The organism is Streptococcus sp. S1 (assembly GCF_034137685.1).
In the GTDB taxonomy this organism is placed as follows: domain Bacteria; phylum Bacillota; class Bacilli; order Lactobacillales; family Streptococcaceae; genus Streptococcus; species Streptococcus dentalis.
The window spans coordinates 1,138,577-1,195,488 of the sequence record NZ_CP139418.1 but is presented as its reverse complement, the minus strand read 5'-3'; the positions used below and the strand labels follow the sequence as shown (position 1 = coordinate 1,195,488).

The 56,912-nt window shown below is 43.2% G+C and carries 57 protein-coding genes and 6 pseudogenes (2 of these 63 running past the window's edge); 8 read left to right on the top strand and 55 right to left on the bottom strand.

All coding sequences use genetic code 11. From position 1 onward, the window contains the following. The 8 genes and pseudogenes from SM121_RS05810 to SM121_RS05775 form a co-directional block, all read right to left on the bottom strand. On the bottom strand, positions 1–658 hold the 5' portion of the coding sequence (locus SM121_RS05810) for a hypothetical protein (RefSeq protein ID WP_320910600.1). Its footprint begins 122 nt before the window's first position; 658 of the gene's 780 nt are visible here — the first part of the coding sequence; its start codon is at positions 656–658; the stop codon falls past the left edge of the window. 43 nt (positions 659–701) lie between these two features. Then, the gene (locus SM121_RS05805) at positions 702–1,049 is read right to left on the bottom strand and encodes a barstar family protein (RefSeq protein WP_155124809.1); all 348 of its coding nucleotides are present in this window, start codon (positions 1,047–1,049) and stop codon (positions 702–704) included. Positions 1,050–1,351: 302 nt separating this feature from the next. Further along, entirely contained in the window at positions 1,352–1,585 is a 234-nt protein-coding gene (locus tag SM121_RS05800) for an Imm74 family immunity protein (protein ID WP_024056346.1), read from the bottom strand. Positions 1,586–1,587: 2 nt separating this feature from the next. Beyond that, positions 1,588–2,538 (bottom strand): annotated as a pseudogene (locus SM121_RS05795) (hypothetical protein); the annotation flags it as partial. Between the two features lie 87 nt (positions 2,539–2,625). Continuing rightward, positions 2,626–3,624 carry a UDP-glucose 4-epimerase GalE gene (gene galE / locus SM121_RS05790; RefSeq protein WP_155172106.1) on the bottom strand — a complete coding sequence of 333 codons (999 nt, stop codon included), beginning with the start codon at positions 3,622–3,624 and terminating at the stop codon, positions 2,626–2,628. Between the two features lie 64 nt (positions 3,625–3,688). Beyond that, positions 3,689–5,161, bottom strand: coding sequence for a UDP-glucose--hexose-1-phosphate uridylyltransferase (gene galT, locus SM121_RS05785; protein ID WP_320910599.1), 1,473 nt, complete (start codon positions 5,159–5,161; stop codon positions 3,689–3,691). Beyond that, positions 5,158–5,817, bottom strand: coding sequence for an HAD family hydrolase (locus SM121_RS05780; RefSeq protein ID WP_320910598.1), 660 nt, complete (start codon positions 5,815–5,817; stop codon positions 5,158–5,160). Before SM121_RS05780 ends, galT begins: the two co-directional genes overlap by 4 nt. 9 nt (positions 5,818–5,826) lie before the next feature. After that, entirely contained in the window at positions 5,827–6,993 is a 1,167-nt protein-coding gene (locus SM121_RS05775; RefSeq protein ID WP_151378755.1) for a galactokinase, read from the bottom strand. 141 nt (positions 6,994–7,134) lie between these two features. Between SM121_RS05775 and SM121_RS05770 the strand changes: the two genes are divergently transcribed. Next, positions 7,135–8,136 carry a LacI family DNA-binding transcriptional regulator gene (locus SM121_RS05770; protein WP_003002635.1) on the top strand — a complete coding sequence of 334 codons (1,002 nt, stop codon included), beginning with the start codon at positions 7,135–7,137 and terminating at the stop codon, positions 8,134–8,136. Positions 8,137–8,165: 29 nt separating this feature from the next. Next, on the top strand, positions 8,166–9,101 hold the full coding sequence (birA, locus tag SM121_RS05765) for a bifunctional biotin--[acetyl-CoA-carboxylase] ligase/biotin operon repressor BirA (RefSeq protein ID WP_320910597.1): 936 nt from the start codon (positions 8,166–8,168) through the stop codon (positions 9,099–9,101). A gap of 52 nt (positions 9,102–9,153) precedes the next feature. Here the strand turns inward: birA and SM121_RS05760 are convergent. Next, positions 9,154–9,243, bottom strand: a pseudogene (locus SM121_RS05760) (TIGR01741 family protein); the annotation flags it as partial. A gap of 303 nt (positions 9,244–9,546) precedes the next feature. Here SM121_RS05760 and SM121_RS05755 point away from each other — a divergent pair. Continuing rightward, complete coding sequence (locus SM121_RS05755) at positions 9,547–9,804, top strand: metal-sensitive transcriptional regulator (RefSeq protein ID WP_003002739.1); 258 nt, start codon at positions 9,547–9,549, stop codon at positions 9,802–9,804. Positions 9,805–9,895: 91 nt separating this feature from the next. Here the strand turns inward: SM121_RS05755 and SM121_RS05750 are convergent, their stop codons facing one another. The 3 genes from SM121_RS05750 to SM121_RS05740 are packed head-to-tail and all read right to left on the bottom strand — an operon-like array spanning position 9,896 to position 12,163. Then, positions 9,896–10,192 carry a rhodanese-like domain-containing protein gene (locus SM121_RS05750; protein ID WP_003011404.1) on the bottom strand — a complete coding sequence of 99 codons (297 nt, stop codon included), beginning with the start codon at positions 10,190–10,192 and terminating at the stop codon, positions 9,896–9,898. After that, positions 10,182–11,837, bottom strand: coding sequence for an FAD-dependent oxidoreductase (locus tag SM121_RS05745; RefSeq protein ID WP_320910596.1), 1,656 nt, complete (start codon positions 11,835–11,837; stop codon positions 10,182–10,184). The genes SM121_RS05750 and SM121_RS05745 overlap by 11 nt, the downstream gene beginning before the upstream one ends. Positions 11,838–11,857: 20 nt before the next feature. Then, a complete protein-coding gene (locus tag SM121_RS05740; RefSeq protein ID WP_003011365.1) occupies positions 11,858–12,163 on the bottom strand; it encodes a rhodanese-like domain-containing protein in 306 nt (101 codons plus the stop codon). A 334-nt stretch (positions 12,164–12,497) separates the two neighbouring features. On the opposite strand from SM121_RS05740, the pseudogene SM121_RS05735 reads away from it, so the two are divergent. Then, positions 12,498–13,492, top strand: a pseudogene (locus SM121_RS05735) (IS30 family transposase). A 5-nt stretch (positions 13,493–13,497) separates the two neighbouring features. Here the strand turns inward: SM121_RS05735 and SM121_RS05730 are convergent. From SM121_RS05730 to SM121_RS05685, 10 genes and pseudogenes are all read right to left on the bottom strand, one after another. Further along, the gene (locus SM121_RS05730) at positions 13,498–13,788 is read right to left on the bottom strand and encodes a hypothetical protein (protein ID WP_320910595.1); all 291 of its coding nucleotides are present in this window, start codon (positions 13,786–13,788) and stop codon (positions 13,498–13,500) included. 372 nt (positions 13,789–14,160) lie between these two features. Beyond that, a pseudogene (locus SM121_RS05725) lies at positions 14,161–14,691 on the bottom strand (hypothetical protein). A 703-nt stretch (positions 14,692–15,394) separates the two neighbouring features. Further along, the gene (locus SM121_RS05720) at positions 15,395–16,348 is read right to left on the bottom strand and encodes a hypothetical protein (RefSeq protein WP_320910594.1); all 954 of its coding nucleotides are present in this window, start codon (positions 16,346–16,348) and stop codon (positions 15,395–15,397) included. A gap of 6 nt (positions 16,349–16,354) precedes the next feature. Then, positions 16,355–16,450 (bottom strand): annotated as a pseudogene (locus SM121_RS05715) (beta-carotene 15,15'-monooxygenase); the annotation flags it as partial. A 392-nt stretch (positions 16,451–16,842) separates the two neighbouring features. After that, positions 16,843–17,529, bottom strand: a complete 687-nt coding sequence (locus tag SM121_RS05710; protein WP_003011121.1) for a hypothetical protein — start codon at positions 17,527–17,529, stop codon at positions 16,843–16,845. Between the two features lie 39 nt (positions 17,530–17,568). Continuing rightward, positions 17,569–18,228 carry a hypothetical protein gene (locus tag SM121_RS05705; protein ID WP_155172125.1) on the bottom strand — a complete coding sequence of 220 codons (660 nt, stop codon included), beginning with the start codon at positions 18,226–18,228 and terminating at the stop codon, positions 17,569–17,571. Between the two features lie 76 nt (positions 18,229–18,304). Next, complete coding sequence (locus tag SM121_RS05700) at positions 18,305–19,003, bottom strand: hypothetical protein (RefSeq protein ID WP_320910593.1); 699 nt, start codon at positions 19,001–19,003, stop codon at positions 18,305–18,307. 66 nt (positions 19,004–19,069) lie between these two features. Continuing rightward, entirely contained in the window at positions 19,070–19,840 is a 771-nt protein-coding gene (locus SM121_RS05695; protein ID WP_320911321.1) for a hypothetical protein, read from the bottom strand. Positions 19,841–19,960: 120 nt separating this feature from the next. Next, positions 19,961–20,677, bottom strand: coding sequence for a hypothetical protein (locus SM121_RS05690; RefSeq protein ID WP_320910592.1), 717 nt, complete (start codon positions 20,675–20,677; stop codon positions 19,961–19,963). A 44-nt stretch (positions 20,678–20,721) separates the two neighbouring features. After that, a complete protein-coding gene (locus SM121_RS05685; protein WP_320910591.1) occupies positions 20,722–21,126 on the bottom strand; it encodes a glycosyltransferase in 405 nt (134 codons plus the stop codon). Between the two features lie 429 nt (positions 21,127–21,555). Between SM121_RS05685 and SM121_RS05680 the strand changes: the two genes are divergently transcribed. Next, entirely contained in the window at positions 21,556–22,659 is a 1,104-nt protein-coding gene (locus SM121_RS05680) for an ABC transporter permease (protein WP_320910590.1), read from the top strand. A gap of 1 nt (position 22,660) precedes the next feature. Then, positions 22,661–23,350 carry an ABC transporter ATP-binding protein gene (locus SM121_RS05675; protein WP_320910589.1) on the top strand — a complete coding sequence of 230 codons (690 nt, stop codon included), beginning with the start codon at positions 22,661–22,663 and terminating at the stop codon, positions 23,348–23,350. A gap of 48 nt (positions 23,351–23,398) precedes the next feature. On the opposite strand, the gene SM121_RS05670 is transcribed toward SM121_RS05675, so the two are convergent. The 19 genes and pseudogenes from SM121_RS05670 to yghU form a co-directional block, all read right to left on the bottom strand. Then, positions 23,399–24,718 (bottom strand): sensor histidine kinase, encoded by a 1,320-nt coding sequence (locus SM121_RS05670; protein WP_155126139.1) that lies wholly within the window; start codon positions 24,716–24,718, stop codon positions 23,399–23,401. After that, positions 24,715–25,368 carry a response regulator transcription factor gene (locus SM121_RS05665; protein ID WP_002891287.1) on the bottom strand — a complete coding sequence of 218 codons (654 nt, stop codon included), beginning with the start codon at positions 25,366–25,368 and terminating at the stop codon, positions 24,715–24,717. Before SM121_RS05665 ends, SM121_RS05670 begins: the two co-directional genes overlap by 4 nt. 72 nt (positions 25,369–25,440) lie before the next feature. Then, a complete protein-coding gene (locus tag SM121_RS05660; RefSeq protein WP_155126141.1) occupies positions 25,441–26,817 on the bottom strand; it encodes an ABC transporter permease in 1,377 nt (458 codons plus the stop codon). Between the two features lie 12 nt (positions 26,818–26,829). After that, on the bottom strand, positions 26,830–27,471 hold the full coding sequence (locus tag SM121_RS05655; RefSeq protein ID WP_003011497.1) for an ABC transporter ATP-binding protein: 642 nt from the start codon (positions 27,469–27,471) through the stop codon (positions 26,830–26,832). A gap of 6 nt (positions 27,472–27,477) precedes the next feature. Next, entirely contained in the window at positions 27,478–28,740 is a 1,263-nt protein-coding gene (locus tag SM121_RS05650; protein WP_003011342.1) for an ABC transporter permease, read from the bottom strand. 206 nt (positions 28,741–28,946) lie between these two features. Next, positions 28,947–29,144, bottom strand: coding sequence for a DUF3272 family protein (locus tag SM121_RS05645; RefSeq protein WP_003002577.1), 198 nt, complete (start codon positions 29,142–29,144; stop codon positions 28,947–28,949). 38 nt (positions 29,145–29,182) lie between these two features. Beyond that, positions 29,183–30,859 carry a DNA polymerase III subunit gamma/tau gene (gene dnaX / locus SM121_RS05640; RefSeq protein WP_320910588.1) on the bottom strand — a complete coding sequence of 559 codons (1,677 nt, stop codon included), beginning with the start codon at positions 30,857–30,859 and terminating at the stop codon, positions 29,183–29,185. Next, positions 30,859–31,356, bottom strand: a complete 498-nt coding sequence (locus SM121_RS05635; protein ID WP_320910587.1) for a GAF domain-containing protein — start codon at positions 31,354–31,356, stop codon at positions 30,859–30,861. The genes dnaX and SM121_RS05635 overlap by 1 nt, the downstream gene beginning before the upstream one ends. A 371-nt stretch (positions 31,357–31,727) precedes the next feature. Continuing rightward, a complete protein-coding gene (locus SM121_RS05630) occupies positions 31,728–32,408 on the bottom strand; it encodes a YoaK family protein (protein WP_320910586.1) in 681 nt (226 codons plus the stop codon). A gap of 192 nt (positions 32,409–32,600) precedes the next feature. Next, complete coding sequence (gene udk, locus SM121_RS05625; protein ID WP_320910585.1) at positions 32,601–33,239, bottom strand: uridine kinase; 639 nt, start codon at positions 33,237–33,239, stop codon at positions 32,601–32,603. Between the two features lie 421 nt (positions 33,240–33,660). Further along, positions 33,661–34,752: a hypothetical protein gene (locus SM121_RS05620; protein ID WP_320910584.1), complete on the bottom strand. Its 1,092-nt coding sequence runs from the start codon at positions 34,750–34,752 to the stop codon at positions 33,661–33,663. Between the two features lie 124 nt (positions 34,753–34,876). Then, positions 34,877–35,923 (bottom strand): dTDP-glucose 4,6-dehydratase, encoded by a 1,047-nt coding sequence (gene rfbB, locus SM121_RS05615; protein ID WP_003002700.1) that lies wholly within the window; start codon positions 35,921–35,923, stop codon positions 34,877–34,879. Between the two features lie 201 nt (positions 35,924–36,124). Next, positions 36,125–36,718: a dTDP-4-dehydrorhamnose 3,5-epimerase family protein gene (locus tag SM121_RS05610; protein WP_320910583.1), complete on the bottom strand. Its 594-nt coding sequence runs from the start codon at positions 36,716–36,718 to the stop codon at positions 36,125–36,127. Continuing rightward, the gene (gene rfbA, locus SM121_RS05605) at positions 36,718–37,587 is read right to left on the bottom strand and encodes a glucose-1-phosphate thymidylyltransferase RfbA (RefSeq protein ID WP_003002772.1); all 870 of its coding nucleotides are present in this window, start codon (positions 37,585–37,587) and stop codon (positions 36,718–36,720) included. The genes SM121_RS05610 and rfbA overlap by 1 nt, the downstream gene beginning before the upstream one ends. A gap of 92 nt (positions 37,588–37,679) precedes the next feature. Then, positions 37,680–37,820, bottom strand: a pseudogene (locus SM121_RS09735) (ZIP family metal transporter); the annotation flags it as partial. 393 nt (positions 37,821–38,213) lie between these two features. Beyond that, on the bottom strand, positions 38,214–39,302 hold the full coding sequence (locus SM121_RS05595) for an NAD(P)/FAD-dependent oxidoreductase (RefSeq protein ID WP_320910582.1): 1,089 nt from the start codon (positions 39,300–39,302) through the stop codon (positions 38,214–38,216). A gap of 9 nt (positions 39,303–39,311) precedes the next feature. Next, positions 39,312–40,109 carry a Nif3-like dinuclear metal center hexameric protein gene (locus tag SM121_RS05590; RefSeq protein ID WP_320910581.1) on the bottom strand — a complete coding sequence of 266 codons (798 nt, stop codon included), beginning with the start codon at positions 40,107–40,109 and terminating at the stop codon, positions 39,312–39,314. Continuing rightward, the gene (locus tag SM121_RS05585; protein WP_320910580.1) at positions 40,096–40,785 is read right to left on the bottom strand and encodes a tRNA (adenine(22)-N(1))-methyltransferase; all 690 of its coding nucleotides are present in this window, start codon (positions 40,783–40,785) and stop codon (positions 40,096–40,098) included. Before SM121_RS05585 ends, SM121_RS05590 begins: the two co-directional genes overlap by 14 nt. 81 nt (positions 40,786–40,866) lie before the next feature. After that, positions 40,867–41,658 carry a glutathione-dependent disulfide-bond oxidoreductase gene (gene yghU / locus SM121_RS05580; RefSeq protein WP_320910579.1) on the bottom strand — a complete coding sequence of 264 codons (792 nt, stop codon included), beginning with the start codon at positions 41,656–41,658 and terminating at the stop codon, positions 40,867–40,869. 138 nt (positions 41,659–41,796) lie between these two features. Between yghU and add the strand changes: the two genes are divergently transcribed. Next, the gene (add, locus tag SM121_RS05575) at positions 41,797–42,816 is read left to right on the top strand and encodes an adenosine deaminase (protein ID WP_320910578.1); all 1,020 of its coding nucleotides are present in this window, start codon (positions 41,797–41,799) and stop codon (positions 42,814–42,816) included. A gap of 183 nt (positions 42,817–42,999) precedes the next feature. Here add and SM121_RS05570 read toward each other — a convergent pair whose 3' ends face one another. The 5 genes from SM121_RS05570 to recJ all read right to left on the bottom strand — a co-directional run bounded on the left by SM121_RS05570 (position 43,000) and on the right by recJ (position 48,235). After that, a complete protein-coding gene (locus SM121_RS05570) occupies positions 43,000–43,692 on the bottom strand; it encodes a DnaD domain-containing protein (RefSeq protein WP_320910577.1) in 693 nt (230 codons plus the stop codon). Positions 43,693–43,701: 9 nt separating this feature from the next. Continuing rightward, on the bottom strand, positions 43,702–44,646 hold the full coding sequence (metA, locus tag SM121_RS05565) for a homoserine O-acetyltransferase MetA (protein ID WP_320910576.1): 945 nt from the start codon (positions 44,644–44,646) through the stop codon (positions 43,702–43,704). Between the two features lie 101 nt (positions 44,647–44,747). Beyond that, positions 44,748–45,260 carry an adenine phosphoribosyltransferase gene (locus SM121_RS05560; protein ID WP_003002788.1) on the bottom strand — a complete coding sequence of 171 codons (513 nt, stop codon included), beginning with the start codon at positions 45,258–45,260 and terminating at the stop codon, positions 44,748–44,750. Positions 45,261–45,419: 159 nt separating this feature from the next. After that, positions 45,420–46,013: a TipC family immunity protein gene (locus tag SM121_RS05555; protein WP_270299609.1), complete on the bottom strand. Its 594-nt coding sequence runs from the start codon at positions 46,011–46,013 to the stop codon at positions 45,420–45,422. Continuing rightward, positions 46,010–48,235, bottom strand: coding sequence for a single-stranded-DNA-specific exonuclease RecJ (gene recJ / locus SM121_RS05550; protein ID WP_320910575.1), 2,226 nt, complete (start codon positions 48,233–48,235; stop codon positions 46,010–46,012). The genes SM121_RS05555 and recJ overlap by 4 nt, the downstream gene beginning before the upstream one ends. Before the next feature lie 481 nt (positions 48,236–48,716). Between recJ and SM121_RS05545 the strand changes: the two genes are divergently transcribed. Then, the gene (locus SM121_RS05545) at positions 48,717–50,624 is read left to right on the top strand and encodes a Cna B-type domain-containing protein (RefSeq protein ID WP_320910574.1); all 1,908 of its coding nucleotides are present in this window, start codon (positions 48,717–48,719) and stop codon (positions 50,622–50,624) included. 190 nt (positions 50,625–50,814) lie between these two features. On the opposite strand, the gene SM121_RS05540 is transcribed toward SM121_RS05545, so the two are convergent. The 9 genes from SM121_RS05540 to miaA form a co-directional block, all read right to left on the bottom strand. Beyond that, positions 50,815–51,180 (bottom strand): hypothetical protein, encoded by a 366-nt coding sequence (locus SM121_RS05540; RefSeq protein ID WP_320910573.1) that lies wholly within the window; start codon positions 51,178–51,180, stop codon positions 50,815–50,817. Positions 51,181–51,453: 273 nt separating this feature from the next. After that, positions 51,454–51,579: a hypothetical protein gene (locus SM121_RS05535; RefSeq protein WP_320910572.1), complete on the bottom strand. Its 126-nt coding sequence runs from the start codon at positions 51,577–51,579 to the stop codon at positions 51,454–51,456. 254 nt (positions 51,580–51,833) lie between these two features. Continuing rightward, entirely contained in the window at positions 51,834–52,238 is a 405-nt protein-coding gene (locus SM121_RS05530) for a GNAT family N-acetyltransferase (RefSeq protein WP_320910571.1), read from the bottom strand. 1 nt (position 52,239) lies between these two features. Further along, positions 52,240–52,950, bottom strand: coding sequence for a methyltransferase domain-containing protein (locus SM121_RS05525; RefSeq protein ID WP_320910570.1), 711 nt, complete (start codon positions 52,948–52,950; stop codon positions 52,240–52,242). Between the two features lie 10 nt (positions 52,951–52,960). Continuing rightward, complete coding sequence (locus SM121_RS05520) at positions 52,961–53,716, bottom strand: SDR family NAD(P)-dependent oxidoreductase (protein WP_320910569.1); 756 nt, start codon at positions 53,714–53,716, stop codon at positions 52,961–52,963. Between the two features lies 1 nt (position 53,717). Continuing rightward, a complete protein-coding gene (gene rnz / locus SM121_RS05515) occupies positions 53,718–54,647 on the bottom strand; it encodes a ribonuclease Z (RefSeq protein ID WP_320910568.1) in 930 nt (309 codons plus the stop codon). Positions 54,648–54,650: 3 nt separating this feature from the next. After that, a complete protein-coding gene (locus SM121_RS05510) occupies positions 54,651–55,280 on the bottom strand; it encodes a cystathionine beta-lyase (protein ID WP_320910567.1) in 630 nt (209 codons plus the stop codon). After that, positions 55,264–56,511: a GTPase HflX gene (gene hflX, locus SM121_RS05505; RefSeq protein ID WP_320910566.1), complete on the bottom strand. Its 1,248-nt coding sequence runs from the start codon at positions 56,509–56,511 to the stop codon at positions 55,264–55,266. Before hflX ends, SM121_RS05510 begins: the two co-directional genes overlap by 17 nt. Position 56,512: 1 nt before the next feature. After that, a protein-coding gene (miaA, locus tag SM121_RS05500; protein WP_320910565.1) for a tRNA (adenosine(37)-N6)-dimethylallyltransferase MiaA crosses the window boundary here: on the bottom strand, positions 56,513–56,912 show its final stretch. 479 nt of this gene lie beyond the right edge of the window; 400 of the gene's 879 nt are visible here — the last part of the coding sequence; its start codon lies beyond the right edge, outside the window — the gene reads right to left on this strand; it ends in the stop codon at positions 56,513–56,515.

Sequence of the window (56,912 nt, the reverse complement as noted above, 5' to 3'; positions counted from 1 at the left end):
TGTATATTGTTGTGCCAGCTGGTATTTTTATTTCGTAAACTGTATTTAAAGGAGAGCTACCAGTGTAGTTTCCTGAACGATCTGTCCAAATTGGTTTTACTGCCGTATTTATTCTAACTTCTATCTCAGAATGTGGGGCTGATTCTGTAAACCATTGCCCTAGCGGATTGCTTTGGTCGCCAGCTCGATATAATATTTTGGGAGACTTCAAAACTTCAACATCATACCGTCCCCCATAAAAATTAACATTAGGCTGACCTCTTAAATCATTTAGTGGACCAGGATTTGTATATGAATTATATTCATAAGTTTGCAAATCGGGATATTTAGATTGAATATTATTTACTACTGGTCCCTCAACATCTAAATTCTTAGGTGCAGGCTGAGGCTTGACTACCGGCTGAAGCCTCGTGGTTGAAAAGTCTTTAAACCCTGAATTCTCCCTCGCAAGCCTGCTTTCTTCTATATTTCGTAAAATATGTTCGCGATCATAAGGTTTTGTGGTTTCTGTTATAGTTTTACCATTGATATCTACCTTAAGGTTAACCTCAGGAATTACTGGATTCCTATTGAAGAATGGAATCTTCCCTTTTACCTTACTATATACATCCAAGAACGTTGTATAGGGGTTTATTGTAGTACTGATTATATCCAACATAAGTGGTTACCTTAAGGTAGCTCCTTAAAACTTTGTCCTATTTTTAATTTTCTACTATGTAAACTTGAAAACTCTTGACCTTACTGCCAACAACATGCTTTTCAACATCGCATTCCCACCAAGGAAGAATATCTTCTTCCAAAATTTCTAAAAATAAGTCTTTAGATGATAAGTCATCTTTTAAGAAGCTATCATAATTTTCAAGAATAAAGTTGTATTCTTCAGCTTTTATCCATGATAAGTCTGTCAGCCAATTTGTAATAGATGACCAATTATTGGCATCAGGAAGTCCGACATTTTTTTCAAGAAAACGAAATAGTTCTTCTTTGTTTTGGATCTGCTTCCCATCAAAATTTGCTACAAAGCCACTGAAAGGCAATCGATCTTGCATTTCAAGTTTCGTAATGTAATGAATTCTATTTTTCAGGATTTCAAACCTCTATTCTATTTTTTTAAAATGTTTTATAATGGTCTTCTGTTTTGAGTAAAATCTATTTTTGAATATCGATTTGAAAAAATAGGTTGATTCAAACTAAACTTGCTGGTTGCTGAGGAGGCCACATAACCTCCTACGATGTTCCCGATAAAGTTTGCAGTTTGAGCATCTTCTTCACTTCCACCTAGGAGTTTGGTCCCATGATAGACAACCTGACCACTTGTATAGAGATTTATTTCTCTTAGAATACAATATAATTATACAAAGTCTAATTGAATAGTTTGATTGCTCTCCATTTTTTTAGCTGTATTAATAATATTTTCTATTTCTCTTTGAGTTATCGGAAGATTCTCATGAGGAGGCTCCCATTGTGTCATACTATCTTTATAAACAACAAATTTTTTATTGATCAGCAATTCTCCTTGTGCTTTTATGAGGAAACCATTCTCTAAATCAAAAGTAATTGTTGATCTTGTTCCTGTAATTTTCATTTCTACCTCTCGAATATAATTTTTTCTACCCCTGTTTTAGGATCTATTGTTGTAACCTTAGTAACATTTGGATTGGCCTTCAATCTTGGTAGTTCGATGTTTTCCCAAATATTTCCTGGTCGTAGTTCGCTACCAACTACAGCTCTTATTTCACCAGATACTTGCTCTGCGTAAACATTCGAAGCTTCCTCCCAAGCTGTTACACTTGAAGGAGTATTAAAATCCCATTCAGGCATTACAATGTTCGTATCATCAATCGTAGATTCTAATGTAACTCCTCCTTTATTTTTTGCTATTTTTTTCGCAACATCCATTCCTCCAATGCCATCTGTTCGTCCTGACCAGAAAAAAGCCGTATCTGGATCAGTTTTCAATCTACCTCTTATTAACTCAACATCAAAGTCAGTTTGAGTAAAATCTATTTTTGAATATCTATTTGAAAAAACAGGAATTACTGGTTTCCTATTGAAGACAGGAATTTTCCCTTTTACCTTACTATATACATCCGAGAAAGATGTGTAGGGTTTATTGTAGTACTGATTATATCCAACATAAGATGTATACAAGGTACTTGCTAGTTGGAGGCTATCAGTAAAACCTCTCACCTTCTTGATATTTTTTGCACGATTGATTTCTTCCTGTGTAGCAGGTTTACCTGTAAAAGGATCAATACCTTCTTCAATTATATAATAATCATATTTAGTTTGAAAAGCAGGATCTCGCCAACTGAGCATTTTTTGACTATCTAAAAGGAAATAGCGGTCTAGTAGGTAATGATAATTAGCTCGCTCTGTTTCAGATTTAAATAGTTGTGCATATGGATTCACATGAGCCATGGAGATCAATGTTTTAAGTTCTGGGTAGGCCTCTTCTAACGCTTCTTGATCCATTGCATCGATACGTTTCCTAAATTTCGGGTCCACCTTGGCTAATTCTGAAGGTAATAATCCTAAACTTCATTATTCACATAAAAAGCTTAGTTGTGTAATATCTTTTTTCCAAACTAAAAAAACTCAAGCCAACTGACTTGAGTTTTCTTATTATCGATCATTGTAGCCATCTGGGTGGCTGGAATGCCAAGCCCAGGCTGTTTGGATAATGGTTTCGATATTATCAAATTTTGGTTGCCAGCCAAGGATGGCACGCGCCTTCTCAGATGATGCGATCAGGGTATCTGGATCTCCTGGTCTGCGATCAGCAATCTCAAGTGGGATCGGATGTCCCGTCACCTTGCGGGCTGCTTCTACGATTTGAAGATTGGAGAATCCGGTTGAAGATCCTAGGTTAAAGGCAGTCGATGGGTTGCCATTTCGGAGATACTCCACTGCTAAAAGGTGAGCATCTACCAAGTCAAAAGGATGGACATAGTCCCGAACATTGGTCCCATCTGGTGTCTGGTAGTCATCCCCAAAAATAGCGATCTTTTCGCGTTTTCCTTGGGCCACTTGCAAGACGATCGGCAAGAGATGGGTCTCTGGTCCATGGTCTTCTCCGATGGATCCATCTGGCTTGGCACCCGCTACATTAAAGTAACGAAGAGGCACATACTTGATGCCGTAGGCTTGATCAGCCCAGCGCATGATGGTTTCCATCATGAGCTTGCTTTCCCCATAAGGATTGATCGGTTTTTGTGGAGTGGTTTCAAGAATCGGAATTTCTTCTGGAATGCCGTAGGTAGCTGCGGTTGAAGAAAAGACGATGTAGTGTACCCCACATTCATGCATGACTTCCAAGAGCTTGACCATGCCAGCTGTATTGTTATCAAAGTATTTCAATGGATCTGCCATGGACTCGGCAACCAGTGAGTAGGCCGCAAAGTGGATGACCGCATCAATATCGGCATGTTCCTTAAAAACAGTGCGCATAAAGTCTTGATCCGCCAGGTCTCCTTGGTAAAAGACGGCATCTGGATGCACCGCTGCACGGTGGCCTGTGACCAAGCTATCGACCACGACGACTTTTTCCTGTCCTTCATTGACCAAACGGTCCACCATGTGGGAACCGATATAGCCAGCTCCTCCGAGTACGAGTATTGCCATTTGTTTTCCTTTCGCTTCTTTGTCTTCTCTCTTATTGTACCAAATTTCTGCCGCTTCTCCACACTTAAAGCGTCGCAACAAAGCGTCTAAAGGCAGCTTGTCCTTCTGCTGTTCGCTTGTAGACTCCAGCATCTTCGAGCACGCGCGCAAAGATCTGGCCTACTGATTCACGGACAAGGGCCTCTGCCTCTGCTTCTTCTGTGATGGATGGGTGAGCGGCTTTCAAATCATCTGCCCAAGCCTGGTGGTAGGTCGCCACAGTATTCTCACGTCCAAGTAGATAGTCTTGGACCTGCTTGAGCTCTTCCTTGAGACGAGGTGGCAAAATCGCCAAGCCCATGACTTCGATCAAGCCGATATTTTCTTTTTTAATGTGTTGCACATCCGCATGTGGGTGATAGATACCATCTGGATGCTCTGGTGAGGTTTGGTTGTCACGGAGCACCAAGTCCAGTTCATAATGCCCATCACGAATTCGTGCAATGGGGGTAATGGTATGGTGGGGCTGACCGTCGGATGCTGCTAAGACTTGAACTGCTGGGTCCGAGTAGCCTCGCCAGGCTGTTAGGATATGGTCTGCCAGGGCAATCAATTGCGCCTTGTCATCTGAATTCAAACGAAGAACCGACATGGGCCAGTTAACAATTCCTACCGATACAGCCTCAAATCCCTCAACGCTAAAGCTTTCCTCAACAGGAGCCAGCTCCATAGGGAAGGTATGTCGTCCGCCTTGGTAATGATCATGAGTCAGGATAGACCCCCCTACAATGGGCAGATCTGCATTGGACCCTGCAAAATAGCCTGGAAAAGTCTCGACAATGGTCAAGAGTCGCTCAAAGGTCTTGCGGCTAATGGCCATGGGAACATGCTGGCTATCAAGGAAAATGCAGTGTTCATTGAAGTAGGCATAAGGGGAATACTGGAAGCCCCAATCATGACCGTCCATATCAAAGCGAATAATCCTGTGATTGGCCCGTGCTGGATGGTCTAGGCGACCTTGATAGCCTTCATTTTCAAAGCACAATTGGCAGGCTGGATAATGACTGGCTTTGGCAAGCTTGGCCGCTGCAATGTCTTTAGGATCTTTTTCAGGTTTTGACAGATTGATGGTGATTTCAAGAGAACCGTAGGGAGTTTCAGCCTCAAAGGCAATGTTTTGTGCAATGGCTTTGACCTTGATGTAATCATTGCGCTTAGAGAGGGCATAGAAATCAGCAATCGCGTCTTCCTTAGACTGACTGTAGGTCTCCCAAAAACGATGGTTGACTTGACTAGGACTAGGGGTAAACCAATCCATCAACTCCGCACCCAAACTGTCTTTTTCGGCCATACTATCTTGGATCTTGCTATTTGCAACAGCGATCTCTACCAGCTGATCTTTGAGCGCAATCAACTCTTCTTTTTGAGCTGGGGCGTCTAGCCCTTCTTCTCCAACGCGACTCATGATGCGATTTTTTAGATAAATCCGATCCATCTCTTCGTAGTCACTCGCCGCAATGACGGCTGTGACAAATGCATCCAAAATTCCCTGATTCATTGATTCTCCTTCTTACGTTTTAAATAGTCTCTGACAGCATCCAAATCCTGGAAAACTTGTTCTGCTTTAGTTAAGAAAGACTGTGCTGGTACTTTTAAATCTGGAACACATATGACTGGTATTCCAGCCCTATAGGCTGCTTCAATCCCTGCCTCACTATCCTCTAGCACTAAGCAATTTTCTGGTAAAGCATTCAAATCGCTACAAGCCTTTAAAAATATATCTGGGTAAGGTTTACTTCGTTTGACATCTTTTGCAAAAACTAGATGGTCAAATAGGGACAGGATCCCATTGCTATCCAAGATCATTCTAGCCCGAGATTCAACACTTGAAGTTGCTAGAGCGATTGGGATACCCTCTGTTTTCAAAAAAGTAAGTAAATTCTTAGCACCTTTTTTTAAATGAACACCTTGGGCTAAGATTTGAGCTTCCAGTTCATAGACTTTAGCCAAGGTTTGGTCAAAGTTCCATGGTAAATCATAGGTATCCAAAAAACGTTGAACATTCTCCTCTTCCCTATGTCCACTGTAGTCTCTAGAATAAGTTTCTTCTGTGAAAGGAATTCCAAAATCTCTAAGCAATTCTTGATAAACTTTTAGAGAAATGATTTCCGTATCGGCTAATAAGCCATCTAAATCAAATATTACAGCTTCCATTATTATCACCTAGTCTAAAACTCGTGTCCCTGCCGCAACTTCTGCAATATAAAAGCTAGGCGCATAGCCAACGACTTCTTCATAGCGTTTGCCGACAGCTTCTTCAAATGCTTCAACTTTATCTTTGTTTACAAGGGCGATGGCGCAACCACCAAAGCCTGCTCCTGTCATACGAGCGCCCAAGACGCCTTCTTGTTCCCAGGCTGTATGCACCAAAGTATCTAATTCTAGACCAGTCACTTCGTAGTCATGCTCCAAGGATACGTGGGAAGCATTCATGAGACGGCCAAAGCCTTCCAAATCACCTGCTTCAAGTGCCTTACGTGCTTGGAGAGTCCGTTGGTTTTCAAGTACAGCATGACGAGCCCGTTTGATGCGATTTTCATCCTTGATTAAGTAGCTGTAGGCATCAAAAGACCAGAGATCCAATTCCCCTAAGGTTTGGATATCCAATTTTTCTTGGAGTTCAGAGACGGCGGTTTCACATTCTGAACGACGTTCATTGTATTTTGAATCCGCTAATTCCCGGCGTTTGTTGGTGTTCATGATGACCACGACATTGTCTTTGAGGTCCAGCGGTACCAAATCATACTCTAGGGTGTTGGTATCGAGATAAATAGCCCGTTGATCAGCCCCCATACCGATGGCAAATTGGTCCATGATCCCAGAGTTAACTCCGATGAAGTGATTTTCGGTTTGTTTCCCGATCTTGACCAAATCTAGACGGTCTAACTGAAGATCATATAGTTTCTCAGCAATGACGCCAATCAAGAGCTCAAGCGATGCTGAAGAAGAAAGACCGGATCCGTTTGGAATATTGCCGTAGACATAGACATCCATACCGCTATCAATGACATGACCCGCTTCTTGCAAGAAGTGGAGCACGCCTTTTGGATAGTTGGTCCAGTTGTGCTCTTTTTCAAAGTGGAGGTTTTCAAGTGGAACTTCAATGATCCCCTTGTCTTCAAAGTTTCCTGAGAAGAAACGCAAGACCTTATCCTCACGCTTTCTTGCCGCTCCATAGGTACCAAGAGTGATGGCTGCTGGGAAGACATGCCCACCATTATAGTCAGTGTGTTCACCGATCAGATTGATCCGTCCTGGTGAAAAGAAAGTGTGATCTGCTTCTGCTCCAAAGACTGTTTGAAAAGCTTCCCGAAGTTCTTGAGTATTCATTGAGATTACCTCACTTATATAGTTATTTACCACTAGTGTAACCCCTTTCATGCAACAAATCAATTATTTTACTAAAGTTTTAGTAAAATTCGCTAATATGACGAAACCTATGATATACTAGAAGAAAGAAGGAGAAAACGAATGGCCACATTAAAGGATATTGCTAACCTCGCAGACGTATCCATCGCCACTGTCTCTCGTGTTCTGAACCAAGATGCCAGTCTTTCTGTAACGGAGGAAACCCGCCACAGAATTTTGACTGTTGCTGACGAACTAGGCTACACCAGACATCAGAAAAGTGGGAACTTTAAAAAGGAAAAACAGCAAATTGTCATCATCCAATGGAAAAGTGAAGAGGGAGAGCTGGACGACCTCTACTATTACAACATCCGCTTAGGCATTGAAAAAAGAGCACAGGATCTCGACTATGGGATTCTCCGCTATTTCAATGATATTCCTTTTCGATTAGGTGAGGAAGTTATTGGGGTCCTTTGTATCGGAAAGTTTAGTAGGGTTCAGATTGTCGAGTTAGAAAGGCTAGACAAACCTCTGGTTTTTGTCGATAGTAACACCCTTAACCAAGGTCACCCTTGCGTCGCGACTGAATTTGAAAATGCTGTACAGACTGCTCTTTCCTATTTACGAAAACAAGGCTGTCAAACAATTGGGCTCCTTAGCGGTGAGGAAAAAACAACTGACCTATTGGAAAGTATTCCCGATCCTCGGCGACGAGCCTATCGAAACTATTGTATTGAAAGAAGTATTTATCACCCTGAACTCATCCTCACTGGAAGTTTTACAGCTCAATCAGGCTATGACCTCATTTCCTCTAAGCTTCAGTCTGGCTTACCCTTACCAGATGCCTATTTTGCTGCGAGTGATAGTTTAGCCATTGGGGCTCTCCGGGCTTTTCAAGAGGCCGGCATTAAGGTCCCTGATGATATCCAACTCATTTCCTTTAATGATACCAGTTTAGCCAAGCAAGTCTTTCCTCCCCTCTCTACCATCACCGTTTTTACAGAAGAAATGGGACGAACCGCAATGGATGTACTAAATAAACAAGTCCTATCTCCGAGAGAAATACCAACCCTCACTATGCTAGGAACCAAGCTAACTATTAGAGAAAGTACGAAGAATGGATGATCCTCCATCCTTTCCAAGAATAAAAAACTATGAAAACACACGAAATCCTCTTTCAAACCCTTTCTCAGGCAGATGATTATGTCAACGGGGAGCAGCTGGCAAAAGAACTAGGTGTTTCCCGCACCTCTATCTGGAAGGCTATTCAGCGTCTGGAAAAAGATGGGGTCGTCATCGAATCCCTCAAAAAGAAGGGCTACAAATTGGTCTCAGGCGATATTCTGCTTCCTGAGGTGATCGCAAGCAATACCCAATTGACCGTTTCCTTAAACGAACAATGTAGCTCCACCCAATTGGACGCCAAATTAGGCATAGAAACCCATCAAGAAGGCAAGGCGCTCTACCTAGCCAATTCGCAGGCTGCTGGAAAAGGCCGCTTTGGTCGGGACTACTACTGCCCCGATCAAGGGGGCATCTACATGTCCCTTCATCTCAAGCCTCAACTGCCCCCTGCAGAGCTCCCTCCTTATACCCTCATGGTCGCTGGAGCCATCTACAAGGCTATTAAAAACTTGACCCTGATCGATATCGATATCAAGTGGGTCAATGATATTTACTACCGCCATAAAAAAATTGGGGGAATCCTTACCGAAGCTATCACGTCGATTGAGACTGGTCTCGTCACGGATGTCATTATAGGAGTCGGTCTTAATTTGGCTATCTCTACTTTTCCAGATGAGCTAGAAAGCAAGGCTGGTTCCTTATTTGAAGGGCCTTGTCCCATCACCCGCAATGACCTCATCAGTGAGATCTGGAAGGAATTCTTCCAAACGGATGTCGATGAACTGGTCTACCTCTATAAAGAGCGCTCCCTGGTCCTAGGACGAACCGTTACTTTTGAGCAGAACCAACAGACCTATCCAGGCCTCGCCAAAGATATCTCTGATACCGGCCAACTCTTGGTCCAATTAGAAAATCAAGAAGAAATCTGGCTCAATAGCGGAGAAATCTCCTTGACAAAATGGTGAAAACAAGTATAGAAAAAAGCCACCCGAAGGTGGTTTTTTTTGATTGTTTCATCTATTTTCCATTATGCTCTCTTTGGAAAGCTTCCATAGCCTTGAACTGTTCAAGCTCTTTTTCATTCGCTTGTTGCTTGCCGAGATATTTAGCTGTTAATGAATGGGGTGGTAAAGATTTAGCTCGACGTGAAAATAGCATGGCTGGTCTTGCTTACTATGTGGTTGAAGTTGAGAATAAAGAGGAGTTGTTGAAAGTATTTGCTCAATCTCAAACTAACAAGGCGATAACTAAGTGGTTTTCGTCTGCAGAATTCAGCGTGACTGACAAAGATGGTATTGTTACGCGAGTTAGAGTAGAGAACTAGGAGGCTTTATCTTTAAGAGAAGTGATACTTTTGACAAAGGGCTTTATTAGAGATATAATGTAAAAAAATCGTTTAAGGATAAATAGATGACAAAATCAAAGTACATTACACGCCTCAAACGCTCAGAAGGTCAATTGCGGGGTATCCAAAAAATGATGGAGGAAGAGCGGGATTGTGTCGATATCATCACCCAATTAACAGCAGTTCGTTCAAGCGTTGATCGTATTATTGAGTTGATGATAACCGAGAATTTAACAGCTTGTATTAATGAACCTTTAGGCGACCCTCAAGCGCAGAAGGAAAGATTGGAAAAGGCAGTTAAATACTTGATTAAACGGAAGTAACAGAATAAAGGCTTATTTGAAAAGTTGATAGAATAGTAAAAGAGCAGTTGGTTTTCTTTAGAGTAAACAAACTGCTCTTTTTGTATTTGATTTATTCTACATCACCGGGCCAGGCATTCATACCACCTTCTACATTGGTAACGGTGAGGCCTTGGGCGCTGAGAAATTGACAGGCAGAGGCAGAACGCGCTCCACCTTGACAGATGACATGGTATTCATGGTCAGGTTTGAGTTCTTTGTAGCCTTGCTCCAAGGTACTTAACGGAAGATTTTTGGCACCTGGTGCATGTCCTGCTTGGAATTCATGTACTTCACGGACATCGATAAGATCTAGATTTTCATTTTGATATTTTTCATAAAAGTCAGCCATGCTGATATTAGTTACCATATTCTACTCCTTCTGGGTTAGCCATTTTGTATAGTGAATAAGCGCCGTCAAGGTTTTGGACGGTAAATCCTGCTTGCTTGAGGATACGCTCTGCGATATAGCTGCGTAAACCACTGTGGCAGCTGACGATGTAGTTTTGATTTTTGTCTAGTTCATCCAAGCGTTCCCGTAATTCGTTTAGGGGAATATGAATGGTATCGACTTTGAGTCGACCACTCTGGAATTCGCTACTTGTCCGTACATCTAGAAATTTCTTTCCCTTAGCCAGTTCGTCTTCGAGCTGGTACCATTGAACGTTGTCGCTGAGACCTTCGATAAGGTTCAAGGCTGCGTAACCCAGCATATTGACGAGATCCTTGGCAGATCCAAAAGGTGGCGCATAGGTAAACTCTAACTCTGGTAAGTCAAAGACGGTGAGATTTCCCTTGATAGCAGTTGCTAGGATATCAATTCGCTTGTCAACACCTTTCTTCCCAACTCCTTGGGCACCATAGATTTTTCCAGTGGTTGGGTCGAAGAGGAGCTTCAAGGTCATCTCAGTAGCGCCAGGATAATAACCGGCGTGGTCTTTACCGCTGACATGAAGCGCCTTGTAAGGAAATTGATTCATGCTAAGGATACGCTCGCTGAGACCAGTCGAAGCAGCTGTCATATCAAAGGCACGAACGATAGCAGTGCCGATACTGCCCTTGTTTGTACGACCGAGTCCTGCGATGACGTCCGCCACTTGGCGGCCCTGACGATTGGCAGGAGAAGCGAGAGAGATGAGAGCATCTTGACCTGTAATCTCTTGCTTGACGACGATGGCATCCCCAACTGCAAAAATATCTTTTTGACTGGTTTCGTAATGTTCATCGACCAGGATCCCACCGCGAAGTCCCAGCTCAATCCCCGCAGCTTTGGCCAGTCTGTTTTCAGGTTCAACACCGACAGAAAGGATAGTGAGGTCAGAAGTGATCTTTTGACCGTTTTCGAGAATGATGATTTTTCCTTGGTCTTCAAATCGAGTCGCAGATTGAGAAGTGATAACACGGACACCGTTTGCCAGTAATTCTGCTTGGACAAAGGCTACCATTTCTTGATCTAATGGTGGCAAGACATGGGGTGCTTTCTCAATGATGGTGACTTGCAATCCCCGTTTCGACAAGTTTTCAGCCATTTCAAGCCCGATAAAGCCTGCACCGATAACGACAGCTTCTTTTGGATGATTGTCCAAGGCTGCCATAATCTCGTCAAGATCGGGAACATTGCGGAGTGTATAGGCATTTTTAGCTTCTGCCAAGCCTTCAATGGTAGGAACAAATGGTTTAGCCCCTGGAGATAGGATCAGCTTGTCGTAGATTTCTGTGAATTCCTGTCCATCGTGTCGTACAGTCACAGTGTGTTCTTCTGGGGAAAGCTGGATAACCTCGTGAAATGGTCGCACATCGAGGTTAAAGCGTGCCTTGAGACTTTCAGGAGTTTGGACCAATAAACTATCACGGTTTGCAATTTCTCCTGAAACATAGTAAGGAAGGCCACAGTTGGCAAAGGAAACAAAGGGCCCTTTCTCAAAAATAATGATCTCAGCGTCTTCCATGAGACGTCTGAGACGGGTTGCTGCTGACATACCGCCTGCAACTCCTCCGACAATGATAATTTTCATTGGCTTTCTCCTTTAAACTTTTAGATGACCTTACCTGTCCAAGCGCTCATACCACCTCGGACATTGATGACATCATAGCCTTTTTTCTTTAGCTTTTTAGCAGCCATCTTACTACGCACACCAGAATGACAAATGACATAGAGTGTTTCTTTTGTCGTGGGCTTATAAGAACCGATTTCAGTTAGGGGGACATTTTTTGCATTTTTGATATGGCCTCTACGGAATTCTGTAGGCGTTCGAACGTCCAGTAGCTGAATAGGTTCCTTTAGTTTAGCTTCTAATTCGCTAGTAGAAATACTATCAATTTTTGTAAATAAGTGAAACATAGGCACCTCCAAATATACCCTTATGGGGTATATTAAACCACTAAGTAAAGCTTTTGTCAAGCAAGTTGCATTGATTAGTGTTAACTCTTTTTTATTAAATTGTTTTATTCATTTTCAGTATACAAGATGCCAACTCACAACCTAAAGAAAGAAATTTTTAGTTGGTCGGTAGGTTCATTAATAGAACCTGTCCTATTTATTCAACAACTATTTCCTAGAAAATTACCTTTTCTGAAAACAGACCCCATGCCCTGTTGTAAAATGAAGTGCAACACAAAAAACATGTTCATTTGATATACTAGAGTTGCGAAAAACAGTATAAAGGAAGATGAACATGTCCGCTAATTATCCTACCACCAATCAATCCTACAAGCACTTATCTGAAGCTGAACGAGGGAAATTGAAGCTTATTTAAGCGTAGGACTCAAACCAGCAGAGATTGCTCGTCGTCTGGGAAGAAATCGCTCTACTATTACTCGTGAAATTAATCGTGGTTCCGTAACACAAGTGAAACAAGTAAATGGACAGAAGGTCTATTACCAACACTACTATACAGATGCTACTCATAACCGTTATCATCATGCTAGAGAAGCCAGCTATTATCTGAAACTGGATCGTGTATTGGACGATTTTCTGAGAGAATTTACAGAAGCAATGAGAGAGAAACTAAGACTACATAGCGTGGATACCTTTGTTCACACTTATAGCCTCCAACATGTAGATGCAGTTGTCCCTTCAACCAAGACGCTCTATAACTATATCGTTAGATATTAGGGTTATTGATTTGCCAAGAGCAGTGCGGACCCGTAAGAGATTTACCAATCATCCCTCTACTAAGAAACATCTAGTAAAGTCAATTGAAGAAAGACAGTAGGAGAACCTTCTATTCTAATCTTAGTAGAACGACAAACACGCTGTGCTGTCACAAAGAAACTCGTGGAGAAGAAGGCAGAGTATGTCATTCAAGCAGTTTTAGAGTGTATGAAATTTTATCCCATTAAGTCCATCACTGCAGACAATGGAAGCGAATTTTCTTCATTGAGTGAGATTAAGGGATTAGATGTTTATTTTGCACACGCCTATTCATCTTATGAACGAGGGACAAATGAGAATTTCAATGGATTGTTAAGAAAGTTCATTCCAAAGTGATCCTCGCTCAAAGATCTAGAGCCGAACCTTTTAAAAGCCTATACTAAAGCTATCAATGAAAGACCAAGACGAATCCATGGCTATCAGTCAGCACAAAAGAGTCTGGGACAAAAGTGTCACGATTCTATCAAAAAAGCAACGGTTTTTGAACTCTCTTATTTATTTTCTTATCTCACGTAAATACTTTACATGTCCAGGCTCATCATATTCATTTTTTCAATAGCATATGCCACATTTGTATCCTTATTGAGAAATAGTACCTTAGAATATGGTGCCATGAAGCTTGCTTTCTCTTCTAAGAACCAAGAATCAAAACACTGATCTCCTTCGTATAACACGATTCTTTCATATTCGTCTACATCATCACCTTCTGAAAGTCGTGCTCTTACTTCAAAATTAGCGCTGGGTTCTTTTCTCAAGATATCCCCAATCCAATAGGTTGCTTGTTGAAGCGAATAGAAATCAGCAATCCCCAACGGAAATACTCACTCATTTTTTCATCTACAAATTCAAAATCTTCAGTGGTGTCCATATCTCTAAAACTTGTTATTCTCATATAGTATTCTCACTTTCTATTTATATAACTTGGTTCTATTTTACAGCAAGCAACAAGGTTAGTTTGTTATTAAAGGATATTACTTAGTGGTAATAATTCACTGCTAATCCTTATATAATGTTATTATGTCAAATCTATGTAACTTTCTCAATTTTGTCAGATTTAGTACACAATAAGATCCCTCTATCCCAAGTATCTGATATCATTTTCTTCTGTACTAAAATGAAGAATTTCATACAGAGACATCTAAACAACAGGAAAAAGCCTTGATAACCAAGGCTTTTTTGTTTTATTACCGATCCACCACTCGCGCTTTAAAGTGAGCTGGTTTATCGTCTACATTTGTGATGGTGATCTTGTAGGGCTTTCGTTCCGTCACCCCAAATACTTCCTCAACTTCCCCTTGAACCACTATTCCATCGTTTTCTAAATAGAAACTCTTACTTTTATCATTCGGTAAGTCTTTACGCTCGGTTTTGTCTTTTAAAAAAAATGAGCTCCGTTATTGTTTGCTTTTCAACATTATAAACTATATTACTATCTTTCATCCCCCAACCTTTTAGACCGGACAATTTTAACTTCGCATCGTCTAATTTTTTAAAATGGAGTTCCGAATTATACTCCAACTGGTCTGTATTGGGATAAACTTTCAATGTAACACTTTGACCAGGCTGGAGGGTGTAGCTTCCATAAGTAAGAATCGAATAAACAAACCAGACTGCAAATGAAGCATATAAGAGCCAATGACCTTTCGTGAACGTTTGCTTTTAAAACGACGTAAAAGTAGGACAAGAGAAATAATAAATATCAGGGGTGTTATCATTTGTCTTCCTTTCTTGTAACTTAAATGGGGACTCACACTTTAAGATTCATTTTTAAATAAAACAAAAAGTAAAGAACGGGCTCGAATAATCACGAATGTCTGTAGCATCACCTATAACTGTCTATTTAGGCATATAAGATCCGATACATATTTTCCATAAAGCCGTCAATCTCTCCTCGAACAATTTTCAACAGACGCTCTTCTTCGGAATGTGAGATAGAGACTCCCTCTCTTTCTCCACTGTCGTTATCCTGAGAATAGGTCGATTACATTAAATTAAGTTTTTTATCTAACACGAAAGCCACAAAGGTTTGTTTTTCATTAATTTGTTTAGTAAAAAATAACTGAAAATCTTTTGCATCTTTTTGAGGAGGGCTGATTTTCAAATGTACTTCTCCTTCTATTTCAAGTGGATAAACAACTCCTTCTAGACGAATAGCACCATCAGATGGAATGATGTAACCCGCTTTACGTATTGAGATGCGTACTTTTCCGACCTCATTAAATAATGAAGAACTTCGATTCTATCCTGTTTTTTAAAAGCTGTTTTTAGAGTACTAGATTCTTGAGAATTTTTATATGTGAGATAAAAAGGAATGACTAATAAGATAAAAGATACTATTATCAACCACTTAAACTGTTTCATTTTATCTAACACCTCTTTCCAAATAGTTAAAGAAGGCTTTCTACTTCTTCTTTCTCCCTATCTCTTCTTTTTAATCTGATAAAAAACAAAACTGATCATGGCGTCCAAAAGAATTGCATATCCAAAAATTCTTATGGTTGCTATGAGCCAACTTGGGCTATTTTCAGCATCTATATTCAATAGTTTTAAAGACACTGCTAGAGTCAAAAATAAGACAACTTCTGTAGTTAAGCGGTGCTTGGCCTTTTTGAAATCTATGGTTTTCAAAAAGGACTGACTCTGGTCTTCCTTCGGTCCTTCTTCCCAATAGGTCTTATCCTTACTTCTCAGATAAAGGAGATAGCCAACTTCGACGATTAATCTTGAAAAAGCTGAAGTAAAGACTATATTGCTCACAATCCCAAATGTTTGCACATAATACCCGGATAAACTAGCCAGCCCTCCACCTAACACAGTGATTCCGAAAATAATCCAGAGGGAGGATTTGCTGAAGACACTGGAGGTGGCGATAGAGTTCCTAGCAGTTCGTTTTTCTGAAAAACCTCGTCCTAGTTGCTTTTTTAACCAGCTGACATTATAAACCATTAAACCGAAAAATAAAACAGTGAAACTCAACCAATAAATCAGCGAGTAGATCAGCGAATCTTTCAGAACCTCATTCGTTAAAATAGCGAGAATATAATCCATTAAAATCAACGAAAGATGGATCCCATTGATTAGTAGAAAGAGCATCGCAGTACTCAAGAGTTGATACTTATAGATGAATGGTTTGCTGAATGACATGATTTGACAGACCAGCATGAGCAATAGAAGGAGACACAGAAAGCGAAAAGGGACATTCGAAAAGGGATCTACTGTGAATTGCTCCTTGATAAAAAAGTATACATGAGTCAGGTCGATGCTCAATACAAACAAACCAGCCCAGGCCAAACTCAACATTCTAACAGAAGCTCGCGTGAAACCCAGCGCTTGAAAATATTCCTTATTTAATTCTTCTGACTGACGGTTCATATCCCACTATTCCTCTTCTAGCTGACCGCTTTTGATTAACTTCTTATAATAGCGTTTGCTGTACCATTCGCGGTCGCTAATTTCTAGGTATTCTTTGTATTCCAGACGTCGTCCGAGAAAAAACATATTGATCTCTTTCTATTTTCTTTACTCTATTTCCTTTTTGACGCGATGATTTCTATATCGCTCAATTGCCTTCAACCATCGGATCATATTATTTTGCCACAGTAATAACGCTGCGACAGCTGGCAAAATCCCCATCAGGCTTAAAGGGAATTTCTCACTGCCGATGGGTGTTCCCATCATCTTCAAAACGAGCATGGAAAGGACAGAAATCGGATCCACCAAGCCCATGACAGCTATAAAGGCTGTGAAAATCCAGGCAAATCACGAAGAACTATAGATTGTTTCTTCATTGACTCCATCCAATTTTATTACACTCTTGATCAATCGGTCCATAATGATAGGCCATTTAACGGCCACTTTTTGTAAAATCACAACTCTTCATATTCTGGATGCTTTCGGATATAGATGGCTGCGTAAACGGCATCCACGATAACCGCCGGAAACGTTAATGTGATTAACATCCCCAAGAAGAGACCGAAGATTCTCTCTATAAAGCCTGTAATCACGGCTATGAACAGTAGCATAATCCCAATAACTCCCAAAATGTTGAAAAGCCATTCTTTTTTCTTACTATTCACCTTATAGGTCTCCCATTGGTTAATCTTCCAAATTTTTCCTTGATTTTGAGGGAGGTAATACCAGGCATAAATCAAAGTCATCCCAACAAATAGGAGCAAGATGGTAATGAGATAAAAGAAGGTTAAGCTGGAATCATTGACCGTTCGTGCACTAATAGAACCCTCGCCCAAGGTAAACATCAATAGACCAATAAAGGTGAAGCTGACGATTATTGTCCAAGCTACCAAGCCGATTAAGATGTAGGTCAGAGATTTAAAGCGATTCACTAAAGAGTTAAAAAGTCCTAAGATAATACTGAATCCATTAATAAAAATGCAAGAAAGAAATAAAACCTTGATAATACCAATCGTGTCTTCGTAGCCACCCGCAAAATATAAAAATGTCGTAATCGGTAGCATGATCCAAGGAAAAAATTTAATATAGCCTAGACTAACCTCATTTGTGATTAAAGGGCCGTGGTAGCGTTCTTCGTTCATCCTTATCCTCCAAGTCATTTATCTAATCCGAAATAGTGCTCAACTCTCTCCTTCTTCTTTAAAAAGTACTTTCCCTTGGCTGTATAATCTCATAATCTTCACAAAACGAACTGGATTATTTTGGTTATAAAACAAAAAGGGTATATAGAACATAAATCCAGCTATCCAAAAACCGTAATCGGTCTCAATAGGCTGACCAAACTTTTGAGTATAGCCGTAAAAAACACATACTAAATAGATATCAACAGCAATTATTATGTAGCGAGCAATTCGATAGATTGTTGAAGATGCTTTAGCTGGATCAAAATTCTCTTCACCCACCATCAAGTTATGAGAAGCGGCATAGTAAAAAATCTTCTCCGTCGTCGGCTGGGCCTTGCGTACATTTTTATACAATCCCCGTTCTAGAATCGCAACCATAAACAAAAACTCAGCCAACCAAAATAGTAGAATATAGGTCAAACTGGTCCAGTTATAGACACCAATGGACATAGCTGAAAAGAATCCAAAAAAACCTGGCCCACCTGCCATGAAAAAAATCACCATTTCAGGAATATAGGCATTGGTCTTACGTGCTCCTTCAGTATTAAGTAGGAAACTTTTGGGAGCTGCTAAAGCCTCCCTCGTCTTTTGGTCATAATAGACCGCTTGTCCATCACATTCGCCGATAAAGACACGACGTCGTCTGAGAAAAAACATATTGACCTCTTTCTAATCATGAAAATAAGTTCTTAAAATCTCCTAACCATTAGGAACAAGCTTCAAAATGAAAAATCTACTCCTCATATCCTGGGTGTTTGCGTACATAGCGCGCTGCCTGAACTCCGTCCACTATGAGAGCTGGTAAAAAAAGATTCATCAAGATGCCCAAGAAAACACCAAAGATATTCTCAATGTAGCCAGTGAGAATAGCTGGCGCTAACAATACAGCTACAAAAGCAACTCCAACATTAAACAATCGCTCTTGCTTCTTGGCATTGTCTTCACCACCATAAGTCTCCCATCGGTTGAAAGCCCAGATTTTCCCCTGATTTTTAGGAAGATAATACCAGGAGTAGAGACCAGTAGAAAAAAGCAGGATACAGAGAGCTACGAGATTGTAAATAAGTGCCCAGACTGAATAGATCCCGTCATTACCAACTAGCATAACCAAGCCTGTAAAAGTCATGTCAACGTTTAAAATCAAAACAAGTATGGAAACAAAAAGATAGATAAAACTCTTAAATCTCACAATAAAACGATCGAAGAAAGAGAGTGGGATTGCCACACCACTAATAAACATGCAAAGAATGAACAAGATTTTATAAATGCCAATATGATCGACATAGGTCGTCCCAAAATAAGCCATAAAAGAGAATGCTAAGCTAATCCAAGATAGAAGCTTGATATAGCCTAGACTAACCCCATTTGTAATCAAAGGACCGTGGTAGCGTTCTTCGATCACTACTTTCTTTTTCTTTGAAGCTTTTGACATGAACTCCCTCTCCTTAACTAGTCAGATTGATGTTATCCAAGGAACCTATTTCCCACTCTCTACCTTCTACTTCAAAACTTGGTTTTCATCTTTCTGTAGTTGGGTGATGACAAGTTTTTGATCTGGTCCCATACTGACTTCTAGATAGACATCTGGATCGTCATCAGCTCTACATATCACACTAATTTCCCCCTCCTCAAACCGTTGTGACAATTTCAAGATTCTAACGAAATTATTTTGATTGAACGCAACAAAACCAATTCCCAACAAAAGACCTGCAAATATAATCTTGAAAATCTCTCCTCCAATCGGTTGCCCCAACAAGTCTTTAAAGCGGGAAATAAAATCATAGACATAGTAGAAACCAACTGCAGGAGCAGTAAATAAGAGTGCATTAAAATATAAAAAAGCACCTTTGCTAAATCCTTTTTTTTCCGTCTTTTCCTCTTCGTCTTGATTTTCGTCATCGGGATAAATCATAGTAGTAAGACAAACCGTTTGGGTAGTCACTTGAGCTTTATTGACATTTCTATACAAGGCTCGTTCTACAAGGATAGTGATAAAAGCAAACTCTGCTATCCAGATAAGAATAACACTCCAAAAAACAGTCATACTATAAGTTCCTTGTAAAAATAGACTAAAGAAGGAAGAAATGCCACTTCCGCTAGCTATAAAGAGAACAACTAATAGAGGAATATGCCGATTCATCCTGCTCGATTTCTCTGTATCTAATAGTTTACTCTTTGGAGCTTCTAAAACTTCATGGGTCTTACGATCATAATAAATAGCTTTGTCGTAATATTGATTCAAATAAAAACGACGTCTTCTAAAAAACATATATTTCTTCTTTCTAATACTTATCCTATTCCCGTCACCACAGCTTGGGTAGCTTCCACTCTCCATGTGAAAACTTATCCCAATTTTAAAATAGCTTAAAGCATCTCAAAACTTTCTTCTTTACTTATGTAATTCTTTTGTCAAAATAGCTCCATCTGGTCCAACGCTCACTTCTAGATATACATCAGAGTTTTCATCATCTCTACATACTACTCTTAATTTTCCAGACTCAAATTTTTCTGTTATGTCCAAAATACCAGAAATATTATTTTGATTATATATAACAAAAGCAATTCCTAACAAAAGCCCTGCAAATATAATTTTAAAAAACTCTCCTCCAATCGGTTGTCCCAACAAGTCTTTAAAGTGGGAAATAAAATCATAGACATAGTAGAAACCCACTGCAGGAATAGTAAACAACAAAGCATTAAATAAAAAAGTATTATTGCGCTTCTCTTTTTCGCTCAAGTTCTTTTCTTTTAAATCCTCTGAAGCACAAATAGTAAAAAGGCTGACCGTTTGGGTAGTCACTTGAGCAATATTGACATTTCTGTATAAAGCCCGTTCTACAAGGATCGTGATAAAAGCAAACTCTGCTATCCAGATAAGAATAACACTCCAAAAAGTTGTCATGCTATATGTTCCTTGCACAAATATACTAAAGAAGGATGTAAGGCCACCTCCGCTAAACATAAAGAAAACAACTAATAAAGGAATATGCCTGTTCATTTTACTTGATTTCTCTGTATCTAATAGTTTACTCTTTGGTGCCTCTAAAACTTCATGGGTCTTACGATCATAATAAATAGCTTTGTCGTAATATTGATTCAAATACATACGACGTCTTCTAAAAAACATATCTGTCCCTTTCTCACCCAAGTCTATTTCAAGTATTTCTTGGCATAGTCTTCGTAGCTTGGTTGCTCTTTTTTATTCATCGCATACAGCAAGAGTCCGCTCAAATCATCCTTTTCTGAACTCGGTTGGATCATGATGGCAATATTTCTATCCGGATCTGGGAAAATCACAGAATAAGACTCACCATGTTGCTCGATTTTGTAGTATACAAGATTCCCTTTTTTCTCAATAGACTTTTGTTTATAGGGATATTCTTCTCCGTCTACTGTCACAGTGTCTTTAGTAAAGACCAGCACACCATTTTTCTTATCGCCTGTTTGGACTTTCCATTCCCCTTCAAGCTTAGCCGAAGACGTACCACAAGCCGCTATCAGAACCAAAGAAAGAGACAGAAGAACCGCAGCCATTATTTTTTTCATTTTACCCATTATGATTTTACACTCCTAAAATTTTATTATTTCCCTCTCCTACAAAAGAACTCGGACCCCTTTCACTCACTTGTAAAAACAGCCCTAGACTCATAGGATTGTGAAAAATTGCATAGAACTAGTATACCATAAAAGCTAGGTGACAACATTGATTTGAGCACAAGAAAACCACTTAAAAAGGTGGCTATAAAACATAGATCTTTTTTTTATCAAGCGGATGTAAAACTCAGAAAAATAAATAATAGTTATTTGTTAATTATAATCAAACATCTACTGATCCTTTCCGCTGTGAGAAAAGTGGCTGAAACGCTAAATAGTTAGGTACTTTCAAACACCATCTCCCTATTCTCCCCCCACTTATGGTATGATGATAGAGTATGTTTAGGTGCCGAGCTACTCGAGCACCTCCGTGCTAAAAGGAGAACCAATATGAAAATTGCATGGAATGAAATCAAATACCAACCCAAGAAGTTTATCCTGATTGAACTTCTTATTACCATTCTCATGTTTATGGTGGTGTTTTTGTCCGGACTGACAAATGGACTGGGCCGGTCGGTATCGGCCCAAATCGATAACTATGGGGCCCTGCACTACATCCTTTCGACGGATTCAGAAGGGATTATCCCCTTTTCAACCATTACGGCGAAAGATTTAGAAGAGATTCAAAAGATAGAGGGAATGGACTATTCTGGCTTGTCGATCCAGCGAGCAACCGTCTCAAAATCAGAGGATTCCAATACCCTGGATATCACCTACTTCGCGACCGATCACAATGAAAAAGAGATCCTCAATCCAATTATGGAGGATACCGACCTCAAGATCTCCGACTTACAGAAAAACGAGGTCATTCTGGACCATTCTTTCAAAGAGGATGAGGGGATCCAAGTCGGTGATCACGTGATCGACAAAACCTCTAAGCAAAAACTCAAGGTCGTAGCCTTTGCGAAAAATGCCAAATACGGCTATAGCGAGATTGGCTTTATCAGCTCGGAGACCTACACAGGCATGCGGCAAAAAACAGATCCAAGCTACCAATGGCAAGCCCAAACCCTTGTGACCAAGAAGAGCATCACTTCTAGTGATCTATCCAGCAACTTAATGGTGGCGGATAAGAAGCAAGTGATCGATAAAATCCCTGGCTACAAGGCTCAAAATCTGACGCTACGGATGATCACTTGGGTGCTGCTACTTGCTTCCTCTGCTATCCTTGGGGTCTTCTTCTATATCCTGACCCTGCAGAAGTTGAAACAGTTTGGTGTCCTAAAGGCCATTGGCATGTCCATGAGCCAGATTACCTATGTCCAACTATCCCAACTCACCATCATCTCCCTTATCGGAGTACTGCTGGGTCTTGGCCTGGCAACTATAATGGCGCCATTTTTACCCAATAGCGTCCCTTCCTTTATGACCCTGAAAGACAATCTCACCATCTCGCTTAGCTTTATCCTGACCTCTATTTTGTGTGGTGCCTTGTCCCTTGTCAAAATCAAAAAAGTAGATCCAATCGAAGTCATTGGTGGAAATGGAGAATAAGATGGCCATTATTGCATTAGAAAATATCAGAAAATCCTACGCCGATGGCAGCCAGATGCACCATGTCCTCAACCAACTTAATTTAAGCGTCGACCCCAACGAATTTGTCGCGATCTTGGGCCCTTCAGGATCAGGTAAATCCACTCTCTTAGCTATCGCTGGTTTACTCTTGTCAGCAGACGAGGGGCGGATTTCTATCGCTGGCCAAGACTTGACCGGCCTCAACCAAGGCCAGTGGACGCAAAAACGCCTGGAATTGCTTGGCTTCATCTTTCAAGATCACCAGCTCCTCTCCTATATGAAAATCGGCGATCAGTTAGAGCTGGTGGCCAAATTGAAGGGGGAAAAGGACAAGAAAAAACGCCAAGAGGAAGTCAAAGCCTTGTTGGCAGATCTGGGCATCGAAGCTTGTTACCACCAATACCCGAATCAGATGTCCGGTGGGCAAAAACAACGTGCAGCCATTGCTCGGGCCTTTATCGGAAATCCGCAGGTCATCTTAGCCGATGAACCAACGGCTAGCCTAGACCCGGATCGAGGGCAAGAAATCGCCCAGTTGATCCGGAAAGAAGTCAAATCCAAAAACAAGAGCGCCATCATGGTCACCCATGACCGCTCCATCCTGACCTATGTGGATACCATTTATGAATTAAAACATGGCCAATTGCTAAAGGTCGAAAAAGTTGATTAAATGCAAACTAGCGAACAAGAGTCTCTCTTGTTCGCTAGTTTTTTATTCTTACGGATCTTTGGGCAGTTCCATACGGAAGCGTAAGCCCATAGCCGTTTTGTCAAATTGGTAGGCCAGTTCTTCATGGTCTAGCAAGTGTTGGACCACGAAGAGTCCCAAGCCGCCTTCCTTCTTCTGACGGCTAGCGGTCATTGGCATTTCAGCGGTCTCTACCATTTCCTGGCTGGTATTTTCAACCGCCAAGTGCGTCCCTTCCTCTTCGAGGCGGAGCTGGATCTCTCCACCGGCATCCGAATGCTTAACGGCATTGCTGATGACATTTGAGAGGACCAATTTCAGAATCGCTGGGTCCATATAGACTGGTTTGGCTGGGATCTGATTGTCAATCGTGAGCGAGCGAGATTGCGCCAAGACCTTGTACTGGTCGAGGATCTGCTCTAAGACCTGATCCAGCTGGATCCACTCCTTGTCTCCAGCCAATTCTTGGACAGAGGACAGGGACAGGATTTCTAGGACGATCTGGTTCATCTCATCGACGATATCGAGGGAGACCGACAGGTAGCGGTCCCGATCCTTGTAGCGGCCGATCTTATCCCGCATATTTTCAAGGATAATCTTCAAGCTGGCTAGAGGCGTCTTGAGCTCATGTGAGGCTCCACGTAGGAATTCGACCTTCATCTGCTCCAACTTCAGATTTTCTTGTTTTTGCTGCTCTAGATTGTCGATCACTTCTAGAAGATGGTGATAGAGGTCGTTGATCTGTTGCTTAAGAACACCGATCTCATCCTGCGAATGAATGGGAAGACTAGCTGTCCGATCCAAGCGCTTCATCCGCTTGGTCATCTGCTTGATCTCAAGGATCGGAGCAGAAATCAGGCGGGCATAGAGATAAGAGGCAAGCAGTGACAGGACAAAGGAAGCCAGAAGACTATAGGGAAGGAAGCCCAAACTGATGTCCCGCGCTTCCTTTTGGGAATCGACAGTTGCTAAGAATTGCAAGGTCAAGTCCTTCCCCTCTTTGGTCTCAATCTTTCGCTCTTCAATGACCAAGGAATTGTTCTGGCTGTTAGGGTTCAGGAGCAAGTCATCCTTGACCTCTAGGGCATTTTGTTTTTCCTTGCCCTTAATTGAGACCTTGATATCATTGGTCTTGGAATAAAGGTCGATGACCGACTCAATGGTTCCTTCTTCCTGACCCTGGAAACTCTTGGCCAGGGCCTGTGATTTCTTCAAAATCGTCTGGCGCTGAGACTCGATATAGGTCGAGGGGAAAATAAAGTAAACCGAAGCATGTAGAAGGATGACTAAGCCACTAAAAAGGGCAAAGGTGATCAGAAAGATCTTTGCAAAGATACTTCGTTTGGTCATGGTCTCTCCAATTTATAGCCGACATTGCGTACCGTAACGATACAGTCCAGCTCTAGTTTTTTTCGTAGTTCCTTGATATAGACATCGATTACCCGGTCAAAAGGAATCTCCTCCGTCTCCTTCCAGACGGCATCGAGGATCTGAGAGCGGGTCCGGGCCTTACCCTCATGCTGGAGCAAGTATTCCAAGATTTCCAACTCCTTGGCATTCATGGAGATGGCTTGCCCAGCTAGGCTGGCAGTGTAGCTCTCAAAATCCACCCGTGCCTCTCCATAGGTGAAGACCCGGGAAGGCTGGAGCTTTTTAAAAATAGCTTCGATACGGACCTTCAAGAGGGACAAGGAGAAGGGTTTTTCCAGGTAGCCGTCCGCCAACTCTCCAAAGGCCGTCAACTTATAGTCCTCGTCATGGAAGGCCGTCAGCATAAGGACAGGGACCGAGCTGGTCTTCCGGATGGTCTTGAGCACTTCCAAGCCATTGAGGATAGGGAGCTGGATATCCAGCAAGACCAGATCTGGCGCTTCTTTGTGAAAGAGGTCCAGGGCCTCCTGCCCATCACCTGCTTCAAAGACTTCATAGCCACATTCCATGAGATAGTCGCTCATCCCTTCGCGAATCAGGACTTCATCTTCTACGATTAGTATCTTCATACACTTTCCTTTTATCTAAGAAACTTCTTCTACCTCCTATTATACCCTATTTCTATTTTAGGAAACAATCTCTTATTCGACATCCACCAAGAGTTCCTTTGGTTTCTTATGCAAGAGCCATTGTGAAGAAAGGATAGATACCAGAATCAAGAGAAGGCCACCGACCAACACAATCACCAGCAGTTGGCTCGGTTGGATGTCCATATGGAGGTCTGTCAAGGTCTTACTGAAGCTTTCGGCCTCAGCTCCTCCACCAAGGTTGGCTGCAGAAGATTCTTGAGCCATTTGTTTGGCAATGCCACTGGTGACGTTCTTAAGCACCGTATCTCCCACTCCTTTAGCAAGAAGACCTGCGACTCCATAGGAAAGGAGGAAGGCTGGGATGGAGATCATGATCAATTCTGCCACGAATTGCCCCGCAATCTGCACCTTGGAGAGCCCCAGAGCCAGCAAGATTCCCACTTCTCTGCGACGGGCATTGAGCCACAAGACGAGGAGAAGGGTGAGAAGCAAGCTAGCAAAGATGAGGCTACCGATAAACAAGTAGTCCGCCACTTGGAACATGCTACTGATGGATTTTTGCAAGGCTGGGTAGTTGGAAGAACTCTTAACCAAGTCAAAGTAATTCCATGGGATATCTAAGGCTTTGATTTTTTCGATCAATTGATCGAGGTCCTGATCCCCCTTGGCAAAGAAGGTCGCATCCTCATAGGTAGCTGTTTGGACAGTATTGCCATAGAGCTTGGCAGCTGTATCTAGGTCAGAAATGAGGGTATCTTCATACAACTCTTGGGCGTAAGTTAGAGGAGCTTGGTTCTTCCCTGAGAACAGACCCTTAATGGTCACTTCGACAGTTTCATTGGCCCCTTTTTCATTGTCAGCGTCGTAGAGATTGGACTTGAGACGCACCTTATCGCCTACCTTGAGACCATTCTTTTTCGCCAAATCTTCGTGCATGAGGATTTGGTTTTTATCTTTGTCTGTCAGATGCTCCCCTTGGACTAGTTTGTAGGCTCCAGAGACAAATTTATCTTCTTTTGAAGAGTCATTGACCCCTGTCACCATCAAGGTATTCTTGAAGTGCTTGGCCCGCTCTGGAGATTGATTTTGCAGGGTTTCTTCAGTCTCAATGATCTCGTGGTCTAGGATATCTGCGATGGCATTGATCCGCTTGATGGAGGAGGTGATCCCCTCTACCTGGCTGATTTTTTCGATATCTTCTCCTCTGAGATTCCCAGCTCCCCGAGGGGTTCCCGGATTGGTCCTGCGATTGATCTGCATGGAGAAGCTATTGGTGATGGATCCCAGGCTTTCCGATGAAGCTTTTTGGGTCGCCCCCTTCATAGAGAGTCCGATCAAGCTCAAGGTCCCCATGAGGAGAATGATGGCAAAGAGCAAGAGAGACTTGGGCCATTTACGTGTGATATAAGCAAAAGCATTGCGCAACATAGCATTCCCTCCTTACTTGCTCTTCTCAACGAGGCTACGGCGACTCAATTCCAAGACCACATCGGAGGCCTCTGCCACTTCCTTACTGTGGGTGACGACGATGACACATTTTTGGCGTTCCTTGGCCAACTTCTTCAAAATGGCAATGATGTCACCGGCTGTCTGTTCGTCAAGGTTTCCTGTCGGCTCATCTGCCAAGATGACAGGTGCTTCTGAAACGAGCGCACGCGCTATGGCCACCCGCTGTTGCTGCCCTCCGGATAGTTGCAGGACATTGCGTTTGATTTGCGTTTCATCCAATCCCAATTCCAAGAGAATCTCTTTCCCAGCTTGTTTGTTGACCAAACGGACATTTTCCAGTGGCGTCAAATAATCAATCAAATTGTAATTCTGAAAGACCAAGGAAACATGATGCTTGCGGTGGTAGCTAGCCCCTTTGGTCTGGATGTCCTCCCCATCAAAGAGAACCTGCCCCTTCTTGGGATTGTCTAGACCAGCCAAGAGGGAGAGGAGGGTTGATTTTCCTGCTCCAGACTGACCGATAATGCTGTAAAAAGTCCCATTTTTGAACTGATAGTTCACGTCTGAGAAGATCTCTTCTTGGTAGCTTTGGTAACTATAGGATACATGTTTGAGTTCTAACATAGATGTCATTTCTCCTTAACTCATTTTTGTTAATATTTCTTTTGGGGTCTTGCGCCAGATCATGCTGGTCGTTACACCGAGCGACAGAAGGATCAAGCACAAGAGGCTAGCATAGGCGATTCCTAAGGAAAGGCCTTGAGGGATTTGATGAAGCAAGTCTAGAGTCTGCTGTTGACCAGTCTGTCCGACAAATTGCTCTAAGAAACGATGGCTGATCATCCGCCCGATGAGAAAGGCCGGGATCAGTGCTAGTAAGGATACCAGCACCACTTCTAAGAGGAACTGTCCAAAAATCCGGCCCTTGCTCTTCCCAATGGATAAGAGGACGCCGATTTCATGGATCCGCTCTCGTGTCCAGAGACTCAGTAAGAGAGATAGGGCACCGGCTCCCGTCACCAGAAGGACGATCATCATGATCCGTACCAGGCCTTCTAGGGTCTGAGAGGATTCTTTCATCTGGTCAAAAGCCTTGCGATCTTCGACCACGCGGAGAGACTGCCAATCCAGATCCAAGTTTTTGACTTGCTTCAAGAGGGCATCGATTTTCTCAGGATCTTTGACCCCAAAGGTGACCTGGGTCACTTCTTGCTGACTGAGACCAAGAAGCTTAGTCGCATCCTCATAAGGGAGGTAGACTTGATTCTCACTCAGATCAGAGGTCATCCCTGTGAATTTTTCCTGTTTCTTACCCGAAAAGATCCCAACGATTTTAAAGGTTTGCTCTTTGGCAGGAGTCTCTCCCATCTGAAAGCTGGATAAGGTCAAGGAATCTCCGACCTTTAGCTTGTTCTTCTTAGCCAACTCTTGGTGGATCAAGATCTGGCCGCGAGCCTTGTCGGATAAGTGCTTGCCTTGCACCAGTTGGAAACTACCACTGCGGAAATCCAAGTGCTGGTCTGTCTTCTGGGTAAAGACAGCGCCTAGCGCTTGCTTGGCTTCCTGCCCCAAATCGTCTCGCTCCACCGACTGCTGTCCCGTCACCGCTTCTTTATCAAGAATGCGAACGGGACTTTCATATTGAGGAACCATAGATCCAACTCCAGCTAGCTGCTGCACCTTTTCAGCTTCTTTCAGAGCAAAGGGAGTAGCCCCCTGCTTACTGGTCAGGGCAAAGCTGGTCCCAGCCGACTGTTTGATATGGTCCTCCAGCCTTCCTCCTACTTGCATCAGTGAAAAACAGAAATACAAGCAAGAGAGGATCAAGAGGAGAATTAGAAAGAGGACCAGATTCCTCGTTCTTTTTCGAGAAATATAGGCGATTGCCTGTTGTAAGAGCATGATCTTACCCTCCATTTCAAGGTCCACGACAATACAATGTGGACGCTTTCATCATTTGTTATAGTTATTATAGAAAAGAAATGTGAAATGTTTATGAAATAGAAAAAGTTTCCTAGAAAAATTTAGGAGAGCTAAACAGTCTTTTAAAGTCACTTTATCTATTGACATAGAAAAAACCTTTGAAAAAGAATTTCTTTTCAAAGGTTTTATTTTCTTTTCTTTCTGATTTCTTTTTCAATGGCACTCGCAATCTTCTCCACCATATAGGCTGTCTGGAGATTGCGCAAGATCAAGAGGGCCCAAAAACATGCAAAGAGCATTTGACCCGCCATGGTCGCTTCATTGAAAAAGTATGTCTCCATAGCAGTAAAGACTGCTATCACTGCAAATTGTTTTCTATTCATAAAATTATTTTACCATGATTCAGTAAAAAATTCATGTATTAATCGTCTTGAAGAGTGATTTTATCGGATAAAAAGTGAAATTCCTCAGGGATGACACTTTCCTCTTCTTCTACCACTTCCGCTTTTTGTCCACGCGCCTTAGCCGAAAACTCTGCCCGAATTTGGGTCCATTCTTCCAGCGAAACCGCTAAAATCTCTGGTGAGAAGCCAGCAGCATTGCTGAGGATATTTCCAAACATGGTATTGAGGTTGTCCCGCTTCATGGTCTGTTCAGCATTAAAGGCAGACTCAAAGGCTAAAATAGCGTGATTTTCATTGGCAGCGACCGGCTGGGATCCGATTAAGAGGGCCTTATCCGCACCTGCCAAGCTCTCGATGATTTCCCCCCAAGCGTTCTGAAGACGGATCAAGTTGGTCCGTGCCAACTCTGGGTTTTCAACCGCCTCTTGTAAAATGGCGTTGACCTTGTTTCGATCTGCACGGTAGCCCTTGCTCGACTTGGTTGGACGAGCTACTGTCGGTTTTGAAGCAGGAAGACTGCTACCTGATTGCGCTAACTGTTGCTTGAGTTGAGCGACTTCCTTTTTCAAGTCTTCCAGCTGAGCTAGCACATTAGAAGGAACCTCCAGAGTAGCTGAGTTAGAAACTTGGCCCGTACTTTCAGCCAATTTAATGGTCATCATTTCAGTGTAGATGCGCGGTTGCAGACTATTTTTGATATCCGCTAGACTGGTCGTCGCCTGGTCAATCAGGGCAAAAAGACGGGCTTGATCAGCTTCAAGATTCGCCGCAAACAAGTCACTAGCGTGAGTATTTTCTCCGCCTGTCTGAACAATCAAGAGATCTCTCAGGTATTGAAGTAAGTCCGTGACGAAACGGGCCATATTCTTCCCGTTATCAAAGATAATCGCCAGCTGATCCAGTGCTGCTGTTGCATCATGAGCCAGGATGGCAGCCACGTACTGATCGAGTGCAGCTAGACTGATGGATCCTGTAATCTCTTCAGCGATTGCTGTCGTCAACTCACTACCCGCAGTCAGACTCAGGGCTTGGTCCAAAATGGACAAGGCATCCCGCATCCCACCTTCAGCGCGTCGAGCGATGATCTGCACAGCATCTGCTTCATAGGCAATGCCTTCTGTAGCTAAGATGCTTTCCAAATGATGAACGATATCCGGCAGTTTGATGGATTTGAATTCAAAGCGTTGCACCCGTGACAGAATAGTAGCTGGAATCTTGTGTAACTCCGTTGTTGCGAGGATAAAGACCACATTCTCTGTCGGCTCTTCCAGCGTCTTCAACAAGGCATTAAAGGCTCCTGTTGAGAGCATGTGGACCTCATCGATAATGTAGACCTTGTGCTTGGCTAGACTCGGAGCATAAGTGGATTTGTCGCGAATATCCCGAATCTCATCCACCCCATTGTTGGATGCCGCATCGATTTCAATGACATCTTCTAGGCTCCCATTGGTAATGGATTCACAGATATAGCAGTCGTTACAAGGCTCCCCATTGACTTGATTAGGACAGTTCATAGCCTTAGCAAAGATCTTGGCCACACTGGTTTTCCCAGTACCACGAGGACCAGAAAAGAGATAGGCATGGGTGATCTTCTCCTGCTCGACGGCCTGTCTCAATGTCCGTGCCACCACTTGCTGGCCGACCAATTGGCCAAAGGTCTGGCTACGGTATTTCCGATATAAAGCTTGATACATTAGTTCTTAACTCCAAACATCTTAAAGTCCCAGTTTGTCTTATCGATCAAGAGAGCGACAAACTCTTCCAAATACTCCTTATCCAGCTGATCATAGTCAGAGACACACTCCGAATCCAGATCTAAAACCCCAAGGAGCTGGACGTCCTTGACCATAGGCACCACAATCTCACTCATAGCCCGGCTATCACAGGAAATATAGTTGGCATGCTGGCGCACATCTTCAACAATCATGGTTTCCTGCTTTTGAGCGGCTTCTCCACAGACACCCTTTCCAAGAGCGATATGGACACAAGAAACACCTCCCTGAAAAGGTCCCAGGATCAATTCCGTTTGATCATACAAATAAAAACCCGCAAAGACCGAACGAGGCAGGGCTTGATTTAAAAGAGCACTGGCATTGGACAGATTAGCCAAGGCATTGGTTTCTCCCATTAAGAGAGCGTCTAACTGAGCCAGCAAGAGCTGGTATTGTGATTCTTTTTCCGAATGTTTCATACCTTCCATTATACCAAATCTTTACCCAAAAATTAAGCTTCAAACAGCGAAAGAAAAGAGAGTGGGACAGAAAATCGGTAATTCATTAGAATTCGATTTCGTCGTCCCACCTCCGCACAGTTGAGTAGGGCTGTAAAAGCTGATGAAATCAGCGTAGTAGAGCCCGCTCAACCACTGCGTCTTGCTCGACAATGCAAAGACAATTGAGAGGCTAGGACTTTTGTCCCAGCCTCTGGAATATAGATAAAGTTATCTTAAAACTTTCCTCACGGCGGAATGTTTCAATATATTCTTGATTCATTTTAAAAATAAAATCTCAGCTTTATTTCTTTGCAGAATCATTTAACTCATTCTTCTAAAAATTATTTTATCTAGTCATGTCGCCGATTGAAGTGAAAGACCTCAAAATACTGAATAGCACGATAGATTAAAAAGATGGTCAAGATGATGGCCACCAGCCAAATCGTCTTTAGTCCATAAAACTGGATCAAGTAGGTCGAAAAAATGGCCCCACAGACGAAACTCCCGATCAAGCAGGTCATAAAGATGGCTTCCCAGAGGAATTTCATCTCCCTGTCTCTAACAAAATTTCCATAAGCTACCATGGTTTTCTTGAGATTTCCGGTCATAAAAGAGTGGTTGTAGGCATAGCTACCTACTTCTCCAAATGAGGTCGCTACGATTCCCAAACTCAGGCCAAAAAAAGGCACGATGAAGACATTTTTTACCGATGCTGGCAAAAATCCCGTCACCAAGGTTGTGAGGATAAAGGGTACCAAGGTACTGAGGCGCCAAACTGAGTTGTCAATCAAGCGACGCAAGACTGTCATCAAAAGGATTCCCAGCATAAAAGCCAGCATGGTCGCTAACTTGACTTCTACATCTGAGATCTGCTGGCCAATCAAGCCGACCGATAGAAAGACCACATTCCCCGTCTGGCCTGCCGCCAAGGTCCCACCCCGACAGATAAAGGTATAGGCATCTGAAAAACCAGCACACATGGTCAATAAACAAGCGAACGCCTTGGTCCGCGAATGAAACTCCCTTTTCATTTCCATTCTCCCTAGGAAAAAGAGGGAGTGGTACAGAATGTTACATAACATTCCTCGTACCACCCCTGCAAAGTTGATTGAGAACTCTTTCGAGTCTTTTAGCGAATGAAGAGTCTCACCAACTACTGCGACATTCAATTATTCCAACTAATGTGAAAGAATTGGAGATCGATTTCCCTCTTTCTCCCTATTTTATTTTCCCTCACGCGCTTCGTTGAGGATTTTTTCAATCTTGGTTGTGATCAAGTCAATCGCAACCGTATTGCTGACACCTTCCGGGATAATCACGTCCGCATAGCGCTTGGTTGGCTCGATGAACTGGTGGTACATCGGTTTTACCACACCAAGGTATTGCTCAATGACACTATCAAGACTCCGGCCACGCTCCTCCATATCGCGCTTGATCCGGCGAATGATCCGCACATCATCATCCGTATCAACGAAAATCTTGATGTCCATCAAGTCTCGAAGGCGCTTGTCTTCAAGGACTAAGATCCCTTCCACGATGAAGACATCCTGTGGTTCCTGACGATAGGTCTTGCTGCTGCGTGTATGTTCAGCATAGTCATAAGTTGGAATATCTACCGGACGACCCTCCAAGAGTTCATTGATCTGCGCAATCATCAAGTCCGTATCAAAGGCAAAAGGATGGTCATAGTTAGTCTTGATCCGCTCCTCAAAGGTCAAATGACTCTGGTCCTTGTAATAAGAATCATGCTCAATCATGGCAATCTTTTCATTCGGGAAATTGGCCAAAATGGCACGAGACACACTGGTCTTTCCACCACCAGAACCACCAGTAACACCAATAATAATAGGTCTATTTTGCATTTTCTACTCCATTACCTCTAGTCGCCTGAGAAGAAATAGACATCTCAGACACATCTCATCCATTTTACCATATTTTTGCCTAGACATGAATAGTTTTTCAGTAAGAAGTTTGGAAACAAAAAGGACCTTGCGGTCCTTTGATTATTTAGATAAACTAGTTCTTTAGAAAAAAAACTAAGTGATCTTGCAAAGAAATAAAAATGAGTTCTAATTTTTTAAATGAATCAAGAATATACTGAAACTTTCCGCCGTGAGATAAGTGCTAGAAACAGTGATGTTTCTAGCACTCGGGAGTTTTGAAACCTTAGGTTCAAAACTAAGTCATGGAACTTCTTCGAAGTTCGCTGACGTCCGTTCTCACCTAAGGAAAGTTTCTAAGATGACTTTGTCTTCAATCTAAAAGGACCTTGCGGTCCTTTCATTATTTCACTTTTTCTAATTTTGCGGCAAATTCATTACCACCACGTAAGACGAGTATATTTTTTCCACCGTTGACAGGTACGAAACAATAATTTGAATTAGCTTGTATATAGACTTCCTTAGCGCTCTTCACTTGATAGCCTTCTGATTTCACCGCTTCTTGAATTACTTCAAATGTGTGTTCAATCTCTTCTTTAGAAGTCGTGTCTCCATCATACTTTTCTGAATCAGCTAGAGAATAGAATGCGTAAGCCTTGCTATCGTAATACTTATCACTAATAATTCCGTGATCTGAAATCTGAACAGTTGTATTACTTCCTTCTGTCACATTCTTCCATTTTCCAACCATGGCCTTTGGTATTTCAATCTTGTGATAGACCAAATTCTCTTCAAAGTTTCCTTCGTATGATTTATAAGTTTTCAAGTCGAATAAATCATTTCTTAAAATAATATTGCTTCCGTCTTTTTGGAGCAAATTATAGCGTGTGTTCCCACCAGATTTAATAACAACTATTTCTGTCGTTTTCAGGTTAAATTTCTTATCGACATCCGCAAGTGAATGCAAGTCAGTCGCATTTAACAAAGAAAGTGCGGTATTAAATTCTTTTTTCGCTTCATTGCCCTTGAGAACCTTTTTGATGGTCTCGCCACCATTGACTTTTTGTTTCTTTCCACTTAGTTCATAAGTGACCGGACTTGAATCCGTATTTCGCAACCAAACACCATCTAGACTTGGTCCACCTGAAAAGAAAAAGAACCAAGCAAAGGAAATCACTGCGACAAGTCCCGCAACTGCGGCCCCAATTTGGGATTGTTTATTGAAAGAAAATGTCAATTTTTTCGGTCTTGGAACAGGTTGTAAGGTTTTCGCCGATGGCTGCGGTTGGACAAAAGCTTTCTGCTCTTGTGAAAGAGGTGCGCTAGATGCAACAGGTACTTCCTGAGCAGGAGCCTGTGCTTTAGTTGCTGGAGCTGGTGCTTCTTTTCGCTCTACGACAAACTCCCCTTTTTCACGCGCTGCTTGAAATTCTTGCATACTTGGCTTGCGACCATTGATCGCTTCAAAATATTCAACCCAATCGTTTTGATTCATTCTATCCCCCTTATTGATTCATCCTAAAAACTAACCATATTATACCATAAATCAATGGTTAATTTTTTGATTTTCAGAAAAATATCTGAAAAATCCAAGCGATTTTCCACTTGGACTTTCTTCATTATTTCAAAACTTTTTGTGTTTTCGCGTAATTGGCTTCTACAGCTTCTTTTTCAGCCTTCCACCAATCTTGGTGGTCTGTGTACCACTTGATGGTGTCTTCCAAACCTGCTTCAAAGTTGGTGAATTGTGGTTCCCAACCTAATTCTTCACGCAATTTTGTTGAATCAATAGCATAACGCAAATCGTGACCAGCACGGTCTGTTACACGGTCGTAGGCATCTTTTGGTTGTCCCATTTTTTCAAGGATCAACTCAAGCACTTCCTTGTTGTTCTTTTCGCCGTCAGCACCAATCAAGTAAGTTTCACCGATACGGCCCTTGGTAAGGATGGCCCAAACACCTGTTGAGTGGTCGTTGGTGTGGATCCAGTCACGGACGTTCTTGCCTTCACCATAAAGTTTTGGCTTGATGCCAGACAAGATATTGGTGATTTGACGTGGGATGAATTTTTCGATGTGTTGGTATGGCCCGTAGTTGTTTGAACAGTTAGAAATCGTTGCTTTGACACCAAAGGAACGTACCCAAGCTTTTACAATCAAGTCTGAAGCAGCTTTGGTTGATGAATAAGGTGATGATGGGTTGTATTTGGTTTCAGCAGTGAATTTTTCACCAGGACCTTCCCCATGTCCAGGAAGATCTTCACGCAATGGAAGGTCCCCATAGACTTCGTCTGTTGACACGTGGTGGAAACGAATGTCGTATTTACGAGCCGCTTCCAAGAGTGTGTAAGTTCCAACAAAGTTTGTGTAGATAAATGGAGATGGATCTTTGAGGGAGTTGTCATTGTGGCTTTCAGCCGCATAGTGAACAATCGCATCAGCCTTGGCAGCCAATTTGTCAACTAATTCAGCATCCGCGATGTCTCCCACCACCAACTCGACACGATCTCCAAGGATTTCTTCGATATTGGCACGGTTACCAGCGTAAGTGAGTTTGTCAAGGACAGTCACATGCACGTCTGGATGGTTGTTGTAGACATAGTGTACGAAGTTTGAACCGATGAAACCAGCTCCACCGGTTACGATGATATGTTTATATTCTGACATTTTTTCTCCAAATAGTTTTTGTTTTGATTGTTCCTTTAGCTAGTGAGGGACGCCAGCAACCCTTCGGTTTCATGGCTAAATCCGAAGCCTAAGTCTCCAGATTTTCCTACAAGATTCCCTGAGGGAATCTTGTTTTCACTAGGGCAGAAACTCTCTTATAACGCTCCTTGCAGTCGCGCTATTGCTTCGCAAAGTTCATTTTTACAAATCTTCTGCTTTTAGGGGTTTGACATCTTTGAGCAACGGGTGGTTCTTGTCTGCTTCTGAGACTTCTGCTTCTTCCAAGTTTTCCCACTGGATGTCTAGGCTTGGGTCTGCATAGTTGACAAAAGCATATTTTGGCTTGAGTTCCAGTGCCCAGTAATCATTGACTAAGTATGTATAGGCAACTTTGTCTGTCAAAACTTGGAACCCATTGGCAACACCACGAGGAACGAAGATGCCTTTTGAAGCATCGATCACGGTTTGGTAGGTGTTCCCAAAGCTATCGCCTTCACGAAGGTCTACCCAAGTTCCAAGAACCTTTCCTTCATCTGCTACAGAGATGTACTTGTCCCAAGGCTCTGCATGCAGACCACGTAAGACATGCTTGCGTGAGAAGGAGATATTGTTTTGCAACTTGCCTTCCGCAAAGAAGCTTTCAGGGAAGCCAAGAGGAAGCATTTTCTCTTTTTGGAAGTTTTCTTTAAACCAACCACGGTTATCTCCGCGCACAGGAATATCAAACTCCATCAAGCCTGGGATGGCTTCAATTTTGCGGGCTGCTAATTCTTTATCAAAAAATTGTTCCGTCATTAAGCTTCTCCAATCAAACGGAGCAAATATTGTCCGTATTCGTTTTTCTTCAATGATTGCGCTAATTCATGAACTTGTTCCTTGGTGATATAACCCATGCGATAAGCAATTTCCTCAAGATTGGCTACTTGGACATTTTGCAAACGTTGAACAGTCTCGATATATTGAGAAGCTTGCAAGAGGCTTTCGTGAGTTCCTGTATCCAACCAGGCAAAACCACGGCCCATGAGCTCAACAGAAAGATCTCCACGCTCCAAATAGGCCTTGTTAACATCAGTGATTTCAAGCTCTCCACGAGGACTTGGTTTGATGTTTTTGGCAATCTCTACCACATCATTGTCATAGAAGTAAAGTCCTGTCACTGCAAAATTCGATTTTGGATGTTCTGGCTTTTCTTCGATAGAGATAGCATTCATATCCGCGTCAAACTCTACCACACCAAATCGTTCTGGATCTTTGACTTGGTAACCAAAGACAGTCGCTCCTTTTTCTTTCGCTTCTGCCCGTTGCAACATCTTGGTTAAGCCATTTCCGTGGAAGATATTGTCCCCAAGAATGAGGGCAACGTGATCGTCCCCGATAAAGTCTTCCCCGATGATGAAGGCTTGCGCCAAGCCATCTGGACTTGGTTGCTCTGCATAAGAGAGAGAAATTCCGAGCTCAGAACCATCTCCAAGAAGCTCTTCAAAACGAGGTAGGTCTTGAGGAGTCGAAATGATCAGGATATCTTTGATCCCAGCCAACATAAGGGTTGACAGCGGATAGTAGATCATCGGTTTGTCATAAATGGGCATCAATTGTTTAGAAGCCGCACGTGTCAATGGATACAAGCGAGTTCCTGAGCCCCCTGCTAAAATAATACCTTTCATAATGTTAGGCCTTTCTACGTAGTCATTACCCTTATTTTATCATGTTTATATAAAAAAGTCACCTTGCATTTATGTTCCAAGGTGATGACAGGTTATCCCAAAGCGACGTCTAGGATCATCATAATGACAAAGCCAACCATGAGACCAAGTGTCGCAACATCTGTGTTGCCATTGGTCTGGGAATCTGGGATCAACTCTTCGACCACTACAAAAATCATCGCACCTACCGCAAAGCCCATCATGATATCCAGTAATTAGCGACTAATATGCTTGAAGAAAAAGACGATAGCTGACCCGACAATGGTACAGCCCCATGTAAACAATCCTGCGAGAAAGGCCTGCAAGACCACGGATTGCGATTGAAACCAATTCATAATAACTCCCATTTTCTTGATGATTCACTCCCTCTATTCTACTATTTTTAGCCAAATTACAGAAGGTCTTTCGAAAAAAAGAGAGTGGGACAGAAATCGGTAATTCGTTAGAATTCGATTTCGTCGTCCCACCTCCGCACAGTTGAGTAGGGCTGTAAAAGCTGATGAAATCAGCGTAGTAGAGCCCACTCAACCACTGCGTCTTGCTCGACAATCCAAAAACAATTGAGAGGCTAGGACTTTTGTCCCAGCCTACTTCTTCACATATTGTTCAACTGGATAATCTGCTGGATCCAAGCGCAGGTTTCCTCCTGCCACGAGTTGGGCTAGGTGCCAACCAATGAGGGGACCAGTTGTGAGGCCAGACGAACCAAGTCCACTGGCGGCATAGAGGCCTGCTCGATCAGGAACAGCTCCCCAAAATGGTGAAAAGTCACTGGTGTAGGCACGAGTTCCCACGCGCTCCCCTATAACTTCTGCTTGAGCTAGTTCTGGATAGTAAGACAGGGCTTCTGTTTCCATCTGATTAAGCAGAGTTTGATCCACCGTCAGGTCAAAGCCCATCTCATTTTCATGGGTGGCTCCCATACTGATCTTGCCCTGCTGAAATGGAATGATATCCAGCTCTCCTTCAGGCATGACCACAGGATAATCATCAGTATCTAAGTCTAACTGATAATCCCTCAACTGTCCTTTTTGCGGACGGACATCAACCTGGTAGCCGAGTGGCTCAAGGATTTTCCCCAACCAGGCCCCTGTTGCTAGGATGACTTGGTCATAGCTTTCTCCGGCAATCTGATAGCCATCATCTAAGACAGAGAGAGTAACCTCTTCCTTGATCACTCTTGCCCCACTGGCTTCAAGAAGAGTTGACGTCAGAAGGGCTCCCTCTACATGAGCTCCACCTGATGCATAAAGGAGCTGGTCAAAGCCTTGCAGACCTGGGAATTGTTGGGTCACTTCTTCTTTGGTCAAGATCGCTAATTCCCCAATCAGGGGTGATTCTTCCCGACGGCCTAGCGCCAACTGATAAAGTTCATCTAATTTCTCCTCTTTTTTCTTAAGAAGATAGACACCGGTCTGCTGGTAAAAGTCCGTATCGATTTCCTCCTTAGCTAGGTCTTCTACCAATTCTTGGTAGAAATCAGCTCCTAATCGAGCCAGGCGATACCAGTCCTTGTTTCGTCGCTTCGAAAACCAAGGGCTAATAATACCAGCCGCAGCCTTGGTTGCTTGGCCAAGTCCATGGTCATAGACGGTTACATCCACTTGTGCTTCTTTGGATAAATAATAGGCTGCAGTGGATCCCACGATCCCTGCACCAATAATCGCAACTTTCATGATCACCTCTTAGATATGGTAAAAAGGATTGGTGCTGGATTGGCTGCCCAGCACTTCGATCTCCCAATCTTCTTCAGACTTCCACTGATTGAGCTTTTCTACTAGTTTCGAGACAAACAGAACTTCGATATGGTGACCTGGATCCAAGGCTAGGAGCCCGTCACTTAGCATGTCCTGAGCCGTGTGGTAGTAGATATCTCCTGTGATATAGACCTCTGCCCCCTTAGCGAGAGCATCCTTGTAAAAGGACTGGCCACTTCCTCCACAGATAGCAACGCGCTCAATGACCCGATCCAGATCCGCCTGGTCATAACCAACCAAGCGCAAAGCATCTAAGCCAAAAGTTTCTTTTACTTTTTCAGCCAACTGGCCAAAGGTTTGAGCTGGCACTTGACCGATGCGTCCGATTCCGATGCCTTCCCCTGTCATGCTGAGGGGCTCTGTGTTTTCAATTTCTAAAAGCTGGCAAAACCAATCATTCAATCCATCTGGGACAATATCAATATTGGTATGGCTGACGTAGACCGCAATATCGTGCTTGATCAAGTCAATATAGATCTGATTTTGACCCCGATCGGCTACCAAATCCTTAATAGGACGGAAAATGGGCGCATGCTTGACGATAATCAAGTCCACCCCATGGGTGATGGCTTCCGCCACCGTCTGCTCACGGATATCTAAGGCTACCATGACCCTCTTGATGTCTTTTTGCAGGGTGCCGACCTGTAATCCACAGACATCTCCCTCCATGGAAAGTTCCTGGGGACAGTAGGCTTCATAGCGTTTGATGACTTCACTCGCTAGCATTTAGGACCTCCTTGATTTGGGCGATGCGATCTTCTAACGAACCTCTGGCAGATTGATTCTCAACTGGGACCTGCTCCAAGGCAAAGACTAATTTTTCCACTTCCTTGGACCATTTTTGAACAAAGGCAGGAGCTTGTTCCACCATCAAATGGGGACCAAAACGCAGTTCCTTAGTTGTCAACTCTTGAGAACCGTGTTCGACCACGAGGATCTCATAAAACTTCTCATTTTCTTCTAAGATAGCTTCATCGACAATGCGAAAATCATGGTCTACCAACCAAGCTCGCAACTCATCTTCCCGATTATTGGGTTGTAAGACCAAGCGAGAGACACCGGCTAATTTCTCAAGACCTGCCGCTAAGATATCTGCAATCAGGCGTCCGCCCATCCCTGCAATGGTGATACAGGAAATGCCGTCTTTTGGTTCAAATGCAGCCAAGCCATTGGCCAGGCGAACCTCAATCTTGTCTTCTAAGCCATTATCAGCTACGTTTTGAAGAGCGGATTGATAAGGTCCCTCCACTACCTCACCAGCAATGGCAGCCTCAATTTTCCCTTCTTGTAAAAGGGCGATTGGGAGATAAGCATGGTCACTTCCCACATCTAACAGACGCGCTCCAGCTGGGACGAAGCTAGCCACCAAGTCCAAGCGATTTGATAATTTCGTAAATTCCATGTGCTACTTTCTAAACTTTTATTCCACCCTTTAGTATACCATGTTATCACCATTAAAAAAAGGCGCGAAGGCGCCTATTCCTTATGCATCGATTTCCTTATAGTCCACTTCCAAGCCACGTTTTACAGCTGGGCGATTGGCAATTTTCTCTGTCCAAGCTTGCAAATGCTTGTATTCCTTCACATCTAAGAAAATTCCTGCACGGTCCCAGACCTTGTCTTGGGCTAGACGGCCATACCAAGACCAGATGGCGATATCTGCAATGGTATAGTCATCTCCTGCAATATAAGGTTTGGTTGCCAGTTCCTTGTCCAGTAGGTCCAATTGGCGTTTGGCTTCCATGGCAAAGCGGTTGATGGCATACTCTATTTTTTCAGGCGCATAGTGGAAGAAATGACCAAAGCCTCCACCTAAGAAAGGTGCAGCACCTGTCTGCCAGAAGAGCCAGTTGAGCACTTCTGTCCGCTTAGCAGGATCTGTCGGGATTAATTGGCCAAATTTCTCTGCTAGATACAAGAGGATATTGACCGATTCAAAGACCCGAATGTCTTGATCACCTGATTGATCCAACATAGCTGGAATTTTAGAGTTTGGATTGATGGCTACAAAGTCACTACCAAACTGATCTCCCTCGCCAATCTTGATGCGATAAGCATCATAACCAACTTCCACTCCAAGCTCTTTCAATTCTTCCAGCATAATGGTCACCTTAATCCCATTTGGAGTTGGAAGACTATAGAGTTGGAAGGGCTGATTGCCTTTTGGAAGGGTTTGTTCGAAGCGGGCACCTGCTGTTGGTTGGTTCAAGCCACCCCAGGCTCCTCCCATTTGGCTCGGTGCTTCCCATACTTCTGGTAATTGATAATCTGACATCTCTTTTCTCCTTTGTCTATGTTACTACTAGCATATCAAATCCAGTCGCTAGTTTCAAAAATCTGCTACGCTGGCTTTACTTGACTTTTCTTGGCAAAATGATAGTATAGAAAAAATACATTTTGAAGGAGAAAAAACATGTCCACGATCGACTTTCATAGTTTGGCAAAGACAGAACTACACTGCCACTTAGACGGTTCCTTGTCTCTTCCGACCATTCGCCAATTGGCAGCCATGGCCAATATTGACCTCCCTGCTAGCGATGAGGAGCTCAAGCACCATGTCACTGCACCTGCCCACTGTGAGAATCTCTTAGACTATTTGGAGGCCTTTGACTACATTCGCCCTCTTCTTCAGACCAAGGAAGCCTTGACCCTTGCTGCTTACGATGTGGCCAAGCAAGCTGCTCTGGAGAATGTCCTCTACATCGAGGTTCGTTTTGCCCCAGAATTGTCCATGGACCAAGGGCTTACAGTCCCAGAAACTATCGATGCTGTCTGCGAAGGACTGCGCCAAGCCCAGGATGAATTTGGCATTGTTGCAAAAGCCTTGGTCTGTGGCATGCGCCAGTCAGATCAAGAAGTCACATCTCGCATTCTTGCAGAAGCCAACCAAGTTAGTGATCAGGATTTTGTTGGTTTTGACTTTGCCGGAGATGAGCACAACTACTCTCCAAAAGATATTCGACCTCTAATTGAGCAAGTCAAGAGTTACCATCGTCCTATGACGCTTCATGCAGGTGAGTGTCATTGCCCACACTTTGTTGCCCAATCGATTGCATTTGGTATCAAACGCAATGGCCACGTGACAGCTCTATCTCATGAACCAGCCTTACTCCAATCCTTTATTGAAAATGGGGTCACTGGTGAACTCTGCTTGACCAGCAACTTACAGACAAAAGCAGCGCCGACTATAGAAGATTTCCCTTATTTGAAGATGAATGCAGCCGGTGCTCGGATCAGTATCAATACCGATAACCGGACTGTATCTGATACCGACCTCACCAAGGAATACGCTCTCTATCATCAGCATTTCCAAACCAAGGAAATTGACTTTTACCAGCACAATGTCCATGCCATCCAGGCTTCCTTTGCAAGTGAGGAAGAAAAACAAGAACTCCTCACCAAACTAGAAAAAGCCTACGCGGACTATTTATAAACAAAAAAATGAGGCTGGGACAAAAGTCCTAGCCTCTCAATTATCTTTGGATTGTCGAGCAAGACGCAGTGGTTGAGTGGGCTCTACTACGCTGATTTCATCAGCTTTTACAGCCCTACTCAACTGTGCGGAGGTGGGACGACGAAATCGAATTCTAACGAATTACCGATTTCTGTCCCACTCTCAGTTTTTTTTATCCTTCCACAAATCCATGGCCTGTAAGAAATCGTCTGAAACCGTCACATTGCGTGGGTTAGCTTGCTCGCGTTCTTGTAGTTTCGCCTCTACTTGGGCCAGGCTGTTGATGCCTTCACTGCGCCAGTTTCGCAAAATGGCCTGGATATATTTCCAGTGAGGCTTGCCATTAAAAACAGCTTCTCGTAGCGCTGCCTTGATCACATCTGGATCTGTCTGATCCTCGCGCACGGTCTTGGTCAAATCTTCAATCTCAAAAGGCGTCAAGAGTCGTCCAAGCTCCTGTTGGAAGGTTTCCACCAAGTCCTTGATGACATTTCCCTTGGCAGGAGCACTCTGTGTCTTCCCTTGTGTCTGAGCGTCTAAAATTTCATCCAAGCGTTCCAGGGCTATGGTCGCATCAAAGATGGCCTCAATTTCTCCATTAAGCTCAATGGTCCGATATTGAAGAAGTCCCTTGGTGGTCAAATTGGACATAATCCGATTGACCTCTGTCACCGTTTTTCCCAGATGACTAGCAATCTGATTGGGAGTCAAGGTCTCTTGACCAGTCGTATTTTGAAGGAAGAAAAACTGCCAAACCAAGTAGTCATCTGCCTGGTCAAATAACTCATGATAATGAAAAAGCAAGGCACTTGGAAGAACCAAGTTGCCATACTTAAATGCTTGTGAATATGTCATAATTCCCCTTTATAGGTAACCATAAAATGAAATATCTTTTTCCAATTCTTCCAAGCGGTAAGGTGTTTCTTGATAAACCGCATAGTTGATCCAATTACTAAAGAAGGTTGTCGCAGCTAGATTCCAGCGAATGCGAGGCTCTGTACTGGCATCATCGTGATCAAAATAATTCTTAGGAACATCCGGATCCAAGCCTGCCTTGACATCTCGGTTATATTCCTTAGCCAGCGTATCGCGATCATACTCCAGATGGCCAAAGCTATACACCTCACGCATGTCTGGACTGGCAATGATGGAAAGGCCAACTTCATTTCCTTGCGCGATCACCTGAAGATTGCTCTTTTCAAGGACTTCCTTCAAAGGAACATCCGTATAGCGAGAATGAGGGGCAAGGAAGCGATCGTCAAAGCCTCTCATGAGAAGACTTTCCGGACGCACCACTACTTGGTCATAGATACCGGATAGCTTGTCACAGAGCTCTACTTTTTGAATCCCGTAACGGTAGTAAAGACCAGCCTGAGCTCCCCAACAGAGGTGTAAGGTGGAAAAGACATGCCGCTTAGACCATTCAAAGACCTGGGTCAATTCTTCCCAGTAGTCTACTTCCTCAAAGTCCATCTTTTCAACAGGTGCTCCTGTCACAATCAAGCCGTCATAGTAATTATCCTTGATATCCTCAAAGGTCTTGTAGAAGCTCTCCAAATGCTCAGCCGCTGTATTCTTGGATTCATGGCTCGCCATGTAGAGGAAATCTACATTGATCTGCAAGGGCGTATTGGCAAGGAGCCGTAAGAGCTGGGTTTCTGTCGCAACCTTGGTCGGCATCAGATTCAGAATGAGAACATTCATCGGCCGAATATCCTGGTGAGTCGCCCGAACATCATCCATGACAAAAATATTTTCTGAACGAAGGATATCGACTGCTGGTAATTTTTTATCTAGAGTAATTGGCATAAAAAGCTCCCATCTTACAAGTTCTTAACTAACATTATATGATAGGAGCTTATAGTTTTCAATTATGGTTTTTCTGTAGCCAGTTATAGTATTAGACTATATTAGTAATGCATCAAGACTTTGTAGTCGTAATCGCCGATCGCTTCGCGACCTTTCAAATCATCCAACTCGATCAAGAAGGCACAACCTGCAACAACTCCACCGAGTTTTTCGATCATTTCGATGGTTGCTTTCACCGTACCACCAGTCGCCAAAAGGTCATCAACGATGAGAACACGTTGACCTGGTTTGATAGCATCGGCGTGCATGGTCAAGGTATCCACACCGTATTCTTTTTCGTAGTCAGCTGAGATGACTTCACGTGGCAATTTACCAGGTTTACGAACAGGCGCAAAACCAATACCGAGCTCGAAAGCGACCGGACATCCAACGATGAATCCACGCGCTTCAGGGCCGACGATCATGTCGATCTTCTTATCCGTCGCGTATTGAACGATTTCACGAATCGCATAACTATAAGCATTGCCATCTGCCATCAAAGGGCTGATATCACGGAAGGTAATTCCTTCTTGTGGATAGTTTTCAATGCTTGCAATGTAATCTTTTAAATTCATGGTTAACTTTCTTTCATAAAAAATTTTTTACATTCCATTATATCATGAATTCTACTAACTTGCATCATTTTTTGCCAAATCATTTTCCCAAGCTCCTGCGTCAAAAGCAAAAATCCCACACCTGAAAAAGATGCAGGATTGGAATTGGAAACATCCTTACTATTCTTCTATCAATTTATTGTACTTAATTTTCATATCACCTAGGTTTTTTAAAGAATATCGAGAGCTTCCCCTTTTGAACCAGGTGCCAAGAATGTATTGTTCAGCTACCTTCTTACTTTGCTTTTTCAACCAAGTACGGTCTTTGCCATAGGCGGCAAGTTGATCAAGAAGTTGCTGGCCTTTGTAAGTAGTACCTTTTCTAGAAAAGAATAAGCCGGTCTGTCTAAAGATTTTTTTCTTAGAATCATAGATAAATCCAAAACCAACCGTAACATCCTTATCCACATCGACTTCATATCGAAAAGTCCAATCAGTTGAATCACGAAACATCAAGACCGAAAGTCGCTCATCAACGCCAACAATTCCTTTTGAATAAGGGTAAATTTGAAATCCTTCATCTTCTTTCCAGATGCGATCGCTACCGATTGTCTCTGTAAAGGGCTTAAACATCACATAGCGCATCCATCCACCATTTTCAGAGTAGTTAATTTCTTCCATAGGGTTCCTCAAGCTCAGGTAGATTCCCAACCAATAAAGTCCAAAAAGCAGGAAGGGAGTGAGCCAGAGGAATTTTTTTAGGTGTTTTTTCATGATTCCTGACCTGTCAGATAGTCATAAATTTCGCGAACCGTTCCAAGGGCCATCAACTCCTGCTCTTTCACCGTTTGTTTAAGTATTTGGTAGATGCTGCTTTCCGCGATTTCGCGTTTTTCTGCTTCTTTATTAACCTTCATGATGCCATTTTCAATGGTCACAAAGCCCAACTCTTGGAAGATCTGAATCATTTTGACCAAGAGGATCTGCTGGATCTTAAGATAGGCCGCTAGGTCTTTGAGTTTGTAACGGACATCGAACTCTGGGTACTGGTAGATGGTCTTATAGAGTTTGGCATACTGGTCCCTGCTACCGTATCCTGTCAGATAGTAGGCTTTGGCGATCTCATTTTTGAAATAAACGGCCTGGAAATCATGCTCTTGGAAGATTTGCCGTAGTTGCTCTAAATCCTCAGGGATATTTCCAACTACAACAGCGGGTGCTCCAGATAGATCTGGCAGTTCTTTAGTAAAATCAAGAACGGGAACACCTGCGGGGAGACTGGCATTTTTAGAGCGGATATTAAAGAGCTGCACGCCGTCCACACGCGCATCAACCAGCATGAGCTGGAGGGTTGTTTGACCATTCCATTGGTTGACCGACAACTGCACAGCTAACTCTAGGTCTTGCGCTTGTGCAAACTCTGCCTCTAGGATCCCCAAGCCAAAACCCACCACCTCAAAGGTCGCATCTTCTTGAGAAATTTTGAGTTTCAAGTGGGTATTGCCAGCTCCCATCGAGCGTGCCCCTTCTACCTTAAAGTTACGGACTAGAAAGACCGGCTTTTTATTGTCCATGCCAAAAGGACTTAAGCGATCAAAGCTTTTCAAGGTCTCAAGCGTTAGTTCTGTTAGATGCAGTTCCTCGTCGATGGCTAAGTTAGACTTGCTGCTGAGATCAATCTCTTGTTCTGCAATGTAATCCGTAAGAGCCTGAGACAAGGCAGGAAGTTGGTCTACATCTAAGGTCATCCCTGCTGCACCGGCATGCCCTCCAAAGGCGACAAAGAGCGACCGGTGGGGATCGAGGGCCTCAAAGATATTGACCGACTCAGGACTCCGAGCGCTTCCTTTAGCCCGCCCATCTTCGATGCTTAAAACAACAACTGGCTGATGAAGCTCTTCTAATAGACGGCCGGCTACAATACCAAGGACCCCTGGATTCCAACCTTCTTTGGCCAAGACCTGGGCGGACAAACTTGGATCCACCATGGTTTTAGCTTCGTCATAGATAGCTTGGACAATCTCTTTTCGTTCTTCATTCTTCTGATGAATCATGAGAGCAATCTCGTGTGCCTCTTCATCGTCAAATCCTGTCAGGAGTTCAATGGCCGGATTGGGATCATCGAGGCGGCCAAGGGCATTGAGACGAGGAGCAATCTGAAAACCAACCGTTTCTTCATTGACATCCTCCGGACGAATCCCTGCGATCTCCAAGAGCTCCTGCAAGCCCATGCGCTGGGTATGTTGGAGAACACCCAGACCATATTTGACCAGAATCCGATTCTCATCTGTCAGGCTGACCATGTCAGCAATGGTCCCAATCGCTACCAAGTCTAAGAGATCGACTGGTACTTCCTCTAGGAGGGCACAGGCCAACTTAAAGGCCACACCACATCCTGCTAGATAATGGAAGGGATAATCCGCATCTGGATGCTCCGGATGAATGATCGCATATGCATCCGGTAAAACCTCTGGCATAGAGTGGTGGTCCGTCACGATGACATCGACTCCCATCGCTTGGGCCATGGCAATGGCTTGATTTCCCGCAACCCCATTGTCCACCGTGACAATCAGGGAAATGCCTTGCTGCTCGATAAAGTATTTGTAGACGCTCTCATTGGGACCGTAGCCGTCTGTGAATCGGTTGGGTAGGTAGACTTGCACCTCTGCCCCCATCTGCTCCAAGGTTTCCTTCATAATGGAGGCCGAAGTCATCCCATCCGCATCATAGTCTCCGTAGACGAGGATCTGCTCATAATCTTCGATGGCCCGTCGGATGCGCTCCACTGCCTTGTCCATATCATGGAGCAAATAAGGGTCGTGTAGCTTCTCCAGCTTGGGTTCTAAAAAGTCTTCTAAATCCTCTTTGGTCTGAATGCCACGCTCATACAGCAAGGTTGCCACGGATGCTTCTAGGCCTGCTTTTTTGGCAAGGGCTAAAAAGGCCTCATCTGCTCTTGGCGAAGCTAACTGCCAATCGTATTTTGAAGTGATCATCTAGCTTTTGGTCTCCTCTTTTTCTTATCTGAATATTATATCATGAAAGCCGAAAATGGCGGTGGAAAAAAGGTCAAGAAGTGGTTGCGACGAAATGAACAATATCTTTTATTTTTGTTACATTTAGATTGACTTGTATACATAAAAGCTTATAATATTAGTGATAATAATCTTTTTTAAATATGTAATGGAATGATTGTTCTGTTAAAATTTGTAACGCTTATTATCACTTGAACATTATGACGCTTGTCATTTCTCTCTTTTTTCTATCTAAACAAACGTAGTTAGAGGGTTTGAGCTGATTTTATCGGTGGGTTTGTTTTCATTTTTTTCCATTAAAGGAGCAAACGTTTCATCGGTCCATCTTAAATTGAGGCGGCTGGTTTCATGGAGTGGAAATTAGAAGTCTTTCTATTTTAGGATATATCACTAAATAGAAAAACCTCGGAAAGGGCAGGCAGAAGAAAGGAAATGAGGCTAATTGAAATCTCTTTATAAAAAGATAGTTGCATTTGTAGCTATCATCGGTGTGGTAGCCTTAGGGTTGTCTGTGATTAAACCCGTAAGCGCCACTACTGTTTCACCAACTGTCTCCAACTTAAAGGCCCAAGCAAGTGGACAAAAGGTTACCTTTTCATTTGACTGGGATTTAACTGGTAAATCAGTTAAAGAAGGCGATACGTTTACTATTGATGCTCCAGAAGGTGTCAACATCACTGAAATTGCAACACAATCACTTCAAGCAAATGGCGCTGAAGTAGCGACCATTACGATGACAAACAAAAAGATTACTTTTACCTTTAAAAAAGCCATCGAATCCATGAACCAAAACGTTAAGGGTGGCTTCTCATACCAAGTAGTGTGGGACAGCACTCCAGGAAATCCTGGAAACAAAACTGCCACTTCTAAGGTTGGATCTGAATCCGTTGTCATCACTCGTCCTGATGGTCCTGGTGTATTTGAATCTGTCTTAAATAAATACAACCTTACAGGTGACTATGTATCTAAGGAATTCAAATTAGACGTATCTGAAAACTATGCATGGATGAAAGTTGGAGATGACTACTATCTGACAAAATGGTTCATCCGTATCAACGGAGATGGTAAGAAACAAGCCCTAACAAACCCTGTTGTATCAGATAAAATCCAAGCTCCAGCAGTCGATTACTCAAAAATCACTTTTGCTCCTGCTGCTAACCACGCTGCAAATGAATTCTTTGTGGGAACTTACTTGAAACCATCCTTCACTTTAAGAAAAGGTGGACAAGTGATTGCTTCAGGTTGGGACTTCTGGAAACATGTGAAATTCGATGCGGACGGCAATGGATTTACCGTGAATTTATCAGATGTCAGTGATGTCTTTAAAACAGCTTCTAGCGATGAATTGATCGTTGAATACCAAACATTAATTCCTAAGACAACCATTCGCGTTGACAACAATGCTACATTGACAGCTGATGAAATCACAACACCTCAAACTGACCCAGCATTCTGGAACAACACTGAATTGAAATTCTGGCTAACTGGTGACACAACTGTGACTGTTCAAAAAGAATGGGTTGGTGACGATGAAGCTGACCGTAAAGATATTACTGTTCAATTGTATGCGGACGGCAAAGCCTTGGATGGGTTAACACAAACCCTTACAAAAGCTTCTGGCTGGAAAGCAGCATTTACGAAATTGCCAGGTATCAAAGACGGTAAGAAGATTGAGTACTCAGTAGTGGAAACAAACACTCCAGAAGGTTACACTTCTAAAGTTGAGAAAATTGATGATGACAACGTGATTAAAGTGGTCAACACATCAAATAAACCAACTACAACTACCACAACTACTACGACTCAAGAGCCTACAACTACAACTACTACGACTCAAGAGCCTACAACCACAACTACTACGACTCAAGAGCCCACAACTACAACTACTACGACTCAAGAGCCTACAACCACAACTACTACGACTCAAGAGCCCACAACTACAACTACTACAACTCAAGAGCCTAAGACTACTGTAACTACTACGCCTGAGACTCCTGATACAACTGTTTCAACAGAAGAGCCTAAGACTACGGTAACAACTACCGATGAACCTAAGACTACCGAAGCGACTACAACACCAGAAGAACCAGAAAACCACAATAGTAGTGAAGAAGATACAACAACTACTACTGTAGAACCTAAGACTACACCCGAAAATCCAAATAAACCTGAACATTCTGGTACTACAACGACACCAAGTGCGCCAGGTTCCAATGGTGAAAACAATGGTGGAGGTCACAAAACACTTCTTCCTAATACAGGTGAAGTTGTTGCATCTGGACTTGTCTTCTCAGGAATTCTTGTCTTAGCAGGTGCTGTTGGAATCAAACGGAAATTGACTGATAACTAATCGTATCATTAGGAACAGTCCTTACTTCTATCAACCCCCTAACGAAGAAACTTCTACTCTCATTCATAGAAGTTGAAACAAATAGAGAGAACCGAAAGGTTCTCTTTTTTATCCTGTTTTTCTTTAATAGATAACAAAAACAGCTCAGGGACCTTCATCTTGAGCTGTCGTTTTTCCTATTTCACCTTTTTTACTGATCCAATTTCACAACCTGTCCATCCTTAACGTTAAAATGATAGGAGATGGATTCATGATCTTTATTCTTGAAATCCAGGTAATAGAAATCATAGTCACCATCTGGAAGAACACTAGCATCCAACTTTTTAGCGGCAGCTTTTAAATCCTTTTCCTGGATGGATTGGTCGTCTTCTACTGAGATCATCATACGAACCATCCCCTTTTGAATAAGGGTGGCGTACGGAATCTGGTAATAACCTGCGAAATCTTTCTTTCCTTCTTGCCTATTTTGAGCCGCCAGTTCTTCCAATTCTGCTGCAGCCTCCTTTTGATAAGAAGAACTAACATTGGGGAGAAAATGAAAATAAGAGAGAGTCATTCCTAAATCCTGCTTTTTAAGCTTATCCAGTAGTTGGGCTTCTTTTTTCTGTACTGCCTTCTGCTCTGTAAAAACTTCTTTATAACTTGGAGTGGTTTGTCCATAGGGATCAGACCAGTCATTTTGTAAGAAAGCATGCACCTCAAGAGGTACGGTTTGACCGTCATAGGTTTTCTCCGAATAAGTAAAATCGACTTTATAACCTGGAATTTCTAAAGCCTGCCAGGAAAGACGATTAATTTAACATCCCCATGCAGACCAACCTTAGCAAGTTCACTGCTGACAACTTCCTTCGCTTTTTTTATAATCACTCGGTGTCATGATCTTACAACTGGAAAGAAGGAGGCAACAAAGGACAAGTGGAATTCCTGCGAATAGTTTGAAATCATTGAGTTTCATAGCCTGACCTCCTTGCTAAATTTAACCTAATCTCCTCCTCATTTTACCATCAATCCCCCCTTTTGTCAGTCAAATAGATAGAGGCTGGGACAAAAGTCCTAGTCTCTCAATTATTTTTGGATTGTCGAGCAAGACGCAGTGGTTGAGTGGGCTCTACTACGCTGATTTCATCAGCTTTTACAGCCCTACTCAACTTTGCGGAGGTGGGATGACGAAATCGAATTCTAACGAATTACCGATTAATGTCCCACTCTCTATTTTATATAAATCATCCCTGTACAGGCTTGCTCGGAAAGTTCGACAAAGCCGAGAGACTGGTAAAAGGCTAGATTTTTTTCGCTACGTTCAGTGGCAAGGAGCCGTTGATAGACATTTGGAAAGGTCCCTAAAGCCTCTTCTAAGAGTTTCCTTCCGATACCTTGACGCTGATGATCTGGTCTTACCAAAAGGTCCTGCACAAAAATAACCGAGTGGCCATCACCTACCAAGCGAATGTAGGCGACGAGCTCTTTCTCATCATAGACGGCCAACTGCCAGAGACTAGCTTTGACAGCTTGTTCCAGCATAGATGGGTTGTTGGTATAATTGGTCCAACCAACCGAGCCGTAGAGTGCGAGTAGGTCTGTCATCGCTGGAATTTCTTTTTTATAATCTAACATCTTAACTCCTTTTTAACCTATAGTGCTGGAAGAAGGCGATATCCCGGTAAGGGGACTCTTGGCAAACAGCTAGCTCCATCTCAAGCATAGACTCTCGCCAGCCTTCTTGGCCCTTGAAGCGGTTGTCCTGCAATGCATAAAAGACTCGGATCCCTTGGTAGTCCTGAACTTCGAGGGCTAGATCTTCTACTGCTCTATCTAGATCATAGGCCTGAGCCAAGCCCATGAAGTGAGTTTCCAAGTTCTGACCTGCTAAGAGATCAAGCGCCTTCTGAGGATCATTTTCAAAAACGACGGTCTGCAGAACGCGGCCAACCTCATTGTGCTTGACGATAGAGAGCAGGCCTCCTGGTTTCAAGAGACGAGTGAATTCCTTTAGAATCACCTTGCGATCCTCTACATACTCCAAGACATTGTGGCAGAGAATGACATCAAAGCTAGCATCTTCAAGACTTGCTAACTGGTCCAGACTTCCGACGAATTGCTGGTAGGGATGGTCCTGGGCCCGCAAAGCCACCATTTCCTCATTAGGTTCCACAGCAAGGACCTCATTGTCTTGTGCCAGGTGGTTGGCTACAAGGCCAAAACCACTCCCGAAATCAAGCACCCGCTTCCCCTTGATGTCCTGTAATTGAGCAAAAAGGATATCATAATAGATCTGTCCCCAGGGTTGCTGGAGGTTTTCTAAATAGGCTTGAATATTTGCGGCCATCGATCTCCTCCTATTTGAAGTTAAACATCTTGCTGGCTAGCTTGTCCGAGATGCGTGGGAAAAGGGTATAGAGCTTGTGGGTCAGGTTCAAGAGCCAAGGCAGATTGAGCTCACGTTTTGGTTTTCCAAAGCTTTTCACGATCTTCTTAGCCACAAAGTCTGGTTCCAAAATGTAGCGATCCACAGCCTTGACATAGCTTCCGTCTGGGTCTGCCTGATCAAAGAAAGTGGTCCGAATGGGGCCTGGATTGACCGTCGTCACATGGACACCAAAGGGCATGAGTTCCAAGCGCAGGGCATTGGAGAAACCAATGGCCGCAAACTTGGTGGCCGAATAAAGGCTGGATTTGGCAGTTGCGACGAGACCCGCCATGCTGACGATGTTGACGATGTGCCCCTTTCCTGCTGCCTTCATGTGCGCACCCATCAAGCGTGAAAACTGCATGAGGGCAAAGGTATTGACCTCAAACATTTCCTGCACCTGCTGGTCAGAAATGCGATCAAAGGCCTCAAAAATCCCATAGCCTGCGTTGTTGACCAAGATATCAATCTGCCCGTAGCGCTGATAGAGCTCTTCTACCAAATCTTGGACGGCTGAGGAATCAGTGATATCAATCCCGATGCATTCAGCTTGAGGATGACTGGCATAGAGTTGTTCCAGTTTTTCTTGATTTCTACCTAGGAGAATCAGGCGATCTTCAGGGAGGAGCTTGACCATTTCTTGGGCCAAGCCTCCACTTGCTCCTGTTATGAGAATGGTTCGCATCTTAGATCTCCACTTCTTCCAAATCTTTGACGACATAGACATTTTCAAAAATGCTGGATGCATCCTTGCGCAATTGGCTGATGTCTTTTGATAAGAAGCGAGCACTGATGTGGTTCAAAAGAAGGCGCTTGGCTCCAGCTTCACGCGCCACTTCTGCCGCCTGCATATTGGTCGAGTGGCCGTGTTTCTTAGCAATCTTCTCATCGCCCTTGCCATAGGTAGACTCATGGACGAGGACATCCGCATTGACTCCAAGGCGGACGCTAGCATCAGTCTTTCTGGTATCTCCGAGGATCGTGATAATCTTACCAGGCCGAGGGGCTGAAATATAATCCGCTGCAATGATCTTAGTCCCATCTTCCAGGGTGACATCTTGTCCATTTTTGACCTGACCAAAGAGCGGACCAAAAGGAACCCCTGCTGTCTTCAGCTTGTCCGCATCCAGTGTTCCTTCGAGGTCCTTCTGCATGATCCGGTAACCCACACAGAAAATGGTGTGGTCCAAAGCTTCCGCATAAACCGTGAATTTATCGGTTTCTAAAATCTTACCTAGAGAATGTTCATCGAATTCATGAAAATGGATGCGATAAGGCAGGCGAGAGCCTGATACGCGAAGACTAGTCATCACAAAGGATTTGATCCCTACTGGTCCATAGATATCCAGATCCGTCTGCTCTTCATTGGCCTGGAAGGCCCGGCTAGAGAGGAAACCTGGCAAACCAAAAATATGGTCTCCGTGTAAGTGAGTGATAAAGATCTTGCTAACCTTTCGTGGACGAATGGTCGTTTCTAAAATTTGATTCTGTGTCGCTTCACCACAATCAAAGAGCCAGACTTCATTGATCTCATCTAGCAATTTGAGCGCCAAGCTCGATACATTTCGGGCTTTTGAGGGTTGCCCAGCTCCCGTTCCTAAAAATTGAATGTCCATTGTCTACTTTCTATCTATATAAATCATGGCCGTCCGGTTCTCTGAACGGAAAGAAAGGTTGCCTGGGTAGGCTTGCGCTAGCTCAAGGAGCTCCTCTTGGTTATATCCTGACAGTTTCAAGCGTCCATCTTCCAAGCTCATCAAGTCAGTCAGGGCGGAGAGGGCTTCTGTTTTAGTGACCACTTCTGGGCCGGCCTCTTGCAGACAGATCTTGCCATCTTTTTCAAAGACAAAACAATGAGGAAAGATCTCTGCAATTTCGAATAAAATCGAAGAGGTGATATCCTCTGCTGGATGTTCAGCAAAGACACAGGCTAGCTCTTCATTTACGTAAGCCAAGCCATAAGACTTACCTGATAAGTTGAGGCGGATAAAGGGATTTCGTTCATCAAAGGTTTGCTGAACTGTGAATAAGTCAAATGCCCGACTCAAGTCCAAGAAATAATCCATGGCCTCCTTGGGGCTCTTCTTTTGATAGAGCTCAGCAAAATAGGCGTTGATCACACTTGGGGGAGGCGTAATCACACGGAGACGCAATTCCTCAGGGATCGTGCTTAAAAGATTGGTCAGATAGACCCGATCGAGGCTGGTATAGCCTCCATATTTTATTGCTAAATCAACGTAATCCGTCATAAAATTCTTCCAACTTCCACTTATTTTTCTCTGCGATATAGCCTTGAATGACCTCGATGTCTTCTTCAAATTCGCGCTGGTCAATGATCGCTACTGTTTCTAGATCATGTGTCCGATAAGATTTTGAAAAAGGAACGCGAATGGTAAAGGGAACAAAGAGTTCTCTCAGTTTTTCTAGTAGCAAAGCCTGGAGATCTTCACGGGCTGTCTCAGAGCGTGCTGAAATCAAGCTAAAAGGTGTCTGGGTTGGTGTAAAGTCTGCTACTTTATCTGCTTTGTTGTAAAGCGTCAAGCGAGGGATCTCCAGCATATCTAGGTCCTTCATGATCGAAAGCACCGTCTTTTCATGCTCTTCATGATTGGGATCAGACGCATCGATGACATGGACCAGGAGGTCCACATTCTTACTTTCTTCCAAGGTCGACTTAAAGCTCGATACCAGCTCTGTTGGTAGATCTTGGATAAAGCCAACCGTATCGGTCAGCGTCACTTGCAGATTGCCTGTTAGATGGATGCTCTTGGTTGTGGCGTCCAAGGTCGCAAAGAGTTCATCGGCTTCATACTGGCTCTTACTGGTCAGCTGATTCATAATGGTCGACTTTCCTGCATTGGTATAGCCGATCAAACCAATCTTGAAGACAGGTGATTCCAAGCGTTTTTCACGAAGGGTTTCCCGGTTCTTTTCAACTGCCTTGAGCTGGCGCTCGATATCGGTGATTTGATTGCGAACGCTCCGGCGGTTCAACTCCAGCTGACTTTCCCCTGGACCACGAGAACCAATTCCCCCAGCCTGACGGCTAAGCATGATCCCTTGACCGACAAGGCGTGGCAAAAGGTATTTGAGCTGGGCCAAGTGCACCTGCAACTTCCCTTCATGACTCCTAGCCCGCATGGCAAAGATATCTAAAATCAACTGCATCCGGTCAATGACCTTGACCCCAAGGATTTCTTCTAAGTTGACATTTTGACGGGGGGTCAGGCGATTATTGACCACTACGGTCGTAATCTCATCTGCTTCGACCATTTGCGCGATTTCTTCTAGTTTTCCTGAGCCGACAAAGGTCTTGGTATCGTATTTTTCCCGCTTTTGTGTATAGGAACCCCGGACATCTCCACCAGCTGTTTTAGCCAGGCTCGCCAACTCCTCCATAGACATGTCAAAATTGTCCATGCCTTGAAGTTCCACACCAATCAAAAGGATGCGTTCTTGTTTCTTTTCTGTTTCAATCATGTTACAAAAACTCCTTTACATCTGCAAGAACCTGCTCCTTGAAGTGAGGTGCAGAAATGGCGTAAAAGGTCACTTCCATTCGATTTCGAAACCAAGTCAACTGCCGTTTGGCAAACCGCCGCGTATTGCGCTTGAGGATCTCACTGGCTTCCTCAAGGCTCTGCTCTCCCTTAAAGTAAGGAAAGAGTTCCTTGTACCCAATGCCTTTAGCTGCCTGAACCTCCGGATGGTCATCATAGAGCCAACGGGCTTCATCCAGCAAGCCTTCCTCTAGCATGCGATCTACTCGGCGATTGATGCGATCATAGATCAAGGACCGTTCATCATCTAGACAGATGAGATAGGGTTCATAATCGGTCTCTTCGTTTGCGAGGTCCTGCCCAAAATGCGCAATTTCAAGA

Excerpts from the sequence above, each read along its gene's own strand:
- SM121_RS05805 (WP_155124809.1), bottom strand. The coding sequence starts at position 1,049 with ATGCAAGATCGATTGCCTTTCAGTGGCTTTGTAGCAAATTTTGATGGG.
- SM121_RS05800 (WP_024056346.1), bottom strand. The coding sequence starts at position 1,585 with ATGAAAATTACAGGAACAAGATCAACAATTACTTTTGATTTAGAGAAT.
- galE (WP_155172106.1), bottom strand. The coding sequence starts at position 3,624 with ATGGCAATACTCGTACTCGGAGGAGCTGGCTATATCGGTTCCCACATG.
- galT (WP_320910599.1), bottom strand. The coding sequence starts at position 5,161 with ATGAATCAGGGAATTTTGGATGCATTTGTCACAGCCGTCATTGCGGCG.
- SM121_RS05780 (WP_320910598.1), bottom strand. The coding sequence starts at position 5,817 with ATGGAAGCTGTAATATTTGATTTAGATGGCTTATTAGCCGATACGGAA.
- SM121_RS05775 (WP_151378755.1), bottom strand. The coding sequence starts at position 6,993 with ATGAATACTCAAGAACTTCGGGAAGCTTTTCAAACAGTCTTTGGAGCA.
- SM121_RS05770 (WP_003002635.1), top strand. The coding sequence starts at position 7,135 with ATGGCCACATTAAAGGATATTGCTAACCTCGCAGACGTATCCATCGCC.
- birA (WP_320910597.1), top strand. The coding sequence starts at position 8,166 with ATGAAAACACACGAAATCCTCTTTCAAACCCTTTCTCAGGCAGATGAT.
- SM121_RS05755 (WP_003002739.1), top strand. The coding sequence starts at position 9,547 with ATGACAAAATCAAAGTACATTACACGCCTCAAACGCTCAGAAGGTCAA.
- SM121_RS05750 (WP_003011404.1), bottom strand. The coding sequence starts at position 10,192 with ATGGTAACTAATATCAGCATGGCTGACTTTTATGAAAAATATCAAAAT.
- SM121_RS05745 (WP_320910596.1), bottom strand. The coding sequence starts at position 11,837 with ATGAAAATTATCATTGTCGGAGGAGTTGCAGGCGGTATGTCAGCAGCA.
- SM121_RS05740 (WP_003011365.1), bottom strand. The coding sequence starts at position 12,163 with ATGTTTCACTTATTTACAAAAATTGATAGTATTTCTACTAGCGAATTA.
- SM121_RS05720 (WP_320910594.1), bottom strand. The coding sequence starts at position 16,348 with ATGAACCGTCAGTCAGAAGAATTAAATAAGGAATATTTTCAAGCGCTG.
- SM121_RS05710 (WP_003011121.1), bottom strand. The coding sequence starts at position 17,529 with ATGAACGAAGAACGCTACCACGGCCCTTTAATCACAAATGAGGTTAGT.
- SM121_RS05705 (WP_155172125.1), bottom strand. The coding sequence starts at position 18,228 with ATGTTTTTTCTCAGACGACGTCGTGTCTTTATCGGCGAATGTGATGGA.
- SM121_RS05700 (WP_320910593.1), bottom strand. The coding sequence starts at position 19,003 with ATGTCAAAAGCTTCAAAGAAAAAGAAAGTAGTGATCGAAGAACGCTAC.
- SM121_RS05695 (WP_320911321.1), bottom strand. The coding sequence starts at position 19,840 with ATGTTTTTTAGAAGACGTCGTTTTTATTTGAATCAATATTACGACAAA.
- SM121_RS05690 (WP_320910592.1), bottom strand. The coding sequence starts at position 20,677 with ATGTATTTGAATCAATATTACGACAAAGCTATTTATTATGATCGTAAG.
- SM121_RS05685 (WP_320910591.1), bottom strand. The coding sequence starts at position 21,126 with ATGGGTAAAATGAAAAAAATAATGGCTGCGGTTCTTCTGTCTCTTTCT.
- SM121_RS05680 (WP_320910590.1), top strand. The coding sequence starts at position 21,556 with ATGAAAATTGCATGGAATGAAATCAAATACCAACCCAAGAAGTTTATC.
- SM121_RS05675 (WP_320910589.1), top strand. The coding sequence starts at position 22,661 with ATGGCCATTATTGCATTAGAAAATATCAGAAAATCCTACGCCGATGGC.
- SM121_RS05670 (WP_155126139.1), bottom strand. The coding sequence starts at position 24,718 with ATGACCAAACGAAGTATCTTTGCAAAGATCTTTCTGATCACCTTTGCC.
- SM121_RS05665 (WP_002891287.1), bottom strand. The coding sequence starts at position 25,368 with ATGAAGATACTAATCGTAGAAGATGAAGTCCTGATTCGCGAAGGGATG.
- SM121_RS05660 (WP_155126141.1), bottom strand. The coding sequence starts at position 26,817 with ATGTTGCGCAATGCTTTTGCTTATATCACACGTAAATGGCCCAAGTCT.
- SM121_RS05655 (WP_003011497.1), bottom strand. The coding sequence starts at position 27,471 with ATGACATCTATGTTAGAACTCAAACATGTATCCTATAGTTACCAAAGC.
- SM121_RS05650 (WP_003011342.1), bottom strand. The coding sequence starts at position 28,740 with ATGCTCTTACAACAGGCAATCGCCTATATTTCTCGAAAAAGAACGAGG.
- SM121_RS05645 (WP_003002577.1), bottom strand. The coding sequence starts at position 29,144 with ATGAATAGAAAACAATTTGCAGTGATAGCAGTCTTTACTGCTATGGAG.
- dnaX (WP_320910588.1), bottom strand. The coding sequence starts at position 30,859 with ATGTATCAAGCTTTATATCGGAAATACCGTAGCCAGACCTTTGGCCAA.
- SM121_RS05635 (WP_320910587.1), bottom strand. The coding sequence starts at position 31,356 with ATGAAACATTCGGAAAAAGAATCACAATACCAGCTCTTGCTGGCTCAG.
- SM121_RS05630 (WP_320910586.1), bottom strand. The coding sequence starts at position 32,408 with ATGAAAAGGGAGTTTCATTCGCGGACCAAGGCGTTCGCTTGTTTATTG.
- udk (WP_320910585.1), bottom strand. The coding sequence starts at position 33,239 with ATGCAAAATAGACCTATTATTATTGGTGTTACTGGTGGTTCTGGTGGT.
- SM121_RS05620 (WP_320910584.1), bottom strand. The coding sequence starts at position 34,752 with ATGAATCAAAACGATTGGGTTGAATATTTTGAAGCGATCAATGGTCGC.
- rfbB (WP_003002700.1), bottom strand. The coding sequence starts at position 35,923 with ATGTCAGAATATAAACATATCATCGTAACCGGTGGAGCTGGTTTCATC.
- SM121_RS05610 (WP_320910583.1), bottom strand. The coding sequence starts at position 36,718 with ATGACGGAACAATTTTTTGATAAAGAATTAGCAGCCCGCAAAATTGAA.
- rfbA (WP_003002772.1), bottom strand. The coding sequence starts at position 37,587 with ATGAAAGGTATTATTTTAGCAGGGGGCTCAGGAACTCGCTTGTATCCA.
- SM121_RS05595 (WP_320910582.1), bottom strand. The coding sequence starts at position 39,302 with ATGAAAGTTGCGATTATTGGTGCAGGGATCGTGGGATCCACTGCAGCC.
- SM121_RS05590 (WP_320910581.1), bottom strand. The coding sequence starts at position 40,109 with ATGCTAGCGAGTGAAGTCATCAAACGCTATGAAGCCTACTGTCCCCAG.
- SM121_RS05585 (WP_320910580.1), bottom strand. The coding sequence starts at position 40,785 with ATGGAATTTACGAAATTATCAAATCGCTTGGACTTGGTGGCTAGCTTC.
- yghU (WP_320910579.1), bottom strand. The coding sequence starts at position 41,658 with ATGTCAGATTATCAATTACCAGAAGTATGGGAAGCACCGAGCCAAATG.
- add (WP_320910578.1), top strand. The coding sequence starts at position 41,797 with ATGTCCACGATCGACTTTCATAGTTTGGCAAAGACAGAACTACACTGC.
- SM121_RS05570 (WP_320910577.1), bottom strand. The coding sequence starts at position 43,692 with ATGACATATTCACAAGCATTTAAGTATGGCAACTTGGTTCTTCCAAGT.
- metA (WP_320910576.1), bottom strand. The coding sequence starts at position 44,646 with ATGCCAATTACTCTAGATAAAAAATTACCAGCAGTCGATATCCTTCGT.
- SM121_RS05560 (WP_003002788.1), bottom strand. The coding sequence starts at position 45,260 with ATGAATTTAAAAGATTACATTGCAAGCATTGAAAACTATCCACAAGAA.
- SM121_RS05555 (WP_270299609.1), bottom strand. The coding sequence starts at position 46,013 with ATGAAAAAACACCTAAAAAAATTCCTCTGGCTCACTCCCTTCCTGCTT.
- recJ (WP_320910575.1), bottom strand. The coding sequence starts at position 48,235 with ATGATCACTTCAAAATACGATTGGCAGTTAGCTTCGCCAAGAGCAGAT.
- SM121_RS05540 (WP_320910573.1), bottom strand. The coding sequence starts at position 51,180 with ATGACTCTCTCTTATTTTCATTTTCTCCCCAATGTTAGTTCTTCTTAT.
- SM121_RS05535 (WP_320910572.1), bottom strand. The coding sequence starts at position 51,579 with ATGAAACTCAATGATTTCAAACTATTCGCAGGAATTCCACTTGTCCTT.
- SM121_RS05530 (WP_320910571.1), bottom strand. The coding sequence starts at position 52,238 with ATGTTAGATTATAAAAAAGAAATTCCAGCGATGACAGACCTACTCGCA.
- SM121_RS05525 (WP_320910570.1), bottom strand. The coding sequence starts at position 52,950 with ATGGCCGCAAATATTCAAGCCTATTTAGAAAACCTCCAGCAACCCTGG.
- SM121_RS05520 (WP_320910569.1), bottom strand. The coding sequence starts at position 53,716 with ATGCGAACCATTCTCATAACAGGAGCAAGTGGAGGCTTGGCCCAAGAA.
- rnz (WP_320910568.1), bottom strand. The coding sequence starts at position 54,647 with ATGGACATTCAATTTTTAGGAACGGGAGCTGGGCAACCCTCAAAAGCC.
- SM121_RS05510 (WP_320910567.1), bottom strand. The coding sequence starts at position 55,280 with ATGACGGATTACGTTGATTTAGCAATAAAATATGGAGGCTATACCAGC.
- hflX (WP_320910566.1), bottom strand. The coding sequence starts at position 56,511 with ATGATTGAAACAGAAAAGAAACAAGAACGCATCCTTTTGATTGGTGTG.